This window comes from Streptomyces sp. NPDC012466 (assembly GCF_042955215.1).
GTDB lineage: Bacteria > Actinomycetota > Actinomycetes > Streptomycetales > Streptomycetaceae > Streptomyces.
The window spans coordinates 112,733-168,187 of record NZ_JBIBEQ010000001.1 but is presented as its reverse complement, the minus strand read 5'-3'; the positions used below and the strand labels follow the sequence as shown (position 1 = coordinate 168,187).

At 72.3% G+C, this 55,455-nt stretch carries 53 protein-coding genes and 2 pseudogenes (2 of these 55 only partly in view); 36 read left to right on the top strand and 19 right to left on the bottom strand.

All coding sequences use genetic code 11. The features are described 5' to 3' along the window. Positions 1–232, top strand: the 3' portion of a protein-coding gene (locus ACFY9E_RS00780) for a hypothetical protein (protein WP_390977990.1). Its footprint begins 458 nt before the window's first position; 232 of the gene's 690 nt are visible here — the last part of the coding sequence; the start codon falls outside the window, past its left edge; it ends in the stop codon at positions 230–232. Between the two features lie 207 nt (positions 233–439). Further along, positions 440–1,051: a sigma-70 family RNA polymerase sigma factor gene (locus ACFY9E_RS00775; RefSeq protein ID WP_390977988.1), complete on the top strand. Its 612-nt coding sequence runs from the start codon at positions 440–442 to the stop codon at positions 1,049–1,051. A gap of 103 nt (positions 1,052–1,154) precedes the next feature. Here the strand turns inward: ACFY9E_RS00775 and ACFY9E_RS00770 are convergent, their stop codons facing one another. From ACFY9E_RS00770 to ACFY9E_RS00760, 3 genes are read right to left on the bottom strand one after another with little or no spacing between them, the layout of a single operon-like run. Next, on the bottom strand, positions 1,155–1,307 hold the full coding sequence (locus ACFY9E_RS00770) for a hypothetical protein (protein WP_390977986.1): 153 nt from the start codon (positions 1,305–1,307) through the stop codon (positions 1,155–1,157). Between the two features lie 28 nt (positions 1,308–1,335). Beyond that, positions 1,336–2,622 carry a cytochrome P450 gene (locus tag ACFY9E_RS00765; protein WP_390977984.1) on the bottom strand — a complete coding sequence of 429 codons (1,287 nt, stop codon included), beginning with the start codon at positions 2,620–2,622 and terminating at the stop codon, positions 1,336–1,338. Positions 2,623–2,639: 17 nt separating this feature from the next. Next, entirely contained in the window at positions 2,640–3,989 is a 1,350-nt protein-coding gene (locus ACFY9E_RS00760; RefSeq protein ID WP_390977982.1) for a glutamine synthetase family protein, read from the bottom strand. 336 nt (positions 3,990–4,325) lie between these two features. Between ACFY9E_RS00760 and ACFY9E_RS00755 the strand changes: the two genes are divergently transcribed. From ACFY9E_RS00755 to ACFY9E_RS00710, 10 genes are all read left to right on the top strand, one after another. Further along, positions 4,326–4,514 (top strand): 4Fe-4S domain-containing protein, encoded by a 189-nt coding sequence (locus tag ACFY9E_RS00755; protein WP_390977980.1) that lies wholly within the window; start codon positions 4,326–4,328, stop codon positions 4,512–4,514. A gap of 1 nt (position 4,515) precedes the next feature. Further along, positions 4,516–5,727 (top strand): FAD-dependent oxidoreductase, encoded by a 1,212-nt coding sequence (locus ACFY9E_RS00750; protein ID WP_390977978.1) that lies wholly within the window; start codon positions 4,516–4,518, stop codon positions 5,725–5,727. Next, complete coding sequence (locus tag ACFY9E_RS00745) at positions 5,724–6,536, top strand: acetoacetate decarboxylase family protein (protein ID WP_390977976.1); 813 nt, start codon at positions 5,724–5,726, stop codon at positions 6,534–6,536. The genes ACFY9E_RS00750 and ACFY9E_RS00745 overlap by 4 nt, the downstream gene beginning before the upstream one ends. Positions 6,537–6,658: 122 nt before the next feature. Further along, positions 6,659–8,122, top strand: a complete 1,464-nt coding sequence (locus ACFY9E_RS00740; protein ID WP_390977974.1) for an aldehyde dehydrogenase family protein — start codon at positions 6,659–6,661, stop codon at positions 8,120–8,122. Beyond that, positions 8,115–9,035 (top strand): 3,4-dihydroxyphenylacetate 2,3-dioxygenase, encoded by a 921-nt coding sequence (locus ACFY9E_RS00735; RefSeq protein ID WP_390977972.1) that lies wholly within the window; start codon positions 8,115–8,117, stop codon positions 9,033–9,035. Before ACFY9E_RS00740 ends, ACFY9E_RS00735 begins: the two co-directional genes overlap by 8 nt. Beyond that, positions 9,028–9,873, top strand: coding sequence for a fumarylacetoacetate hydrolase family protein (locus ACFY9E_RS00730; RefSeq protein ID WP_390977970.1), 846 nt, complete (start codon positions 9,028–9,030; stop codon positions 9,871–9,873). The genes ACFY9E_RS00735 and ACFY9E_RS00730 overlap by 8 nt, the downstream gene beginning before the upstream one ends. 58 nt (positions 9,874–9,931) lie before the next feature. Further along, the gene (locus ACFY9E_RS00725; RefSeq protein WP_390977968.1) at positions 9,932–10,534 is read left to right on the top strand and encodes a TetR family transcriptional regulator; all 603 of its coding nucleotides are present in this window, start codon (positions 9,932–9,934) and stop codon (positions 10,532–10,534) included. 138 nt (positions 10,535–10,672) lie between these two features. Next, positions 10,673–12,133, top strand: coding sequence for an amino acid permease (locus ACFY9E_RS00720; protein WP_390977966.1), 1,461 nt, complete (start codon positions 10,673–10,675; stop codon positions 12,131–12,133). Between the two features lie 63 nt (positions 12,134–12,196). Continuing rightward, the gene (locus tag ACFY9E_RS00715) at positions 12,197–13,687 is read left to right on the top strand and encodes an aldehyde dehydrogenase family protein (RefSeq protein ID WP_390977964.1); all 1,491 of its coding nucleotides are present in this window, start codon (positions 12,197–12,199) and stop codon (positions 13,685–13,687) included. Beyond that, the gene (locus ACFY9E_RS00710) at positions 13,684–14,379 is read left to right on the top strand and encodes a gamma-glutamyl-gamma-aminobutyrate hydrolase family protein (protein WP_390977962.1); all 696 of its coding nucleotides are present in this window, start codon (positions 13,684–13,686) and stop codon (positions 14,377–14,379) included. Before ACFY9E_RS00715 ends, ACFY9E_RS00710 begins: the two co-directional genes overlap by 4 nt. Positions 14,380–14,393: 14 nt before the next feature. Here the strand turns inward: ACFY9E_RS00710 and ACFY9E_RS00705 are convergent, their stop codons facing one another. Then, positions 14,394–14,966, bottom strand: coding sequence for a MarR family transcriptional regulator (locus tag ACFY9E_RS00705; protein WP_390977960.1), 573 nt, complete (start codon positions 14,964–14,966; stop codon positions 14,394–14,396). 104 nt (positions 14,967–15,070) lie between these two features. On the opposite strand from ACFY9E_RS00705, the gene ACFY9E_RS00700 reads away from it, so the two are divergent. Next, positions 15,071–16,012, top strand: a complete 942-nt coding sequence (locus tag ACFY9E_RS00700; RefSeq protein ID WP_390977958.1) for a TIGR03619 family F420-dependent LLM class oxidoreductase — start codon at positions 15,071–15,073, stop codon at positions 16,010–16,012. Positions 16,013–16,027: 15 nt separating this feature from the next. Here the strand turns inward: ACFY9E_RS00700 and ACFY9E_RS00695 are convergent, their stop codons facing one another. Next, positions 16,028–17,047 carry a LuxR C-terminal-related transcriptional regulator gene (locus tag ACFY9E_RS00695; RefSeq protein ID WP_390977955.1) on the bottom strand — a complete coding sequence of 340 codons (1,020 nt, stop codon included), beginning with the start codon at positions 17,045–17,047 and terminating at the stop codon, positions 16,028–16,030. Positions 17,048–17,255: 208 nt separating this feature from the next. Between ACFY9E_RS00695 and ACFY9E_RS00690 the strand changes: the two genes are divergently transcribed. Genes ACFY9E_RS00690 through ACFY9E_RS00675 form a run of 4 tightly spaced genes read left to right on the top strand, consistent with a single transcriptional unit; the run spans position 17,256 to position 22,496 of the window. Beyond that, positions 17,256–18,269: a substrate-binding domain-containing protein gene (locus ACFY9E_RS00690; protein WP_390977953.1), complete on the top strand. Its 1,014-nt coding sequence runs from the start codon at positions 17,256–17,258 to the stop codon at positions 18,267–18,269. Positions 18,270–18,279: 10 nt separating this feature from the next. Next, positions 18,280–19,788, top strand: a complete 1,509-nt coding sequence (locus ACFY9E_RS00685; RefSeq protein WP_390977951.1) for an ATP-binding cassette domain-containing protein — start codon at positions 18,280–18,282, stop codon at positions 19,786–19,788. Further along, complete coding sequence (locus tag ACFY9E_RS00680; protein ID WP_390977949.1) at positions 19,785–20,768, top strand: ABC transporter permease; 984 nt, start codon at positions 19,785–19,787, stop codon at positions 20,766–20,768. The genes ACFY9E_RS00685 and ACFY9E_RS00680 overlap by 4 nt, the downstream gene beginning before the upstream one ends. Positions 20,769–20,798: 30 nt before the next feature. Then, positions 20,799–22,496: an amidohydrolase family protein gene (locus tag ACFY9E_RS00675; protein ID WP_390977947.1), complete on the top strand. Its 1,698-nt coding sequence runs from the start codon at positions 20,799–20,801 to the stop codon at positions 22,494–22,496. Between the two features lie 7 nt (positions 22,497–22,503). Here ACFY9E_RS00675 and ACFY9E_RS00670 read toward each other — a convergent pair whose 3' ends face one another. From ACFY9E_RS00670 to ACFY9E_RS00660, 3 genes are read right to left on the bottom strand one after another with little or no spacing between them, the layout of a single operon-like run. After that, on the bottom strand, positions 22,504–23,385 hold the full coding sequence (locus ACFY9E_RS00670; protein WP_390977945.1) for a metal ABC transporter permease: 882 nt from the start codon (positions 23,383–23,385) through the stop codon (positions 22,504–22,506). Then, positions 23,382–24,230 carry an ATP-binding cassette domain-containing protein gene (locus ACFY9E_RS00665; protein WP_390977943.1) on the bottom strand — a complete coding sequence of 283 codons (849 nt, stop codon included), beginning with the start codon at positions 24,228–24,230 and terminating at the stop codon, positions 23,382–23,384. The genes ACFY9E_RS00670 and ACFY9E_RS00665 overlap by 4 nt, the downstream gene beginning before the upstream one ends. Beyond that, positions 24,227–25,147, bottom strand: a complete 921-nt coding sequence (locus ACFY9E_RS00660; protein ID WP_390977941.1) for a metal ABC transporter solute-binding protein, Zn/Mn family — start codon at positions 25,145–25,147, stop codon at positions 24,227–24,229. Before ACFY9E_RS00660 ends, ACFY9E_RS00665 begins: the two co-directional genes overlap by 4 nt. A gap of 177 nt (positions 25,148–25,324) precedes the next feature. On the opposite strand from ACFY9E_RS00660, the gene ACFY9E_RS00655 reads away from it, so the two are divergent. The 3 genes from ACFY9E_RS00655 (at position 25,325) to ACFY9E_RS00645 (ending at position 27,400) form a co-directional block, all read left to right on the top strand. Continuing rightward, positions 25,325–26,005 (top strand): PAS domain-containing protein, encoded by a 681-nt coding sequence (locus tag ACFY9E_RS00655; RefSeq protein WP_390977939.1) that lies wholly within the window; start codon positions 25,325–25,327, stop codon positions 26,003–26,005. Then, positions 26,002–26,979 carry a pyridoxal-phosphate dependent enzyme gene (locus ACFY9E_RS00650; RefSeq protein ID WP_390977937.1) on the top strand — a complete coding sequence of 326 codons (978 nt, stop codon included), beginning with the start codon at positions 26,002–26,004 and terminating at the stop codon, positions 26,977–26,979. The genes ACFY9E_RS00655 and ACFY9E_RS00650 overlap by 4 nt, the downstream gene beginning before the upstream one ends. A 61-nt stretch (positions 26,980–27,040) precedes the next feature. Then, positions 27,041–27,400, top strand: coding sequence for a cupin domain-containing protein (locus tag ACFY9E_RS00645; RefSeq protein WP_390977935.1), 360 nt, complete (start codon positions 27,041–27,043; stop codon positions 27,398–27,400). Positions 27,401–27,515: 115 nt separating this feature from the next. Here ACFY9E_RS00645 and ACFY9E_RS00640 read toward each other — a convergent pair. Beyond that, positions 27,516–28,492: pseudogene (locus ACFY9E_RS00640) on the bottom strand (NAD(P)-dependent alcohol dehydrogenase). A 213-nt stretch (positions 28,493–28,705) separates the two neighbouring features. Here ACFY9E_RS00640 and ACFY9E_RS00635 point away from each other — a divergent pair. After that, positions 28,706–29,410, top strand: a complete 705-nt coding sequence (locus ACFY9E_RS00635; RefSeq protein ID WP_390977933.1) for an SDR family oxidoreductase — start codon at positions 28,706–28,708, stop codon at positions 29,408–29,410. On the opposite strand, the gene ACFY9E_RS00630 is transcribed toward ACFY9E_RS00635, so the two are convergent. Both ACFY9E_RS00630 and ACFY9E_RS00625 read right to left on the bottom strand, forming a co-directional pair. Beyond that, positions 29,411–30,769, bottom strand: coding sequence for a VWA domain-containing protein (locus ACFY9E_RS00630; protein WP_390977931.1), 1,359 nt, complete (start codon positions 30,767–30,769; stop codon positions 29,411–29,413). Continuing rightward, complete coding sequence (locus tag ACFY9E_RS00625; protein ID WP_390977929.1) at positions 30,766–31,623, bottom strand: AAA family ATPase; 858 nt, start codon at positions 31,621–31,623, stop codon at positions 30,766–30,768. The genes ACFY9E_RS00630 and ACFY9E_RS00625 overlap by 4 nt, the downstream gene beginning before the upstream one ends. Positions 31,624–31,768: 145 nt before the next feature. On the opposite strand from ACFY9E_RS00625, the gene ACFY9E_RS00620 reads away from it, so the two are divergent. After that, a complete protein-coding gene (locus ACFY9E_RS00620; protein ID WP_390977927.1) occupies positions 31,769–32,341 on the top strand; it encodes a TetR family transcriptional regulator in 573 nt (190 codons plus the stop codon). A 325-nt stretch (positions 32,342–32,666) separates the two neighbouring features. Next, a pseudogene (locus ACFY9E_RS00615) lies at positions 32,667–32,828 on the top strand (SDR family oxidoreductase); the annotation flags it as partial. On the opposite strand, the gene ACFY9E_RS00610 reads toward ACFY9E_RS00615, so the two are convergent. The 6 genes from ACFY9E_RS00610 to rhaI all read right to left on the bottom strand — a co-directional run bounded on the left by ACFY9E_RS00610 (position 32,807) and on the right by rhaI (position 40,552). Further along, on the bottom strand, positions 32,807–33,469 hold the full coding sequence (locus ACFY9E_RS00610; protein ID WP_390977925.1) for an LUD domain-containing protein: 663 nt from the start codon (positions 33,467–33,469) through the stop codon (positions 32,807–32,809). The pseudogene ACFY9E_RS00615 and the gene ACFY9E_RS00610 sit on opposite strands and share 22 nt — an antisense overlap. Then, complete coding sequence (locus tag ACFY9E_RS00605; RefSeq protein ID WP_390977923.1) at positions 33,466–34,944, bottom strand: LutB/LldF family L-lactate oxidation iron-sulfur protein; 1,479 nt, start codon at positions 34,942–34,944, stop codon at positions 33,466–33,468. Before ACFY9E_RS00605 ends, ACFY9E_RS00610 begins: the two co-directional genes overlap by 4 nt. After that, positions 34,941–35,696 carry a heterodisulfide reductase-related iron-sulfur binding cluster gene (locus ACFY9E_RS00600; RefSeq protein WP_390977921.1) on the bottom strand — a complete coding sequence of 252 codons (756 nt, stop codon included), beginning with the start codon at positions 35,694–35,696 and terminating at the stop codon, positions 34,941–34,943. Before ACFY9E_RS00600 ends, ACFY9E_RS00605 begins: the two co-directional genes overlap by 4 nt. A gap of 100 nt (positions 35,697–35,796) precedes the next feature. After that, positions 35,797–37,245, bottom strand: a complete 1,449-nt coding sequence (locus ACFY9E_RS00595) for an FGGY-family carbohydrate kinase (RefSeq protein ID WP_390977919.1) — start codon at positions 37,243–37,245, stop codon at positions 35,797–35,799. Further along, positions 37,242–39,281, bottom strand: coding sequence for a bifunctional aldolase/short-chain dehydrogenase (locus tag ACFY9E_RS00590; RefSeq protein ID WP_390977917.1), 2,040 nt, complete (start codon positions 39,279–39,281; stop codon positions 37,242–37,244). The genes ACFY9E_RS00595 and ACFY9E_RS00590 overlap by 4 nt, the downstream gene beginning before the upstream one ends. 110 nt (positions 39,282–39,391) lie before the next feature. Beyond that, positions 39,392–40,552 (bottom strand): L-rhamnose isomerase, encoded by a 1,161-nt coding sequence (gene rhaI / locus ACFY9E_RS00585; protein ID WP_390977915.1) that lies wholly within the window; start codon positions 40,550–40,552, stop codon positions 39,392–39,394. 261 nt (positions 40,553–40,813) lie between these two features. On the opposite strand from rhaI, the gene ACFY9E_RS00580 reads away from it, so the two are divergent. The 11 genes from ACFY9E_RS00580 (at position 40,814) to ACFY9E_RS00530 (ending at position 52,383) form a co-directional block, all read left to right on the top strand. Continuing rightward, a complete protein-coding gene (locus tag ACFY9E_RS00580) occupies positions 40,814–42,331 on the top strand; it encodes an ATP-binding cassette domain-containing protein (RefSeq protein WP_390977913.1) in 1,518 nt (505 codons plus the stop codon). Beyond that, on the top strand, positions 42,328–43,368 hold the full coding sequence (locus ACFY9E_RS00575; protein ID WP_390977911.1) for an ABC transporter permease: 1,041 nt from the start codon (positions 42,328–42,330) through the stop codon (positions 43,366–43,368). Before ACFY9E_RS00580 ends, ACFY9E_RS00575 begins: the two co-directional genes overlap by 4 nt. Further along, positions 43,361–44,353, top strand: a complete 993-nt coding sequence (locus ACFY9E_RS00570; RefSeq protein ID WP_390977909.1) for an ABC transporter permease — start codon at positions 43,361–43,363, stop codon at positions 44,351–44,353. Before ACFY9E_RS00575 ends, ACFY9E_RS00570 begins: the two co-directional genes overlap by 8 nt. A 29-nt stretch (positions 44,354–44,382) precedes the next feature. Then, positions 44,383–45,465, top strand: a complete 1,083-nt coding sequence (gene rhaS, locus ACFY9E_RS00565; RefSeq protein WP_390977907.1) for a rhamnose ABC transporter substrate-binding protein — start codon at positions 44,383–44,385, stop codon at positions 45,463–45,465. A gap of 18 nt (positions 45,466–45,483) precedes the next feature. Further along, complete coding sequence (locus tag ACFY9E_RS00560) at positions 45,484–45,804, top strand: L-rhamnose mutarotase (RefSeq protein ID WP_390977905.1); 321 nt, start codon at positions 45,484–45,486, stop codon at positions 45,802–45,804. A gap of 43 nt (positions 45,805–45,847) precedes the next feature. After that, the gene (locus ACFY9E_RS00555) at positions 45,848–47,272 is read left to right on the top strand and encodes a BNR-4 repeat-containing protein (protein ID WP_390977903.1); all 1,425 of its coding nucleotides are present in this window, start codon (positions 45,848–45,850) and stop codon (positions 47,270–47,272) included. A gap of 86 nt (positions 47,273–47,358) precedes the next feature. Further along, complete coding sequence (locus ACFY9E_RS00550) at positions 47,359–48,384, top strand: substrate-binding domain-containing protein (protein ID WP_390977901.1); 1,026 nt, start codon at positions 47,359–47,361, stop codon at positions 48,382–48,384. Positions 48,385–48,493: 109 nt separating this feature from the next. Continuing rightward, positions 48,494–49,795: an alpha/beta fold hydrolase gene (locus ACFY9E_RS00545; RefSeq protein WP_390977899.1), complete on the top strand. Its 1,302-nt coding sequence runs from the start codon at positions 48,494–48,496 to the stop codon at positions 49,793–49,795. 50 nt (positions 49,796–49,845) lie between these two features. After that, on the top strand, positions 49,846–50,580 hold the full coding sequence (locus ACFY9E_RS00540) for a PIG-L family deacetylase (RefSeq protein ID WP_390977897.1): 735 nt from the start codon (positions 49,846–49,848) through the stop codon (positions 50,578–50,580). Positions 50,581–50,613: 33 nt separating this feature from the next. Further along, on the top strand, positions 50,614–51,510 hold the full coding sequence (sigJ, locus tag ACFY9E_RS00535) for an RNA polymerase sigma factor SigJ (protein WP_390977895.1): 897 nt from the start codon (positions 50,614–50,616) through the stop codon (positions 51,508–51,510). Between the two features lie 42 nt (positions 51,511–51,552). Next, entirely contained in the window at positions 51,553–52,383 is an 831-nt protein-coding gene (locus ACFY9E_RS00530; protein ID WP_390977893.1) for a pentapeptide repeat-containing protein, read from the top strand. Here the strand turns inward: ACFY9E_RS00530 and ACFY9E_RS00525 are convergent. Further along, positions 52,345–53,841 carry a cytochrome P450 gene (locus tag ACFY9E_RS00525; RefSeq protein ID WP_390977891.1) on the bottom strand — a complete coding sequence of 499 codons (1,497 nt, stop codon included), beginning with the start codon at positions 53,839–53,841 and terminating at the stop codon, positions 52,345–52,347. The genes ACFY9E_RS00530 and ACFY9E_RS00525 overlap by 39 nt on opposite strands. Before the next feature lie 109 nt (positions 53,842–53,950). On the opposite strand from ACFY9E_RS00525, the gene ACFY9E_RS00520 reads away from it, so the two are divergent. Together ACFY9E_RS00520 and ACFY9E_RS00515 are read left to right on the top strand one after the other, a co-directional pair. After that, positions 53,951–54,559 (top strand): TetR family transcriptional regulator, encoded by a 609-nt coding sequence (locus tag ACFY9E_RS00520; protein WP_390977889.1) that lies wholly within the window; start codon positions 53,951–53,953, stop codon positions 54,557–54,559. A gap of 88 nt (positions 54,560–54,647) precedes the next feature. Next, positions 54,648–55,376, top strand: coding sequence for a DUF2470 domain-containing protein (locus tag ACFY9E_RS00515; RefSeq protein ID WP_390977887.1), 729 nt, complete (start codon positions 54,648–54,650; stop codon positions 55,374–55,376). On the opposite strand, the gene ACFY9E_RS00510 is transcribed toward ACFY9E_RS00515, so the two are convergent. Further along, positions 55,344–55,455 carry the final stretch of a beta-propeller fold lactonase family protein gene (locus tag ACFY9E_RS00510; RefSeq protein WP_390980222.1) on the bottom strand. Its footprint extends 1,082 nt past the window's final position, so the window shows 112 of its 1,194 coding nt (coding positions 1,083–1,194); the start codon falls outside the window, past its right edge; its stop codon occupies positions 55,344–55,346. The two genes, ACFY9E_RS00515 and ACFY9E_RS00510, sit on opposite strands and share 33 nt — an antisense overlap.

Here is a 55,455-nt window from a genome sequence, read left to right as displayed (position 1 = left end):
CGCGCTGCTGTGCGGCCTGTGGCTGGGCCACGGGGAGCGGGCCGTCTTCCGGCTGCTGCGTGCCGTGGGCAGCCGGCTCGCCGCCCCACTGAGACTCCTGTTCGCCCTCTCCGCGCCGCCGCCCCCGCCCGTGCGCGTGCGGCGACGGTCGTCGCACCGCACGCCACGACGCCTCCTTCTCGTCCACGCGATCACCACCCGGGGACCACCCGCGGGGGCCGCTGCCGCCTGACGGCAGCCGGTGGTGACCCGGGGCAGCCCCTGCGCGCCCCGGCCGCGGCCGTTGCTCCGTACCCGTGCGCACCCGCAGGCGGCCACGCCCGCCGGTGCGCCGTACGGGCACGCCCGCACCCCCCGCTCACCGGACCGCGCCCGCGCACGGCCCGCATCACGGCCCGCTCGTGTCCACGTGGTCCCGGAATCCCGAGAAGGACATCAGGTGATCACTCCTGCCCTGCCCCTTCCGCACGAGAGATCGGCGTCGGCCGACGAGTCGATAACCGCCTGGGCACTGGCCGCCCGCGGCGGCGACTCCCAGGCCGTCGACCACTTCGTGCGCGCCCTGCACCGTGACGTCATCCGTTACGTCGCCCATCTGTGCGCCGACCCGCAGGCGGTGGACGATCTCGCGCAGGACACGTTCCTGCGCGCGCTCGGCAGCCTGCACCGGTTCGAGGGCCGCTCCTCGGCACGGGCCTGGCTGCTGGCCATCGCCCGGCGGGCGGTGGCCGACAGCATCCGGTACACCGCGGTACGCCCCCGCCCGGCCGACCTGCCGGACTGGGAGCCGGCGGCCGAACTCGCCCAGCCACGCGGCCTGCCCGGCTTCGACGACGGAGTGGCACTGCAGGAACTGCTGGCCGGACTGCCGGACGAACGCCGTGAGGCGTTCGTCCTCACCCAACTGCTCGGCCTGCCCTACGCGGAGGCCGCCGCACTGAGCGACTGCCCGGTCGGCACGATCCGTTCCCGCGTGGCCCGCGCGAGAGCGACGCTCATCGCGCTGCTCGCCGAGGCGGAGGAGCGGGAACCCGCCCTCGCCGCCGCCTGACGCACCGGCGTCTGCGGTGCCCACCGGACCTGCCCGGCGGGCACCGCAGGCGACGGCCGCGCGGAACCGGCGACAGCCGCGCCGCCGGCCACCCGTCGATCGCTCACCTGACCCGCCGTACCGGCTGCCGGACCACCGACCGGGTGCTCAGCACCACGCGGTCGTCAGCCGCGACCCGCTCCTTCCGCTCCGGCGCCGGCCGTACGGCGGTCCGGCCCGGTTCCTCGTACGGCACCCGGACCGTGGCGAACGGCACGCCGTCGCGTCCGCCCCGGCGGAGGGGATCAGGCGAGGGTGACCTCCACCGGCAGCTTCTTGATGCCGTTGACGAAGTTGGAACGCACGCGCGGTACCTCGCCGGCCAGGCGGATGTCCGCCAGGCGCGGGAGCAGCTCCTCGAACATGATGCGGATCTCGGTACGGGCGAGCAGATTGCCCAGGCACAGGTGGGGGCTGCCCTTGCCGAAGGTGACGTGGTCGTTGTCGCGGCGCGTGACGTCGAAGTCGTAGGGGTTGCCGAAGACCTCCTCGTCGCGGTTGCCGGAGGCGAACCACATCACCACCTTGTCGCCCTCCTTGACCCGCTTGCCGCCCAGCTCGACATCGCGCGTGGCGGTGCGGCGGAAGTGGTAGACGGGGGAGGCCCAGCGCAGGAACTCCTCGACCGCGACCGGGATCAGCGAGGGGTCCTCCTGGAGGCGGGTCAGTTGCTCGGGGTGCTGGATGAGGGCCAGCATCGAGTGGGAGATGGTGTGCCGGGTGGTCTCGTTGCCGGCGACGACCAGGAGCAGGAAGTAGTTGTCGAAGTCCTGCGGGGAGAGCGGGACGCCGTCGCGGGGCGTGGTGTTGACCAGCCGGGAGATCAGGTCGGTGCCGTCGCCGCCCCGGCGTTGCCGCGCCAGCTCGCGGCCGTACTCGAACACCTCCAGCGACGCGGGGGAGCGGAAGGGCAGATCGCGGTACTGCTCGCTCTCCTCGCTGTGCAGCAGGACGTCGGCGTAGTCGGGGTCGGTGTGGCCGATGATGCGGTTGCCCCAGTCGATGAGCTTCTGGTTGTCCTCCGGGGGCACGTCCAGCAGCCGGGCGAGAACGTTGATGGGGAAGTCCGCCGAGACGTCCTCGACGAAGTCGAAGCGTCCCTTGGCGAGGGCTGCGTCGAGGGTCCTCGCGGTCAGCCCGCGCAGGAAGTCGGTGTAACCGCTGATCACGTTCGCGCCGAACTGCCGCTGGATCAGGCTGCGCAGCGCCCGGTGCCGCACCCCGTCCAGTTCGAGGATCGAGGCGCGCTTCTTGATCTGGTCGTCGTCGACCTCCTCCAGGTTGACGAACTTCGTCGAGGTGAACGTCTCCGCGTCACGGTCGACCCGCACGATGTCCTCGTGCCGGGTGAGGGCCCAGAAGCCGGAGTTGGGCGCCTCCTCGGGCTGCCAGTGCACCGGGTCCTCGTGGCGCAGGGTGTGGAACATCCGCCAGGGCGTCACGCCGTCGGTGAAGCGGTCCAGGTCGGCGAGGTCCACCTCGGCCAGGGGCAGCGGCTCGCGCACGGCGTCGGTCGGGGTCTCGGTCGTCATCGGCATGCTCCTCGGTGTCACAGGTGGTAGGCGTACTCGGTGAACTCCCAGTCCGTGACATGCCGGTGGAAGCGTTCGACCTCGTCGCGCTTGTAGGAGAGGAAGGACGTGGTGAAGCCCTTGCCGAGCAGGTCGGTCAGGGCGGTGTCCGCCTCCAGCGCGTCCAGCGCGGCGGACAGGGTCTGCGGCAGGACGGCGGAGCGGGCGGTGTCGTAGCCGTAGCCCTCCAGCGGGGCGGGCGGCTCCTCGCCGGCCAGCACGCCCAGCAGTGCGGCGGCGGCCGTCCCGGCGATCGCCAGATAGGGGTTGGCGCTCGCGTCGCCGAGGCGCAGTTCGAGCCGGGCGCCCGTGCCGCGCTCGGGCGGGATGCGCACCATGGCGCTGCGGTTGTCCAGGCCCCAGTCGATCAGCCAGGGCGCGAGGGTGTCCGGGCCGAAGCGTTTGTAGGAGTTGATCGTGGGGTTGAGCAGCGCGGCGAGGGCCGGTGCGTGGGCGAGCACTCCGGCGACGGCGTGCCGGGCGGTGGCGGACAGTCCGAAGGGGCCCGACGGGTCGTCGAAGGTGTTGCGGCCCTCCTCGTCGTCGCAGGAGAGGTGGAGGTGGAAGCCGGAACCGCCGGCGTCGTTGAAGGGCTTGGCCATGAAGGTGGCCAGCCGGCCCTCCTTGCGGGCCAGTTCCTTGATCGCGGCCTTGAAGCGGAAGGAGCGGTCGGCGGCCGAGACGGCCTCCGAGTGGGACAGGTTGATCTCGATCTGACCGCCGTCGAACTCGTGGTTGCCGCTGATCGCCCCGACCCTCAGATCACGCACGTGGCGCAGGGTGCGCAGCAGGTGGTTGTCCGGGTCGGCGCGCAGGCCGGCGGTGTAGACGACCCCGGGGTCGGGGGCGTAGCGGCGCCAGCCGCCGGACGGGTCCGGCTCGCACAGGAAGTACTCCAGCTCGGGCCCGACCACCGGCCGCAGCCCGTGCTCGGCGCACCGGGCGAGGACGGACCGCAGCAGATCGCGGGGCGACTCGGGCGCGGGCGCGCCGGTCGCCGGGTCGACGACCTCGCCCAGACAGGCGGCCACCCCCGGCTCCCAGGGCAGTGGCACCAGCGTGCCGAGGTCCGGCCGGACACAGATGTCCGGCAGGCCCGCGTCCAGCCCGCCGCTGACCGGGACCACATCGCCCTGCGGGCTGGTGTGGTAGACGGCCCGGCAGAACGCCAGGCCGTGCTCACAGGCCCGGGGCAGCTCTTCGAGCAGCACGTCACGCGCCCGGTCGGTGCCGATCAGGTCGGGGTAGGTCACCCGGACCACGTCGATGCCGTCGGCGGCGAGCCGGTCCATGTGGCGGCGGACTTCTTCAGAATCGTGAGCGCTCACCGTTGTCTCCTCGGGCGGACGTCGGGACACCTCCGGGACACGGGGCCGGGGAGGCGGGTGGCGTGAGAGCGAGCGTCCGGGCGCGGCGGAGCCATGACCGCCCGGAGCTCGTTTGGTGCCAAACGGTAGGGGTGGGTGAGAGGTGCCGCAAGAGGGCGGGGGCAAGAATTTATCCATCCGGATAGCTCTTGACCAGACCCCTGCCCCTGCCTACCTTGTTTGAAGCCAAACGAGTTCGGGGCGCTTCCCTCGCACCCCGTTGGCCGGGGCCCGGCCCTTCCGGCCGGGCCCCTCTTTCCTTCCGCTTCGACGCCCTCACATTCAGGAGGACCGGCCATGAAGGTCGTCGTCGACATGAACAAGTGCCAGGACCACGGCCAGTGCGTCTTCTCGGCCCCCGACGTCTTCCGGATGGACGACGACGGCCGCCTGGCCTACGTCCCCGACCCCGACGACGCCCTGCGCGACGAGGTCGATGAGGCCGCGGACGTCTGCCCGCTGCAAGCCATCCGGATCGAGGACTGACGTGAGCGGGCGCATCGTCGTCGCCGGCGCCTCCCTCGGTGGACTGCGGGCCGCCGAGCAGCTGCGCGCCGCGGGCTGGGCCGGCGGCATCACGGTGATCGGCGACGAGCCGCACCCGCCGTACAACCGGCCCCCGCTGTCCAAGGAGGTCCTCGCCGGCAAGGCGGCCTTCGCGTCGCTGGCCTTCACACCGAAGGCGTCCGCGACGGACATCGAGTGGCGGCTGGGCACGAGAATCGTCTCGGCCCGGCTCGCCGAGCGGACCGTCGCCCTCGACGACGGCTCGGTGCTCTCCTACGACGCCCTGGTCGCCGCCACCGGGATGCGGCCCCGCCGGCTGCGCTGCCCCGGCCCGGTCGCCGGCCGCCACACCGTCCGGACCCTCGACGACGCCCAGGTGCTGCGGGACGAGCTGACCCGCCCCGGTGTGCGGGTCGTCGTGGTCGGCGCCGGATTCATCGGCTGCGAGGTGGCCGCCACGGCGGTCGGGCTCGGTGCCGCCGAGGTGACCGTGGTCGATCCGCTGCCGCTGCCGATGGTCGGGCCGCTCGGGGAGCTGCTCGCGCGGGAGCTGCGCACCCGGCACGAGGAGCGCGGGGTCCGCTTCGTGCTCGGTGCGGGTGTGGCCGGGTTCGAGGGCGACGACCGTGTCGGCGCTGTCGTGCTCGGTGACGGGTCCGTGCTGCCCGCGGACGTGGTGGTGGAGTCCGTGGGATCGGTCGCCAACACCGAGTGGCTCGACGGCAACGGGCTCGACCTGAGCGACGGGGTCCTCACCGACGGGCATCTGCGCGTCGGCGGCCGTCCCGAGGTCGTCGCGGTGGGCGACGTCGCCCGCTTCCCGAACGCCCGCTACGACGGTGTGCCGCGGCGGGTCGAGCACTGGTCCGTGCCGGCCGACTCGGCCAAACACGCGGCGAAGGTGCTCGTCGGAGGCGACGCCGGCCTGCCGCCCTTCGCGCCGCTGCCCACCTTCTGGAGCGACCAGCACGACTTCCGGTTGCAGTCCTTCGGTGCGCCCGTCCTGGGACTCGGCGACGTCCGGGTCCTCGACGGTGACCCCGCGGGGGACGTGGTGGCCGGCTACCACCACGACGGGCTGCTGGTCGGTGTCGTCGCGCTCGGTGGACCCTCCGCGGCGCGGGCCGCCGCCCGGTACCGCGCCGAACTGCTGAAGCAGCCCGCCCTCACCTCGCAAGGAGCCCTCTCGTGACCGGTCTTCGTGGTTACTTCCATCCCAAGACGGCGACGGGCGCGTCGTCGCTGATCCCCGCTCCGCCCTGGCGGTACTCCGGTGACCTGCTCACCGTCGAGTACCGGACGGACCCCGCGCGGGTACGTGAACTGCTCCCCGAACCGCTGGAGTTGGCGGACGATGATCCGGGGGCCGTCGCTCTGATCTGGGCCGACTGGCAGTCCTGCTCGGCGTCGGGGGAGGAGCTGCTGGATCCCGTGCGGGCGCAGTACAAGGAGGCGTTCGCGGTGGTGCGGTGCCGGTTCCGGGGGCAGACGTACTCGCGGTGCGTCCACATCTGGGTGGACAAGGACTTCGCGATCGCGCGGGGCCTGCACCAGGGCTATCCGAAGAAACTGGGCTCCATCCACCAGACGCGGCCGCATCCCTACGGGCCCGCCCCCCGGATCGAGGCGGGGGCGCGATTCGGGGCGACCCTGGCGGCCGCGGACCGGCGTCTCGCGCAGGCCGTGGTGACGCTGCGGGAGCCGTCCGAGAGCGGCGGGTTCGTCAACGCGCATCCCATGGCGCATCACCGGTGGCTGCCGTCGATCGAGAAGGGCAAGGGCCTGGCGCTCGACGAGCTGATCGAGTCCGGGGCCGCGTCCTTCGAGGGCGGGCAGGCCTGGGCCGGAGACGCGGAGCTGGAGCTGTTCGAGGCCCCGACGGAGGAGCTGGCCCGGCTGGAGATCCGGGAGCCGATCGCCGCGTACTACCGCCAGGTCGGGGTGGTCTGGGACGGGGGGCGGCTGCTCGAAAGTGGTACGTCCGGAGCGGTTGCCGAGTGACGTATGCGGACGGCAGCGGGTCTCGTCGTGGTTGATCGCGCCCACGCGGCGGAGCCGCATGTCGATACAGCCCCGCGCCCCTGAGGACGTGCAGTAACCCCTCGTCGAATGGAACTCTTCTCATGTCCGACAACATCACCGTCGCCGGTGTTCCCGTCGACACCCGGCACTGGATCGGCGGCGAGCGCGTCGCCTCAGCCGGGACCTTCACCGATCACTCTCCCATCGACGGCGGCGCACTCGGCGAGATCGCCCGGGGCGGGCCCGCCGAGGCCGAGGCCGCTGTCGCCGCCGCACGGGACGCGTTCCCCGCCTGGGCCGCCACCCCCCGCGGCGAACGCGCCCGCATCCTGCACGCCATCGCCGACGGTGTCGAGAAGCGGATCGAAGAGCTGGCGATCGTCGAGACCACGGACAACGGGGCGCTGCTGCGCTCCCACCGGCGGGGCGTCATGCCGCGCGTCGCCCACAACTTCCGCTTCTTCGCCGACTGGCTGCTCCGGCTCGACCACGAGGACTTCGAGACGCGCGGTCACACCAACCACGTCAGCTGGGACCCGGCCGGGCCCTGCGTGCTGATCACGCCGTGGAACGCGCCGCTGATGCTGGCCACCTGGAAGGTCGCCCCGGCCCTCGCCGCCGGCGACACCGTCGTCCTCAAGCCCGCCGAGTGGTCCCCGCTGACCGCCTCCCTGCTGGCCGACATCGCCGCGGAGGCCGGCCTGCCCGCCGGTGTCCTCAACGTCGTCCAGGGATACGGCTCCGAGATCGGCGACGCGCTCACCTCCCACCCCGACGTGCGCCGCATCAGCTTCACCGGGTCGGTGCCGACGGCCAAGCGGATCGCCGAGTCCGCCGCCGCGAACCTCACCCCCCTCAGCCTCGAACTCGGCGGCAAGTCACCGCTGCTGGTGTTCGCGGACGCCGACCTCGACCTGGCCGTCGACCTCGCCGTGGAGCAGTACGACAACGCCGGGCAGGTCTGCCTGGCCGCCACCCGGCTGCTCGTCGAGGAACCGGTCGCCGAGGAGTTCACCCGCCGGTTCGTCGAGAAGGCCACAGCCCTGCGGCAGGGCGATCCACGAGACGAGAGCACCGACATCGGGCCCAACATCCACCCCCGCCAGCTGGAGAAGATCGACGGTTTCGTGCGGCGGGCGGTCGAGGCGGGGGCCCGTGCGGTCATCGGCGGGCACCGCAAGGACGGGCAGTACTACGCGCCGACGCTGCTCACCGACGTCGCCCAGGACGCGGAGATCGTGCAGGAGGAGGTCTTCGGGCCGGTCCTGACCCTCCAGACCTTCCCCGGCGAGGACGAGGGCGTACGGCTCGCCAACGACACCCGGTTCGGCCTGGCCGCCACCGTCGCGACCGGCGACCGGGAGCGTGCCGAGCGGGTCACCGCGCGGCTCGTCGCCGGCACCGTCTGGGTCAACTGCTTCTTCGTGCGTGACCTCCGGGCCCCCTTCGGCGGCTCCCGGCAGTCCGGGGTCGGCCGCGAGGGCGGGACCTGGAGCTTCGACTTCTACTGCGATCTGAAGAACACCGTCACCGCCCCGAAGGGATGGAACCAGGACCATGGGTGAGATCGTCGGGGCCGGGCTGCTCGCCCACGTGCCCACCATCGTGCTGCCCGAGGCCGACCGGCTGGAGCTCAACGAGGGCAAGGAGATCACCCTCGTCACCGGGCTGCGGCAGCTGCGCAGGGACGTCTTCGAACGTGACGACTACGACACCGTCGTCGTCCTGGACTCGCACTGGGCGACCACCGTCGAGTTCGTCGTGACCGCGCAAGCGCGCCGGGCCGGGCTCTTCACCTCCGAGGAACTGCCGCGCGGCATGTGCAGGATGCCCTACGACTTCCCCGGCGATCCCGAACTCGCCCACAACGTGGCCGCGTTCGCCGACAAGCACGGCACCTGGATCACGCCGATCGACGACGCGTACCTGCCGATCTACTACGCCACCCTCAACCTCTGGAAGTACCTGGGCGAGGGGCTGCCCGACAAGCGGTGGGTCACCATCGGCGTCTGCCAGACCGGCGACATGGAGGACCATCTGCGGCTCGGGCGGGCCCTGGCCGACGGGATCGCCGCGACGCCCGGGCGGCGGGTGCTGCTCATCGCCTCCGGCGCCCTCTCGCACACCTTCTGGCCGCTGCGCGAACTGCGCGAGCACGAGGCCAGCGACCCGGTGCACATCCGCACCCCCGAGGCCCGTGCCGCCGACCTCGAACGCATCGCCTGGTTCAAGGAGGGCCGCCACGACAAGGTCCTCGACACGATGGACGAGTTCTGGCGCCACAAGCCCGAGGCGAAGTTCTTCCACTACCTGATGATGGCCGGCGCCCTCGGCGAGCGGGCCTGTGCCGCCAAGGCCCGCCCGTACGGCTCGTACGAGAACTCCGTCGGCACCGGCCAGGCCCACCTCTGGTTCGACCGCCCCGACGGTGGCTGGACCGCAGACCACACCCCCGCACAGGAGTCCGACCATGCCTGAGTACCGCCGCATCCTCCTCGACGGCGCCGCCGTCCAGGTCACCGTCGACGGTGACGAACTCGTCGCCGGGGACGGCCGCCGCGTCAAGACCGAGGACGCCCCGCACCTGCCGCCGGTGGTGCCCAGCAAGGTGATCGCCGTCCACCTCAACCACCGCAGCCGGGTCGACGAGTTCCGGATCGACCTTCCCGACACCCCGACCTACTTCCACAAGCCGACCTCCGCCCTCAACTCCCACCGCGGCGCGGTCGTCCGGCCCGAGGGCTGCAAGTGGCTCAACTACGAGGGCGAGGTCGCCATCGTCATCGGGAGGACCGCGCGGAACGTCCCGCCGGACGAGGCGGGGGAGTACATCGCCGGGTACACCGTCGCCAACGACTACGGCCTGCACGACTTCCGCGACACCGACGCCGGGTCCATGCTCCGGGTGAAGGGCTCCGACACCCTCTGCCCGCTCGGCCCCGGCCTGGTCACCGACTGGGACTTCCACGGCAAGCGGCTGCGGACCTACGTCAACGGGGAGGTGGTGCAGGACGGCTCGACCGACGAGATGACCTGGGACATGCACTACCTCGTCGCCGACATCGCCCGCACCATCACCCTGTACCCCGGGGACGTCCTGCTGTCCGGTACGCCCGCCAACTCGCGGCCCGTCCAGCCGGGCGACGTCGTGGAGGTGGAGGTCGAGGGACTCGGCCGGCTCACCAACCACATCGTCACCGGCCCGACCGCCATCCGCACGGACGTGGGCGCCCGGCCCACGGAGTCGGAGGAGGTCCTGTCGACCGCTCTCGGCGGCGACTGGGAGTTCCGTGGCATCCGCCCCCCGCGCCGATGACGACGTGAGTCCCGGCCGCCCCGCCGCCGGGCACGACGCCCCCGGTAGGGTCACGGGCATGACCGAGCCCGCCGGGCGCCGACCCCGCAAGCGTGTGAACTACGGCACGGGCCGTGAGGCCCTGCTGGAGGCCGCCGTGCGCGTGGTGGCCCGGGGCGGTCTGCGCCGGCTCACCTACCGGGCCGTGGCGGACGAGGCCGGGGTCACCCACGGCCTGGTCGTGCACCACTTCGGCTCCCGTGACGCGCTGATCGAGGAGGCCGTGGCCCACGCCATCCGCTCCTCGCTCAACAGCAGCGCCCTCGAACCGGGCACGGGCGAGGCCGCCGACTTCTCGGTCGGCCTGACGGACATGGTCGAGTCGGGTCCCGACCTCCAGGCGTTCCAGTACGAACTGCTGCTGGAGGCCCGGCGCCGCCCCGAGCTCCTGGCCCACCTGCGGTCGCTGTACGACGAGTACTTCGGCGCGACCCGGCGCGAACTCACCCAGATGCTGCCCGGCCCGGTCGGCGAGGGCCTGTCCCGGATGGTCTTCGCCACGCTGGAGGGACTCGTCCTGCACCAGCTGGTCTTCGGCGAGCGCGAGATCATCGACGAGGCCCTGGACGAGCTGCGCTCGGTGCTGCGGCTGCTCGCCGAGCGGCGCGACGAAGAGGCCTGACCTCCCCCTGTCCTCCCTCGCACCGCGGCGCTGGATTTCCTCGGCCCTCACCCCTTGCCAAACGGATAGTTCCGCCTCACGATGAGGCAACTCGTTTGGCCTGAAACGATCCTTCCTCCCCCTTGGCAGGTGATCCGAGTGGACAGTCAGACGGTCTCCCGGCACGCGGCGAAACCGGACGCGCCCACCGCAGGCACGCTCAAGCCCAACGCCCTCGGCGTCCTGGGCATCCTCTTCTTCGTCCTGTCCGCCCAGGCCCCGCTGACCGGCATCGCCGGCGCGGCCCCCATCGCCGTGGCCCTCGGCAACGGCCCCGGCGTCCCCGCCGCCTACCTGGTGGCGGGCCTGGTGATCCTGCTGTTCTCGGTCGGCTTCGTCGCCATGGGCCGGCACGTGGTCGACGCGGGCGCCTTCTACACCTACATCGGCAAGGGCCTCGGCCGGACCACCGGCATCGGCAGCGCGGGACTCGCGCTCTTCGCCTACTGCACCATCCAGGCCGCCATGTACGGCCTCTACGGCTCCATCGTGAGCGGACTGGTCGCGAGCCACACCGGCCTCGACCTGCCGTGGTGGGTCTGGACGCTGGCCACCGTGGCCGTCGTGCAGGCGCTCGGGGCGGCCGGCGTCGAGATGGGCGCCAAGGTGCTCGCCGTGTTCGTCCTCGCGGAGTTCAGCATCCTGTCGGTCTTCGCTCTGGTCACCCTCTTCAAGGGTGGCGGACCCGAAGGGCTCGGCCTCGCCGACAGCTTCTCCCCGTCCGCAGCCCTGGAGGGCGCGCCGGGTGTGGCCGTGATGTTCGCGGTGGCCTCCATGTTCGGCTTCGAGGCCACGGCCATCTACGGCGAGGAGGCGCGCGAACCCCGGAAGACGGTGCCGCGGGCCACGTACCTCGCGGTCGTCGTCGTCACCGGCTTCTTCGCCCTGGTCTCCTGGATGCTCGTCTCCTCCTACGGCGCCTCCAAGGCCACCGCGGCCGCGGGCAAGGCCCTGGAGGGCGGTGACGGTGCCGGGTTCGTCTTCGCGCCCATCGCGGCGGACTTCGGCGGCTGGGTGGGTGACGTGCTGCCGGTCCTGCTCGCCACGTCCCTCTTCGCCGGCATCCTCACCTTCCACAACTCGGCCAACCGCTACCTGTTCTCGCTCGGGCGGGACCGGCTGCTGCCGCTGCGGCTGTGCCGGCTCAACAGCCGCCACGCCCCCTGGGCTGCCGGGTGCGTCCAGACCGTCCTGGCCGTCCTGCTGGTGGTGCCCTTCGCGCTGGCGGGCAAGGACCCGGTGCTGACGCTGTTCTCCTGGTTCAGCGGGGTCGCCGTCCTGGCGATGATGCTGCTGTACCTGCTGACCTCGGTGTCCGTCGTCGTCTTCTTCCGCCGCGGCCGCCTCGACGCCCGCCTCTGGAACACGCTGATCGCACCCGCCCTGGGCGCGCTCGGCATCGCGGGGGCGATCTGGCTGATCCTGGCCAACTTCACCACCCTCATCGGCGGCGAGCGCACCACCGCCCTGTGGCTGACGCTGTCCGTGCCGGTCGTCATGGCGCTCGGCCTGGCCGCCGCGCGGGTGCGGGGGAGGGCGGCGGCGGCCGCCGACGGCTGACCGCACGCGCCGCCGTCCGCGGACCACCGTACCCATATCGTTTGAGACCAAAGGAGATCTGCCATGCCGGCCGTCCCGCACGACGAGTGGCTGCGCCGCGCCGAGGCGTTCCAGCTCTCCGGTGGCCATCACATCGACGGCGCCGAGGAGGCCGGGGCAGGGGCGACGTTCCCGGTCGTGTCCCCGCGGGACGGCCGGGTCCTCGCCGAGGTCGCGGACGGCGGCACAGCCGAGGTGGACGCGGCCGTCGCCGCCGCCCGGCGGGCCTTCGACACCGGCCCGTGGCCGCGCCTGGCCCCCGCCGACCGGGGCCGGGCCCTGCTCCGCCTCGCCGACCTGCTTCAGGAGCGGCGCGAGGAACTCGCCCTCACCGTCAGTCTGGAGATGGGCAAACCGATCACGGACGCGTACGGCATCGAACTGCGCGCCGTCATCAACACCTTCCGCTGGTACGGCCAGCTCGCGGACAAGCTCACCGACGAGTCGCCGCACACCGCCCCGGACGCCCTCGCCCTGGTCACCAGGGAACCCGCCGGGGTGGTCGGGGCGGTGGTCCCCTGGAACTTCCCGCTGACCCTGGCCGGCTGGAAGGTCGCCCCCGCTCTCGCGGCCGGCTGCACGGTCGTCCTCAAGCCCTCGGAGAACTCCCCCCTCTCCGCCCTGCTCCTCGGACGCCTCGCCACCGAGGCCGGCCTCCCGCCCGGCGTGCTCAACGTGGTCACCGGCGACGGCCCCACAGCGGGCAGCGCCCTCGGCCTCCACCCGGACGTCGACGTCCTGGCGTTCACCGGCTCCGCCGCCGTCGGCCGCCACTTCCTGCGCTACTCCGCCGACTCCAACCTCAAGCGCGTCTGGCTCGAACTCGGCGGCAAGTCGCCCAACATCGTGCTGCCCGACGCCCCGGACCTGGAGAAGGCGGCAGCGACCGCCGCCTGGGGCATCTTCTTCAACCAGGGCGAGATGTGCACGGCCCCCTCCCGGCTCCTGGTGCACTCCTCGATCGCCGAGCGGATCACCGAGGCCGTCGTCCGGCGGGCCCGCGAACTGAAGGTGGGCGACCCGCTCGACCCGGAGACGGAGATGGGCGCGCTCGTCGGCCGGGCGCACCTGGACCGGGTGGCCGACCACATCCGCCAGGGCGTCGACGAGGGTGCCCGGCTGCGCACCGGCGGCGACCGCGTCCTCGCCGAGACGGGCGGGACGTACCTGGAGCCGACCGTCTTCGACCGTGTGGACCCCGGCTCGCGACTGGCGCGGGAGGAGATCTTCGGCCCCGTCCTGTCCGTGCTCGCCTTCGACGACCTCGACGAGGCGGTCCGGCTGGCCAACGCCACCGAGTACGGCCTCGCCGCCGGGCTGTGGACCTCCGACCTGTCCACCGCCCACCGGGTCTCGCGCGCGCTGAAGGCCGGAACGGTCTGGGTCAACTGCTACGAGGAGGGCGACCTGAGCGTGCCCTTCGGCGGCATGAAGCAGTCGGGCAACGGCCGCGACAAGTCCGCCCACGCGCTGGAGAAGTACACCGAGCTCAAGACCACCTGGATCCAGCTGTGACCCGCCCCCTGATCGCGGTCCCCGCCCGCTTCTCCGCCACCACCTCCGCCCTCCGGTACGCCGCCGAGGTCAACGCCCGCGCCCTGATCGAGGCCGTCTGGCGGGCCGGCGGAGAACCGGCGGGCATCCACCCGGCGGACACCGGCACGGCCGCCCGGCTCGCCCGCTTCGACGGCGTCCTGCTCCCCGGCGGCGGCGACCTCGCCCCCTGCCGCTACGGCGCCGCCGACACCCACGACGCCGTCTACGACGTCGACACCCTCCAGGACACCTTCGACCTCGACGTGGCCCGCCACGCCCTGGCATCGGGTCTGCCGCTGCTCGCCGTCTGCCGCGGCCTCCAGGTCGTCAACGTCGCCCTCGGCGGCACCCTGGAGCAGGACATGGGCGGCCCCGGGCGCGAACACCGGCACCTGGTCCACCCCGTCACCCTGGAGCCCGGCTCGCTCGTCGCCCGGGCCGCGGGCGCCGAGAAGGCGGACGCGTCCTGCTACCACCACCAGCGCGTCGACCGCCTGGGCACGGACCTGCGCGTCACGGCCCGGGCGGCCGACGGCACGATCGAGGCCCTCGAACTCCCGGGCGCCCACGGCTGGTTCACCGCCGTCCAGTGGCACCCGGAGGACACCGCCCACGAGGACCCCGCCCAGCAGGGCCTGTTCGACGCGCTCGTGCGGGCCGCGACCCGGTGAGGGGGCGGCGGGGATCAGGCCCGGGGCCGCCGCCCGCTGCGCCGCGGGGCGGGCTCGGCGCCGCCCCGCAGCGACTGCCGCCGCTCCTCGCCGTGCTCCTCCACCTGGAGCACCACACTGCGCAGCCCTTCGGCGAGCCGGCGGCACTCGGCGTCGCTGAGCCCGGCGGTGACGAAGGCCTCCTCCTCGTTGAACGCCGGGAACACCCGCGCCATGAACTCCTCGCCCTGCGCGGTGAGGCTCAGCAGCACCAGACGCCCGTCGGTCGGATGCCCGTCGCGCCGCAGCAGGCCCCGGGACTCCAGCGTGCGCACCACACCCGTCAGCGTGCCCTTGGAGATCCCCGCCTCCTCCGCCACGTGCCGGGTCTCCGACTCGCCCCACACCCAGACCACCCACAGCACCACGAAGGCCGTCCAGGTCAGGTCGGAACCGCGCAGCACCGAGTTCTCCAGGTGCTGCCGCACCGCGGACGCGGCCCGGTAGATGTTCGCCACCGCCGCCATCTGCTCCCGGCGGATCGGAATACCGCCGAGCTTCGCCGCGGCGAGCTTCTCGGCTTCGGTGATGGATCGGTGCCCCGGCACGGGTGGCTCCCTCGTCTGGTCGCGACGCTTCACGCGCGGGCGGCTCAACCTCGCCGCCCGATCGTTCGGATTCAAATTGTACGAAGTCGAAAGGTAGACCCGTCATGCCCAGCCCTGCCCGCATGCTCCTCGTCCTCAGTGAGAACTGGACCCTCACCGGCGGCCGGGCCGATCTGCCCGCCGCCGTCCGCTGGGCCCGCGAGGCGGAGGACGCCGGCTTCGACGCCGTCATGGTCAGCGAGCACATCGTCCTCGGCCCCGACGCGGCAGCCGCCGGCATCATGGGCAACCCCCGCGACTACGCCCTCCCCGGCAACCAGGACCCCCACACCCCCTGGCCGAACTCCCTGCTGCTGCTCGCCGCCATCGCCTCCGTCACCTCCCGGCTGCGCCTGGCCGCCGCGGCCGTCCTCGCCCCGCTGCGTCACCCCCTGGTGCTCGCCCGCGAACTCGGCACCCTCGACCTGATCAGCGAGGGCCGCCTCGTCGTGCAGCCCACGGTCAGCTGGAGCAAGGACGAGTACGACGCGCTGGGCGTGCCGTTCGCCCGGCGGGGGCGGCTCCTCGACGAGCACCTGGAGGTGTGGGCGAAGGCCTGGGGCCCGTCACCGCTCTCCCACGACGGGCCGCACTACCCCTTCCGGGACGTCTGGTTCGAGCCCAAGGCCCACCGCCCCGAAGGCCCCCGGCTGTGGTTCGGCGGCCAGCGCCTGCACGGCCCGGTCCTGCGCCGCCTCGTCCGGTACGGCCACGGCTTCCACCCGCTCGGCCGGCCCACGTCCGAGGAGCTCCAGGCGCTGAAGGAGGCGATGGCCGCCGCCGGGCGGGACAGCGCCGATCTGGAGATGATCGGCGGCACCCGTGCCGTCTTCCCCGACGACCGCTCCCCGGCGGACCTCGGCGCGGCGCTCTCCGTGATCCCGGAGCAACTGGAGGAGGGCTTCACGACGTTCTGCGTCAAGCCGAACCAGTTCATCGACGACCCCGACGGCGTGGGGGAGTTCTGCCGCGAGGTCATGCGGCGCGTCGCGGCCCTGACGTCCTGACCCTCCCGGCCCGGATCACCGCTCGACGAACCGCGCCAGGTGATCCGGGTCCGGCCGCAGCAGCCCGTCCCGCACCGCGAGCGCGGTGGCCTCGGCCCTGGAGGCGCAGCCGGTCTTGCGCAGCAGGTGCTCGACGTGGCTGTGCACGGTCCGCGGGGACAGGAACAGTGCCTGCGCGATGGCCTGGTTGGTCTGCCCCGTGGCCGCCCGGGTGAGCACCTCCAGCTCCCGGGGGCTCAGCCCGTACGGCAGTTCCGTGGGCGTCTCGTGCACCAGCACCGCGTCCGCCGCCAGGCCGGGCCCGGCCGGATGCCGGTGCACAACGACCCGCCGCCAGCTCCCGCCGGCCGGCCACAGCAGCCGCAGGCGCTGCCCGCCCGTGCCGGTGAAGGCGCGCAGCAGCGCGCCGAACCCGCCCTCCTCCCGCAGTACCAGGGGCCGGTCGCGGCCGGGCAGGTCGATGACACGGTCGCCGGTGACCAGGCTCGCCGCGTCCGCCTCCGCCAGGCCGTGCAGGTCGCCGGCGTGCGCCAGCGGGTCGGCGAAGGCGGCCAGGGCGGGGATCACGGAGGCGAGCAGCAGCCGGGCGTCGGTGTCGTAGGCGTCCGCGCTCTCGGTGGACAGATGGACCAGGCCCACCAGCCGGCCCCGGTGCCGCAGCGCTCCCGTGACGCCGTCCCGGAAACCGGCCGGGCGGACCCGCTCGGCGTAGAACCAGCCGTGCCGGAAGCGCGGACCGGCGTCCTCGGCGTCCTCCGAGATGGACGGCGGCAGCTCCCGCCGTACGACGTTGCGGTACCACGGGGTCGCGACGAACTCCCCGGCGAGGGCCTGCGAGGCCTCGGCGGTGTAGCCGATGCTCGCGATCTGCACGTGGGAGCCGGTCAGCGGGTCGATCGTGAGCAGGGTCGCCGCGTCCAGGGGCAGCGCGCGGGCGAGTTCGCGCAGGGCCTGCGCGGAGGCCGAGGCGGTGTCGCGCTCGCGGGTGAGCATGCCGATGCGGGCGGCTGCCGCGATCTGGTGGTGGCTGGTCATGGCGAGCCTCCGGGCGGCTCGGACAGCAATGTCGTTTGGGGCCTAACGATAGGGGTCCTGTCCGTGCCCGGCAAGGGTTCACCGCGGTCCCGCCGTCCCGACGGTCGGTATTTGTACGGATGGTGCGGCGGGCCCCGTCGGGTCTTTCCTGTTCGGCACAGCCGGACGCCCGCTCCAGTCGGGCCCGCCCCCTCGGAGAGCCCCCGCCATGACCCCACCCCCGTACGCCGCCTCGCGCAGACACTTCCTCGCCCTGTCCGCCGCCACAGCGCTGACGGCCGCCGGATGCTCGGCTCCGCAGAACACGGCCGCCGCGACGACCCCCTCATCACCCTCCGGCGGTACCCGCCTGACGAAGATCGGCTTCGACTACCCCTTCACCCAGCTCCCGATCTACTCGGCCCTGGTGAAGCTCTCCACCGCCCAGGCCGAGCGGCACGGCATCTCGCTGCTGACGACGAGTGACAACGCCAGTGCCGACACCCAGGCCACCAACCTCAACACCTGGGTCGCCCGCGAGGTCCCGGCGATCGTGTCCTTCCCCATGGTGTTCGAGGCCGCCGAGCCCCTCGCCAAGGCGGCCCTCGACGCCGGCCTGATCTGGGTGACCTACGGCGGCTCCCTGCACCACCAGAGCGCCGACATCCGGTTCAGCTTCCGCGAGGGCGGCACCCTGCTGGGCGCGGCAGCGGCGCGGTGGGCCCAGGAGCACCTCGGCGGCAAGGGCAAGATCGCCTTCCTCACGGACAGCACCATCGAGCTGGGCCGCGAACGGACCAAGGGCATGATCGACGCCTTCACCAAGGCGGCACCCGGCGTCGACGTCGTGGCGCGCGAGCAGTCCATCGACCCGGACACGGGCCTGTCCAAGACGAAGGCGATCCTCGCCAAGCACCCCGACCTCAACCTCGTCCTCGGCGTCACCGACGCCGCCGCGTACGGCGCGTTCAAGGCACTCCAGCAGGCGGGCCGGGCGAAGGACGACGCCAAGACCTTCGTCGGCGGGCAGGACGGCTCCGCGCCCTCCCTCCTCGCCGTCAAGCAGGGCACGTTCTACCGGGCCTCCGCCGCCCTCGCGCCGAAGGACATCGCGGCCGCCGTCGTCGACGTGCCGCGCGCGGTCGCCGCCGGAAAGGCGAACCCCAGCGCCCAGGTGCCGATCACACTCGTCCAGCGCGCCGACACCGCCGAGATCGACGCCCTGCTCGCGCAGAACGCCTAGGGCCGACGCCATGACGACCGCGAACCTCCGCATCCGCGGACTGACGAAGTCCTTCGGCGGTGTCCGGGCCCTCGACGGTGTGGACCTCACCGTCCCCGCCGGCCAGGTGCACGCCCTGCTCGGCCACAACGGCGCGGGCAAGTCCACCCTCATCAAGTGCCTGGGCGGCGCCCACCCGCCCGACGCCGGCACCATCGAGGTCGGCGGGACGCCGTACACCCGGCTCACCCCACGCGAGTCCATCGCGTCCGGCGTGGCGATCATCTTCCAGACGCTCAGCGTGGTCGACGCTCTGACCGTGGCGGAGAACGTCTTTCTCGGCCAGGAGTGGACCCGGCACGGCCGCATCGACCGGCGCGCCCAGGAGGAGGTCGCCGCCGGACTGCTGGAGCGGGTGGCCGCCACCTGCTCCCCGCGCGACCGGGTGGGAGACCTGCCGATGGGCCAGCGCCAGTTGGTGGAGATCGCCAAGGCCCTCAGCCGCAGCGCCTCCGTCCTGGTCCTCGACGAACCGACGGCAGCCCTGTCCGGCGCCGAGACCGACGCCCTGGCGGAACGCGTCGAGGACCTGCGCACCCAGGGGCTCGCCATCGTCTACGTCACCCACCTCCTGGGGGAGGTGGAACGGCTCGCGGACGCGGTGACCGTGCTGCGCGACGGCCGGGTGGCCCACCACGCGACGGTCGCGGGGCAGACGCGGGGAGAGCTGGTGGAGGCGATCGCCGGCCGGCCGGCGGAGACCGTACGGAAAACGCGGCGACCCGCCACCCCACCCCGTCTCGTCGCCGAAGCCCTCCAAGGACCCGGCTTCGGCCCCGTCGGCCTCACCGTCGGCGCAGGCGAACGCGTCGGCCTGTTCGGGCTCATCGGCTCGGGCCGCACCCGCATCCTGGAGACCCTCTACGGCAGGCGCCGTGCCACCGCCGGCGCGATCCGGGTCGGCGACCGTGCCGTCACCCCCGCCCGGCCGGCCGACGCGCTCGCCGCCGGGATCGCGCTCGTACCGGCGGACCGGCGGGCCCAGGGCCTGTTCCCCTCGATGACCGCGCAGGACAACGCGCTGCTCCCCTCGGTCCGGTCCCTGTCCCGCCACGGGGTGAGGGCGCTGCGCTCCGAGCGGCGGGTGTTCGCAGCGCTGGCCGCCGCGGTCGGGCTGCGCCCGCCCGGCCCCCGGCTGCCGGCGGGCGCGTTCTCCGGCGGCAACCAGCAAAAGCTCGTCCTCGGCCGCTGGGTCAACGAGGCCCGGCACGTGGACGTGCTGCTGCTGGACGAGCCGACGCAGGGCGTCGACGTGGGTGCCCGGCAGGAGATCTACCGGGTGGTGTCCACCCTCGCCGAAGAACGCGGCACCGCCGTGCTGTTCGCCTCCAGCGACCCCGAGGAGATCGTGGCGCTCGCCGACCGCTGCCTGATCGTCGCCGGGGGACGGATCACCGGCGAACTCTCCGGCGCCGAACTCACCGAACAGGCCCTGCTGTCGGCCGTCCACGACCCCCTCACCGCCGAAGGAGCAGCATGACCACCGCCGACCCGGCCCTGCCGCGGCCCCGCCCGATCGCCACGGGAGGGCTCGCCACGGTGCGCCGCAACCCGCTCCTCGTGGTGCTCGTCGCCATGGTGCTGGTCTTCCAGCTGACCACGGGCAGCTTCCTCGATCCGGGCAACCTGAGCGGCATCGCCACCGACGCCGCCACCCTCGCCATCGTCGCGGTCCCGCTGGCCCTGCTCGTCATCAGCGGCTACCTCGACCTGTCGGTCGGCTCCACGCTCGCCCTCGGCGGGCTGGTCGGGGGCTGGCTGGCCGGGCAGCACCACCAGTCACCCGCCGTCGCGCTCCTCGGGGCGCTCGCCGCCGGGGCGCTGGTCGGGGCGGTCAACGGCGTCCTGTGCTGCTACTTCGGCCTGTCCGCGTTCATCGTGACCCTCGGCATGCTGACCGCCGTACGCGGCCTGGCGCAGCAACTGTTCCCGCTGCCGCTGAGCGGCTTCGGCTCCGGGTTCGCCTGGATCGGCGGGGCCCGCGTCGCGGGGATCGCCGCGCCCGTCGTCATCGCGGCGCTCGTGCTGGCCGCGGGCGCCCTGTTCCTCGCGCTCACCCCGGCCGGGCGGCACGTCTTCGCCATCGGCGTGAACCGGGAGGCCGCCCACCTCTCCGGCATCCACGTCCGCCGCACCCCGTTCGCGCTGTTCGTCGCCACCGGTGTGGCCGCTGCCCTGGCCGGGGCCATCAAGGCGTCGGTGCTGGACAGCGTGGTGGCCGGCACCTCCGGCGCCGGATTCGAACTGACCGTGCTCACCGCCGTGCTGCTCGGCGGCGTCGCCCTCACCGGAGGCTCCGGCTCCATTCTCGGCGTCCTGCTCGGCGTGCTCTTCCTCGGCGGCCTGCAGAACGGCCTCACCCTGCTGAACGTGCCGACGTTCTGGCAGCAGATGGCCCAGGGCACCGCGCTGGTGGCCGGCGCGGCCCTGGCGTACTTCGCACCCCGCCCCGGGCGCTGACCCGCCCTTCCCCCCGAAATGAGGTCATCCGTGAGCGACACCGCCCCCACCCTCGTCCTGACCGGTGGTCAGGTCCTCACCGTCGACGCCGGGTTCACCGTCGCCGAGGGCGTGGCCGTGCGCGGCCGGGACATCCTGGCCGTCGGCAGCGACACGCAGATGCGCGCCCTGGCCGGGCCCGGCACCCGGATCGTCGAGCTGGGCGGCCGGACCGTGCTGCCCGGCATCAACGACTCGCACCTGCACGGCGCCGCCTACGGCATGACGAAACCGCCGTTCGCCCTCGACGTCGGCCACCCGGCGGTGCGTTCCCTCGCCGACATCGCGGCGGTGATCGGCCGGGCGGCACGACAGGCACCGGAAGGCGAGTGGATCATCGGCCTGGGCTGGGACCCCGGCTACCTCGCCGAGTGCCTGGCCGACCCGGGCCGCTTCCCGCACCGGCGGGACCTGGACGCGGTCGCGCCCGATCACCCGGTCTGTCTGACGGACTTCTCCTCGCACATGGTGTGGGTCAACTCCGAAGCCCTGCGCCGCTGCGGCGTGGACGCCGGGACCCCGGCCCCGCCCGGCGGTGTCATCGACCACGACCCCGACGGCCGGCCGACCGGCATCCTGCGCGAGGCCGCCGGGCGGCTCGTCCAGGCCGCACTGCCCGCCCCGACCCCCGCCCAGCGGCGCGAGGCGATCCAGGGCGTGATCCGCGAGCTGCACTCCCGCGGCATCACCAGCTACACCGAGCCCGGCCTCGGCCCCGGCGGGGCCGGCTCCCTCTTCGGCGGCCTGAGCACCGACAACTGGACCGCCTACGCCGACCTCGCCGCGAGCGGCGAACTCCGGGCCCGCGTCAGCGTCCTGCTCCTGCCGGCCCCCATGGGCGGCTCAGCCGCCGATGTCCGCGAGGGACTGGCCGAACTGCGCCGCCCCGAGTCGGCCGACCCCCGGCTGCTGCGGGCCATCGGCGTCAAGATCTTCGCCGACGGCGTCCCGCCCAACCGCACGGCGTGGATGAGCGAGCCGTACCCGGACGGCGGGCACGGCGCCCTGTGCGTGCACGGCGACACACCCGCGCTCCAGGAGCACGAACTGCGCGAGATGATCAGGCTCGGCCACGAGGCCGGCTTCCAGCTCGGCGTGCACGTCACCGGCGACCGCGCCATCGACCTCGTGGTGGACGCCTTCCTCGCGGCGAACACGGCCGTGCCCCGCCCCGACGCCCGCCACTACGTCATCCACGGCGACTTCATCAGTCCCGGCAGCCTGGCCAAGCTCGCCGCGCACGGCTACGGCGTCAACATGAACCCCGCCATCAAGTGGACCATCTCCGACCTGATGGACGAGGTCGTCGGTCCCGAACGCTCCGCCTACCAGTGGCCGGTGCGCTCCGCGCTCGACGCCGGGGTGCGGGTCTGCGCCAGCTCCGACGCCCCCATCACCGAGCCCGACTGGCGTCAGGGCGTGGCCTCGATGATGCTGCGCGAGTCCAAGGCCAGCGGCCGCCCCAGCGGCCCCGAGCAGTGCGTCTCCCTCGCCGACGCCCTGCGTGCCTACACCTCCACCGCCGCCTGGCAGGACTTCGCCGACGACTGGAAGGGCACCGTCGCACCGGGCCGGGCCGCCGACCTGTGCGTCCTGGACCGGCCGCTGCGGGACCTCGACCCGCACGAGATCACTCAGGTGCAGGTGGATCTCACGGTGTTCGACGGGCAGGTCGTCTTCGAACGGTGAGGCGGCCTCAGGCCGCCGGCACCGCCGTGCGCCGTGCCCCCCACCGCCGGTTCCGGTACCGGCCGGCCACCCGGCACACCACGTAGATCGTGAACGAGATCGTCGTGACGTACGGGCTGATGGGAACGCTGCTGCCCAGTGCGAGCAGGATGCCGCCCTCGATCGAGGTCACGGCGAACAGCACGCTCAGCACGGGCAGCAGCACCGGCGACGCGGTGACACGGGCGGCCGCCGCGGCCGGGGTGACGACCAGGGAGAGCACCAGCAGCGCACCGACGATCTGCACCGACAGGGCGACCGCGAGCCCGAGCACCAGCATGAACGCGAACGACAGCGCCCGCACCGGTACCCCGCGGGCCTGCGCCACGTCCGGATCGGTACTGGCGAAGGTGAGCGGCCGCCACATCACCGCCAGGGCCACCAGCACCAGGACGGAGGTGCCGAGCAGCCACGCCGTCTGCGGGGTGTCCACGGCGACGATCTGCCCGGTGAGCAGCCCGAACTTGTTCGCCGCCCGGCCCTTGTAGAGGGCCAGGAAGAGCACACCGAGCCCCAGTCCGAACGGCATGATGATGCCGATCACCGAGTTGCGGTCCCGGGCCCGGCTGCCCAGGACGCCGATGGCACCGGCCGCGAGGAGCGAACCGGCGATCGAGCCCGCCACGATGTTCGCGTCCAGCAGCAGTGCCGCCGACGCCCCGGCGAAGGACAGCTCGCTGATGCCGTGCACCGCGAACGGCAGGTCCCGCATCAGGACGAACACCCCGGCCAGCCCGCCCACCAGGCCCAGCGCCACGCCGGCGAGGAGGGAGTTGCGGACCAGGGCGAGGAGTTCGCCGTAGTCGGTGAAGTCGAAGATCTGGTGCCAGATCCCGTCGGCGAGTGTCATACGCCCACTCCGTCCGTCTCGTGGAGCCGCTCGGGGTGGTGCGGCGGGCCGGGCGTCTCGTCGGGTGCTCCCGCGACCACCACCCGGCCCCGGACGCGCAGCACGTCGACCTGGGTGCCGTAGAGGCGGGACAGCGACTCGGAGGTCAGGACCTCGTCCGGGGTGCCGGCCCGGTGGCCGCCGCGGGCCAGGTACAGCACCCGGTCGGCCATGCCCAGCACCGGATTGATCTCGTGCGTCACGAACACCACCGCCGTGCCGTGGGCGCGGCGCCGGGCGTCGATCAGCTCGGTGACGGCCCGCTGGTGGTGCAGATCGAGCGACAGCAGCGGCTCGTCGCACAGCAGGAGGCGCGGGTCGGTCGCCAGGGCCTGCCCGATGCGCACGCGCTGCCGTTCGCCGCCGGAGAGCATCCCGAGCGGGACGTCCGCGTAGGAGGAGGCGCCGACCGATTCCAGGATCTCGTCCACCCGGCGGCGGATCCCGCCGGTGCGCAGCCGCGGTCCGAAGCGGTGGCCGTCGATGCCGAACCGGACGAGGTCGCGGGCGCGCAGCGTGGCCTGCGCGGACAGCGCCGCCTGCTGCGGGATGTAGCCGATGTGCCGGGCGGCCTCGCGGGCGGGCCGGCCGAGGACGGTCAGGGTGCCGGCGGACAGCGGCTGCCGGCCGAGCAGCGCCCGGACGAAGCTGGTCTTGCCCGCTCCGTTCGGGCCCAGCACGGCCAGGAACTCCCCGGGCCGTACGTCGAGGTCGAGACCGCTCCACACCTCGCGGTCGCCGTAGGACAGGGCGGCTCCCCGCAGACCGATGACAGGCGGGCCGTCCTGCCGGGATATCGGGGTCACTTGGCCAGCGCTCCGGCGAGCGCGTCGACGTTGGCGGTCATCCAGCCGAGGTAGTCCTCGCCCTTCGGCAGGGTCTCGGTGACGGGTACGACGGGGATGCCGGCCGCCTTGGCCGCCGCCTCGGCCTTCTCGGTCTGGGGGCCGGAGGTCTGCTCGTTGTAGACGAGTGCCTTCACCTTCTTGCCGCCGAACAGGGCGAGGCTCTCCTGGAGGATGCGCGGGGAGACGTCGTCGCCCTCCTCGATCGCCTCGCTGAACTGCGGGGGCGTCCGGTTCACCAGGCCGCTCGCCTCGATCATGTACAGCGGCACGGGTTCGGTGATGGCGACTGCCTCACCGCCGTGCTCCTTCTTGATCCGCGCCTCCCCGGCCTCCAGCGGTGCGAGCTTCGCCTTGAAGGCGGCGGTGTTCTTCTCGAAGGCGGCGGCGTCGTCCGGGTCGGTCTTCGCGAGGGCGGCGCAGATCCGGTCGGCGACCTTGGCGACGGTGGGGAAGTCGTACCAGACGTGCTCGTTGAGCTCCCCGCCCTTGGGCGCGGTCCTGCCGGACACCCGGACCGCGTTGATCACCTCGGCGGAGTCGTTGTGGCCGCTCTTCAGCATGCGGTCGACGAAGTCGTCGTAGCCGCCGCCGTTCTCGACGACCACCTTCGCCTTGGACAGGGCCAGCTGGTTCTGGGGGTTGGCCTCGTAGGAGTGCGGGTCCTGGTCGGGGTCGCTGATGACCGAGGTGACGTCGACCCGGTCGCCGCCTATGCGCCGGGCGATGTCGCCGTAGACGTTCGTGGAGGCGACCACGGCCACACGGTCCGATGTGCTCTCGGCGCCGGTGGAGTCCGACGAGCTGCCGCAGCCCGCGAGCAGGGCCAGTGACGCGCTGGTCAGCAGCGCGAGGCGGCGGGACGTGGACAGGGGCATGGCTCCTCCAGGGCGTGCACGGTGTTCGTCGGGCGTCACGCTAGATGGGAATGAATGTCAAAAGCGGGTTGCGGCCGAAGTCATGTGAAAACCATTGCCAACTATTGGGGATCGGTTGGACTGACTATCCAACTGCTGGACGGATCGTCTAATGTGGAGCAGGTGAGAGGAGACGGGATGACCGGCGAACTGAACACCGAACGGGACGCGATCCTCGCGGCGCTGACACCGGTCGTGGAGGGCATCGCCGCCACGTTCGGGCCGGTGTGCGACGTCGTGCTGCACGACTACCGGACCCCGGACAAGTCGGTGGTCGCCGTGGCCGGATCGGTGACCGGGCGAACGGTCGGCGGCGCGATGAGCGAGATCGGCATGCGCGTCCTCGCCCGCGGCGACGAGGCGTCCGACGAACTGAACTACGTCACCCGCACCAGGAACGGGACGCTGGTGAAGTCCTCCACGATGGTGCTGCGCGACTCCTCGGGCGCCGTGTTCGGCGCCCTCTGCGTCAACGTGGACGTCGGTGCCGTCACTCAGGTGCACGGCCTGCTCGGCGCGCTCGCCGGACTCGGCGCCGCCCCGGCGGAGCTGCCGACGACCACGTTCGGCAACGACATCGACTCCGTGGTCGACGCCCTCTTCGACGCCCACCGGTCGAAGCAGCGGGGCAGCTGGGCGGAGCTCGACCGCGCGGAGCGCCTGGAACTGTTCGGCGGGCTGGACACCCGCGGTGTCTTCGCCGTGCGCGGCGCGGTCGAGCAGGTCGCCGCCCGGCTCGGCATCTCCCGCGCCTCCGCCTACCACTACCTGGCCCAGGCCCGGGCCACCCACGACACCGCCACCGGAGGACCCGCGTGACGACCACCACCCCACCGGTCACCCTCGACGACGTCCGGGACGCCGCAGCCCGGCTCAAGGGCGTCGCCCACCGCACACCCGTACTGCGCTCCCGGACCCTGGACGCGCTCGCCGGCGCCGAGATCTCCCTCAAGTGCGAGAACTTCCAGCGCGTGGGCGCCTTCAAGTTCCGCGGCGCCTACAACGCCGCCTCCCGCCTCACCCCCGAGCGACTGTCCCGGGGCGTCGCCGCCTACTCCTCGGGCAACCACGCCCAGGCCGTCGCCCTGGCCGCCCGCGAGCTCGGTACCACCGCCGTGATCGTCATGCCCGAGGACGCCCCGCCGTCCAAGCGCGCGGCCACCGCCGCCTACGGCGCCGAGATCGTCACGTACGACCGATACACCGGCGACCGCGTCGCCATCGCCGAGGCCCTCGCCGCCGAGCGCGGCCTCACCCTCATCCCGCCGTACGAGCACCCGCACGTGATGGCCGGGCAGGGCACGGCCGCTCTCGAACTCCTCGAAGAGGCGGGGGAGCTCGGGGCGCTGCTGACGCCCGTCGGCGGCGGCGGGCTGATGGCCGGCAGCGCCACCGTGGCCAAGGCCCTGCACCCCGGCATCAGGACCATCGGCGTCGAACCGGAGGCCGGGGACGACACCAAACGCTCGCTGGAGGCCGGCCGACGCGTCAGCGTCCCGGTCCCGCACACCATCGCCGACGGCCAGGCCCTGCACACACCCGGGGAGCTGACCTTCTCGGTCAACCGGCGGCTGCTGGACGAGGTCGTCCTGGTCACCGACGACGAGATCCGGGACGCGATGCGCTTCGCCTTCGAACGCCTGAAGATCGTCGTCGAGCCGAGCGGCGCCACCCCACTGGCCGCCCTGCTCACCGGCCGCGCGGGCACGCTTCCACCCCGGGTCGGCGTCATCATCACCGGTGGCAACATCGACGCCGGGCGCTTCGCCGAGCTCTGCGGCGGCTCCCGCTGAGATGGCGCCGCCCGTCGGTCGGACGGACGATGGAAGCCCACCCTCACCGAGGAGGAGCGTCATGCTTGAAGTGAAGACGCTCGACAAGCCGGACGAGCGGCGCGACTACCCCCGAGGCCACCTGGAAGCCGTCCACATGACAGGACTGGACTTCGCCGTGGCCACCTTCGAACCGGGCTGGCGCTGGTCCGAGTCCGTGGCCCCGATCGCCGGGACGGACAGCTGCCGGATCCACCACAACGGCTATGTCGTCTCGGGCCGTATGCACATCCGCATGGACGACGGCGCGGAGAGCGAGGTGGGACCCGGCGACGTGTTCGTCTGCTCGCCCGGCCACGACGCCTGGGTCGTCGGCGACGAGCAGTGCGTGGTGTACGACTTCGCGGGCAGCATGGCCAAGGAGTACGCCAAGAAGGACTAGGTCGTTTGGATCATCCCTGCGTGGCGGGGCCTGGCACCGCCCGGGTCGGCTGCTGGCGCCGAGCCTCACACCCGGCCTGATGCGGACGACAGGTCCTCGCACCGGCACCCGCGCGTCACACGGTGACCACCACCTTCGCCCGCGCGTGTTCCACCTCCAGGTACCGGATCGCCTCGGCCGCCTCGCTGAGCGGATACGTCCGCTCGACGACCGGGGCGATCTTCCCGGACTCGGCCAGCTCCCGCAGCACCGCCAGATTGGCCCTGCTCTGCCGCGCCGAGACCTCCAGCAGCCGCTGGCCGCGTGCGAAGGGAGCCAGGATCCGGCGCTTGAGGAAGAGCCCCATCGGCCCCACGACGCTGCCGCCCTCGTACACCCCTCCGCCGGACAGGACGAGCGTCCCGGAGGGAGTCAGCACACGCCGGAACTCCCCGAGCGAGCGGTTGCCCACCAGGTCCAGCACGACGTCGTACCGCCTCCCGCTGCGGGCGAAGTCCTCCCGCGTGTAGTCGACGACCCCGTCCGCGCCCAGTGAGCGGACCAGGTCCACGTTCCGCGTGCTGCACACCGCCGTCACGTCCGCTCCGAGGGCCTTGCCGAGCTGCACGGCGAACGTGCCCACGCCGCCGGAGGCCCCGTTCACCAGGACCGCCTGCCCCGGCCGCACACCGGCGGCGTCGCGCAGGGCCATGAGGGCGGTGTTCCCCGCCAGCGGCACCGCGGCGGCCTGCTCGAACGTGAGGTTGGCGGGCTTGAGGCCCACCTCGCCGTCCCGCGCGCACACGTACTCCGCGAACGCGCCGTCCGCCTCCCCGTACACCTCGTCACCGGGCTCCAGCCCCGTGACCCCGGGGCCCAGCGCCTCGACACGGCCCGCGAAGTCCCGCCCCCGCACCGCCGTCCGGGGCCTGCGCAACCCCATCACGCCCCGGCCGAGCAGGGGTCGCCGCGCATGAAGTGCCAGTCGTAGGCGTTGACCGAGGCCGCGTGCACCCGCACCAGCACCTCACCGGCGCCCGGCACCGGCCGGTCGACCTCCCGGAACTCCAGCGTGTCGGCCGAGCCGTACCGGTCCTGCACCACTGCCTTCATGAGACCCCCTCCGCTCACGGCGAGCGTAGGAAGACACCCGGGCGCGGGCCATCGGGGACGCACCCTGATCTTTCCCGGAGGCCGGATGCCTGTCCCCGGAAGACAACGCCCGTCCGCCTGTCCCTCCCCTTGCCCTCGGAAACCGATCGGTTTACGCTTCCCGGCATGGGAAACCGATCGGTTTCCAAGCTGAGAACATCATGGGAGACTCGCATGACCGCCATCGAAGGTTCCGTCGCACTCGTCACCGGCGGCAGCCGCGGCATCGGCCGGGCACTGGTCGAGGCCCTGTACGAGCGGGGCGCGCGGAAGGTGTACGCCACCGCCCGCGACCCGCGCACCGTCACCCACCCCGACGCCGTGCCGCTGGCCCTGGAAGTGACCGACCCCGCGTCCGTCGCCGCGGCGGCCGAGCAGGCGCAGGACGTCACCCTGCTGATCAACAACGCCGGTGCCTCGGTGAACGCGAACTTCCTCGACTCGCCCGTGGAGGACGTGCGCCGGGAATTCGAGACCAACTTCTACGGGCCGCTCCTGGTGACCCGGGCCTTCGTCCCCGTCATCGAGCGCAACGGCGGCGGCCACATCCTCAACGTCCACTCCGTGCTGTCGTGGATCGGCCTCGCCGGCTCCTACAGCGCCTCCAAGGCCGCCTTCTGGTCGCAGACCAACTCGCTGCGCCTGGACCTGAAGCCGCGCGGCATCGACGTCACCGGCCTCCATGTCGGCTACGTCGACACGGACATGACCGTCGGCGTCGACGCCCCCAAGTCCACGGCCGCATCCGTCGCGGCCCAGGCCCTCGACGGCATCGCGTCCGGCGCCTACGAGGTCCTGGCCGACGACGTCTCGCGGCAGGTCAAGGCCGGGCTGGCGGCCGACCCCGCGGCCCTGTACCCGCAGCTCGCCGCCGCCTGATCACACCGGCAGCAGCCGCGCCACCAGCGCGCTCAACTGCCGGGCGGTGCGGCACTCGTGCATCTCGACCAGCTCGGCGTAGGCGGGCGCGACGGAGTCGCCGGTGCCCCAGCGGGAGCGCGGCTCGGGATTCAGCCAGTGCACGCGACGGGCGCGTTCGGCGATCCGCCGGACGGCGGGCAGATTCGGGTCGCTGCGGTTCGTGCGGGCGTCACCGAGGACGAAGACCGTCGTGCGCGAACCGACCGCGTCCCCGTACCGCTCGGCGAACTCGCCCAGCGCCATGCCGTAGTCGCTGCTGCCGTGATAGCCCGTGACCGCCGCTTCCGCCTGGATGCGGACGCCCAGTCCTTCCGGGTCGGCCCTGCCGTGCTCCAGCAGCCCGGTCACCTCGTCGATCCGGTTGACGAAGGCGAACACGCGCACCTTGCTGAACTGGTCGTGCAGTGCCTGCACCAGCAGCATGGTGAAGTCCGAGAAGCCGGAGACCGACCCCGACACATCGCACAACAGCACCAGTTCGGGCCGGGCGGGACGCCGTCGGCGCAGCACCGGCTTCATCGGCACCCCGCCCGTGGACAGCGAACCGCGCAGGGTCCGCCGCAGATCGATCATGCCCCGGGAGGCGCGTCGGCGCCGGGCCGCGAGGCGCGTGGCGAGTTTGCGGGCCAGCGGCTGGACCGTCCTGCGCAGCTCGGCCAGCCGGTCCTGCCCGGCGAACAGGAACTCGACCCGGTCGGCGGTCGGGGCGACCGCCCGCCGGGCGATCTCGTCCCGGCCGCGCCGCTCGGCGACCCGCCGCCGTGCCTCCGCGGCCACCAGGGCGCGGAAGGCGTCGATGCGCCGCCGGATCTCGTCCTCCAGCAGCCGGTCCGCGAATCCGGAACTCCCGCCCTGCCCCCGGATGTTGTCGCGCACACGGGCCAGCAGCGTCTGCGGCCGCAGCCGTTCGAGCGTCTGGTACGACGACCAGCCGTCCGACTCGGGTGAGGAACCGTAGCCGCCGAAGCCGTCGACCGCCTCGATCGCCAGCCGGCTGAGCATCGCCCGGTCGTCGGCTGCCAGGGCGCCGACCAGCCGGTCCCGCAGTTCCTCCCGCCCCGGCGCCCGCTGCTCGGGGCCGCCGACACCGCTCGGGAAGTAGAGGTCGAAGACCGGGTCGAACACCTGGCGCTGCCCGGGCCCGTGCAGCAGCGTGGCCGCGAGCCCCTCGCGCAGCAGCTCCCGGTCCGCGAGGCCGAGTTCCTCCACCGCCCGTGCCGCGTCGACGCTCTCGCCGGTGCCGATCCGCACGCCGTGCGCGCGCAGCGCCCCGACCAGGGACGTCAGCCGTTCGGCGACGCCCTCCGGTGTGGTCACAGGGCGTCCAGGTCGAGCTTCGCGGACGCCTTGAGGACGTCGTCCTGGTGCTTGAGGAGCACGCCGAGCGTGGCCCGCACGACGGTCTCGTCCAGGGTGCCGGCGCCGAGAGCGAGCAGGGTGCGCGCCCAGTCCACGGTCTCGGCGACCGACGGCACCTTGCGCAGGTCCATCGCCCGCAGCGCGCCCACGACCCGCACGACCGAGCGGGCCAGCGTCTCGTCGAGGCCCGGCACCTTCAGCCGTACGATCCGGCGCTCCAGCTCCTCGTCGGGGAAGCCGATGTGCAGGAAGAGGCAGCGGCGGCGCAGGGCCTCCGACAGCTCCCGGGACGCGTTGGAGGTGAGGACGACGAAGGGGCGGCGCGTCGCCGTGATGGTGCCCAGCTCGGGGACGGTCACCTGGAAGTCGCTCAGCACCTCCAGCAGCAGGCCCTCCACCTCGACGTCGGCCTTGTCGGTCTCGTCGATCAGCAGCACCTTGGGGTCGTCACCCCGGATCGCGGTCAGCAGGGGCCGGGTGAGCAGGAACTCCTCGCTGAAGATGTCGGTGCGGGCCTCGTCCCACGTCTCGTCGCGGCCCGCGCTGATGCGCAGGAGCTGCTTGGCGTGGTTCCACTCGTACAGCGCCCGGGACTCGTCGACCCCCTCGTAGCACTGGAGGCGGACGAGCCGTGCCCCGGCGACCTCGGCGACCGCCTTGGCCAGCTCCGTCTTGCCGACACCGGCCGGGCCCTCCACCAGGAGCGGCTTGCCGAGGCGGTCGGCGAGGAAGACGGTCGTGGCGACGGCGGGCGAGGCGAGGTAACCGGTCTCGGCGAGGCGTGCGGAGACGTCGTCGACGGATGTGAACAACGGGGCCTCCAGGACGCGGCGTCGGACGGACGGGCAGGGCACTATCTAAGCGCTTGTTCACCCACGCTGTCACGGGGTCCCCGTCCCACCAGACGGTAAAACCGATCGGTTTCCCCCGGGGGCGCGGCGCGGTACTCTCGCCCGTATGGCCACAACCGACAAGGCGTCCACCAGGGACCGGCTCCTCGACGCGGCGGCCGAGCTGTTCTACCGCGAGGGCGTCTCCCTCGGCGTCGAGACGCTGTGCCGCAGCGCCGGGGTCTCCAAGCGGTCCATGTACCAGCTCTTCGCCGGCAAGGACGAGGTCCTCGCGGCGAGCCTGGCCCGGCGGCTGCCGGAGTACGAGGAGCGGCTCGCGCCCGGCCCGCGGGAGGAGGCGGGCAGCCCGCGCGAGAGGATCCTGCACGTCTTCGAACGGCTGGAGAAGGCGTCCGCCGAGCCCGCCTACCTCGGCTGCCCCTATCTCGCCGCCCTGGTCGAGCTGAAGGCCCCCGAGCACCCGGCGAGTGTCGTCGCCCGCGGGGCGAAGGAGTGGCTGCTGGGTTTCTTCCGCACGCAGGCCGAGGAGGGCGGGGCGCGGGACCCGGAGCTGCTCGCCCGCCAGCTGATGCTGGTCTTCGACGGGGCCAGCGCCCGGGCGGGAGCCAGGATCGAGACACTGGACGGCCTGACCACGACGACCGTGACCGCGCTGCTGGACGCCTCCGGCACCCGGTGAGGGGGCGGCCGGCGCAGCGCCCGCCCCCTCGCCGGGTCCTCCGCTCACGCGGCCGGCGCCACCGCCCGCACCGCCCGAGTGTGCGGAATCCGCCGGGCCGTGGCCGGGCCGTCCTCCGTCGTCACCGCCGCGGCGACCGCCACGACCGTGAGCCGTACGCCGCACGCCTGCCCCGCAGCGCCGCCCGGCGCGGACCACGGTGAACGGCACGATCCCCGCCGGCGCCGCCGCGGTGCCGAAGAGGACACCGGTGACCGTCAGGACCAGTCCCTCGACGCCCACCACGCCCCGCACCTGCCCGGGTGTCGCCCCGGCGAGCCGCTGCCGCCCGATCATGCGGCAGCACCGGCCGCAGTCGCTGCTCCAGCGGCTGATCGAACCGGAGGAGATCGCCGCCATGGTCGTCTACCTCGCCTCCGACCAGGCCTCGGCGACCTCGGGCGGTGCCCTGCGGCTCGACGGCGGCTACGTCGACTCGATCCTGCCCGGACTCACGAGCACCACCTCCAGCGTGCGCGGACCGTGCACCCCCTCGACCCGGTCCAGCTCGATGTCACTGGTCGCCGACGGCCCGGAGATCCACGTCAACGGGCGTGCCGGATCCAGGCGTTCCAGCCCCTGGGGGACGGACGACACGACCTGGCCGGGGACGCGCACCACACAGATGTGGTGGTCCGGGACGAGGGTGATCCGGCGACGGCCCTGGTCGGGCGAGCCGTCCAGCACGAGAGTGCCGGTCTCGGCGATCGCGACCGCACAGGCCGTCACCACACTGTCCACCCGGTCCAGTTCGCCCGGGGTGCTCTCCACCCGGTCCGCCACCCGTGTCACACCGGTCGCCGACAGCCACCCCTCGTCCAGTCCCGGCGGCACGAGCACCGAGGCCGAACCGTGCTTCTCCAGCAGCCCCGCGATCAGGGCGGGCAGACCACCGGCGTCCGTGCGGTGCACGAGCGCCCGGTAGTCAGCCAGGTTCTCGGCGAGCAGTTCGACGGTCTGCTCGACACTCCGGTCCCCGTGCTCCCGCACATAGTCACGCGGCACCGCCCGCTCATACGGAGCGTCGTCCCGCGGTACGTCCGCCAGTGCGCGCCGTACCCGCCCCAGGACCCGTTCCCTGCTGTTCACTTCGCCCCGTCCTTTCCACCGCGCGTGCGCTGCCACCAGTCCCGGAACGGCTCGGCGGGCACCGGCGGAAGCTCCCGGGTCCCGCTCCAGGCCCGGCCGGGGCCGGGCAGCGTACGGGGATGGAAGCGGCGTGTACGGGAGGCGGCGCGCTGGCCGGTGCGCAGCGCGCCCGGGTGGGTGAAGGCCCAGCGGGCCGCCCGCATCGCCGCCCGCTCGGCGGCATGCCCCTTCGCGGGCCGCAGCACCACCTTGTTGCCCTCCCGCGTGACCTCGCCGCCCTGAACGACCCGCTCCCGCAGATGCACCAGCACCTCGGGGATGTCGATGGCGACCGGGCACACCTCGTAGCACGCCCCGCACAGCGAGGACGCGTACGGCAGCGAGGCGTCGATCTCGCTGGCGGTGCCCCGCAGCTGGGGACTGAGGATCGCGCCGATCGGCCCCGGGTACACCGAGCCGTAGGCGTGGCCGCCGGCGCGTTCGTACACCGGGCACACGTTCAGGCACGCCGAGCAGCGGATGCAGCGCAGTGCCTGCCGGCCGACCTCGTCGGCGAGGGTGTCGGTGCGGCCGTTGTCCAGCAGCACCAGATGGAAGGTGCCCGGGCCGTCCTGATCGCTCGTGCCGGTCCACGTCGAGGTGTAGGGGTTCATGCGCTCGGCGGTGGAGGAGCGGGGGAGGGTCTGCAGGAACACCTCCAGGTCCCGCCACGTCGGCACGATCTTCTCGATGCCGACGACCGAGATCAGCGTCTCGGGCAGGGTCAGGCACATCCGGCCGTTGCCCTCCGACTCCACGACCACCAGGGTGCCCGTCTCGGCGACCATGAAGTTGGCGCCGGAGATGCCGACCTTGGCGCGCAGGAACTTCTCCCGCAGGTGCAGCCGGGCCGCCTCGGCGAGTTCGGCGGGCGTGTCGGTGAGGCCCTCGGGGGCGGGACGGCCCCACTCGCTCATCTCGGACCGGAAGATGTCCCGGATCTCGCCCCGGTTGCGGTGGATGGCCGGCACCAGGATGTGGGAGGGCCGGTCCTTGCCCAACTGCACGATCAGCTCGGCGAGGTCGGTCTCGTAGGCACGGATGCCCTCGGCCTCCAGCGCCTCGTTCAGGCCGATCTCCTGCGTGGCCATCGACTTGACCTTGACGACCTCCGACTCGCCGGTCATCTTCACGAGCCGGGTCACGATGTCGTTGGCCTCGGCCGCGTCGGCGGCCCAGTGCACGACGCCGCCCGCGGCCGTGACCGACTCCTCCAACTGTTCCAGGTAGCGGTCCAGATGGCGCAGCGTGTGGTCCTTGATCCGCTTGCCCGCCTCGCGCAGCTCGGCCCAGTCGGACACCTCCGTGACGGCCTTGGCCCGTTTGGCGCGGATGGTGTGCGTGGCGTGCCGCAGGTTGCCGCGCAGGGTCGGGTTCGCCACCGCCTCCCGCGCGGCCTCCGGAAACGCCGGCATGCCGACGAACGTCCCGCTCATACGGCCGGTTCCTCCTCCGTGCTCGCCAGGATCTCCGCGATGTGCACCGGCCGCATGCCGGTCCGCAGCCGGGCCATCGTCCCGCCGATGTGCATCAGGCAGGAGTTGTCGGCCGCGCACAGCACCTCGGCGCCCGTCGACTCGGCATTGCGCACCTTGTCCGCGCCCATCGCCGCCGAGACGTCGGCGTTCTTCAGCGCGAAGGTGCCGCCGAACCCGCAGCACTCGTCCGCGCCCGGCAGCTCGGCGAGCTCCAGCCCCTTCACGGCCCGCAGCAGCCGCCGCGGCCGTTCGCCGAGCCCGAGGCCGCGCAACCCGTGGCAGGTCGGGTGGTAGGTCACCTTGTGCGGGTAGTACGCCCCGACGTCCGTCACGCCCAGCACATCCACCAGGAACTCCGTGAGCTCGTACGTCTTGGGCACCACCGGGGCCAGCGTGGCCGCGAGGGTGTCTCCGCGCCCCTCGGCCCGGGCCCGCTCGCCCATCCGCGGATACAGCTCCCGCACCATCGCCCCGCACGACCCGGACGGCGTCACGATCGCCTCGTACCCGCCGAAGACATCGGAGAAATGACGGGCGAGCGGCTCGGCCTCGTGACGGTATCCGGTGTTGTAGTGCGCCTGCCCGCAGCAGGTCTGCGCCATCGGGAAGTCGACGTCGACGCCCAGTCTGGTCAGCAGTTTCACCACGGCGCGCCCGGTGTCCGGATAGAGCGTGTCGTTGACGCAGGTCAGGAACAGGGCGACACGCATCGCGGCTCCTCGTGGTCGGTCATCGGATGAATGCTGGGGCCCTCACACGCGTTCAGCGTAGTGGGGGAGTAGGTGGGGACGAGGAGCGGGGGAGACCCCGTCAGTGCCCGGCGAGCCGGTCCTGTGCGGCGCGCCACCGCTCGGTCCCGCCGCGCGGCTCGTACCGCGTGAGCGGCTGTGTGTTCACGAGCAGCCGCCGCATCCCGGCCAGGTCGCCGGCCAGCCCGTGCGCCCGCGCCTGCACCAGTACGTTCCCGAGCGCGGCGGCCTCCGTCGGCCCGGCCACCACCGGCAGCCCGCAGGCGTCGGCGGTCAGCTGGCACAGCAGCGCGTTGCGCGTACCGCCCCCGACGACGTGCACGACGTCGACCGCGTGCCCGGCGAGCCGCTGGGCGTCCTCGACGGCCTTGCGGTGCGCGAGGGCGAGGGAGTCGAGGATGCAGCGCGTCACCTCGGCCGGCGACTCGGGCACGGGCTGCCCCGAGACCCGGCAGGCCTCGGCGATCCGCTCGGGCATCCGCCCCGGCGCGAGGAACGCCGCGTCACCCGCGTCCACCACCGACCGCAGCGTGTGCACCCTGGACGCCTCCAGCAGCAGCGTGCCCAGATCCGTCTCGCCCCAGGCCCGTACGCACTCCTGGAGCAGCCAGAGCCCCATGATGTTGCGCAGATAGCGGACCGTGCCGTCCAGGCCCAGTTCGTTGGTGAAGTTGGCCGCCCGGCTCTCCTCGGTCAGCACCGGCGCCGCCAGCTCCAGACCGGCCAGGGACCAGGTGCCCGTGCAGATGTAGGCGAACCGCTCGCCCGACGCCGGTACCGCGGCGACCGCCGAGGCGGTGTCGTGCGACCCGACGGCCGTCACCGGCACGGGACCGGTGAGCCCGGTTGCCTCCAGCACCTCGGGCCGCAGCAGCCCCGCCGCGTCACCGGGCTGCCGCAGCGGCGCGAACAGCCCGAGGTCGATCCCGAGACGCTCCGCGACGCCGTACGCCCAGTCGCGGGTGCGCGGATCGACCAGCTGGGTCGTGGAGGCGTTGGTGAGCTCGGTGCCCTGCTCGCCGGTGAGCCAGTACGTCAGCAGATCGGGCATCAGCAGCAACCGCCGGGCCTGGGCGAGCTGAGCCGTCGACCGCGCGGCGGTCAGCTGGTACAGGGTGTTGAAGGGGGCGTACTGCAACCCGGTCGCGGCGTACAGCTCCTGCGCGGGCACGGTCGCCCACACCTTCTGCGCGACCCCTTCCGTACGGGAGTCCCGGTAGTGCACGGGGTTGCCGAGCAGCGCCCCGTCCGCGTCGAGCAGCCCGTAGTCCACCGCCCAGCTGTCGATGCCGACGGAGTCGACCTGCCCGGCCGCCTTCAGCCCGTCCAGCACCCCGGCGTACAGCCCGAGCACGTCCCAGCGCAGCCCCTCGGGCACCCGGACGGGACGGTTGGGGAAGCGGTGCGCCTCGGCGAGCTCCAGGCTGTCCGGGCCCACACGGCCGACCATGACGCGCCCGCTGGAGGCGCCGAGGTCGACCGCGGCGTAGGACTTCACAGCCGCGCTCATCGCAGGAAGGCGGCCGCGACGCCGGCGTCGACCGGGATGTGCAGACCGGTCGTGTGGGTGAGGTCCCCACCGGTCAGCGCGAACACGGCGCCCGCGACGTGCTCGGGCAGCACCTCGCGCTTGAGGATGGTCCGCTGCGCGTAGAACTCACCCAGCTTCTCCTCCTCCACCCCGTACACGGCGGCCCGCTTGGCGCCCCACCCGCCGGCGAAGATCCCCGAGCCGCGCACGACACCGTCCGGGTTGACCCCGTTGACCCGGATGCCGTGCTCGCCCAGCTCGGCGGCGAGCAGGCGCACCTGGTGGGCCTGGTCGGCCTTGGTGGCGGAGTAGGCGATGTTGTTGGGACCGGCGAACACGGCGTTCTTCGAGGCGATGTAGACGATGTCACCGCCCAGCTCCTGGGCGATCATCACGCGCGCCGCTTCCCGCGACACGAGGAAGGACCCGCGCGCCATGATGTCGTGCTGGAGGTCCCAGTCCTTGGCGGAGGTCTCCAGCAGCGGCTTGGAGATCGAGATGCCCGCGTTGTTGACGACGAGGTCCACCCCGCCGAAGGCCAGCACCGCCGCCCGGAACGCCTCGGCGATCTGCTCCTCGGAGGTGACGTCCACCGTCACGGCGACGGCCTTGTCCGGCCCGCCCAGCTCCTCGGCGACGGCCTCGGCGTTCTCCGCGTGGAGATCGGCGACGACCACACACGCCCCCTCGGCCACGAGCCGGTGCGCGATGGCCTTCCCGATGCCGCTGCCGGCACCGGTCACCAGCGCCACCCGGGTCGCCAGCGCCTTGGGCTTCGGCATCCGCTGGAGCTTGGCCTCCTCCAGCGCCCAGTACTCGATCCGGAACTTCTCGGACTCCTCGATCGGCGCGTAGGCGGACACGGCCTCCGCCCCGCGCATCACGTTGATGGCGTTGACGTAGAACTCGCCCGCCACCCGGGCGGTCTGCTTGTCCTTGCCGAAGGAGAACATGCCCACGCCCGGCACCAGCACGATCGCCGGGTCGGCGCCCCGCATGGCGGGGGAGTCCGGCTCGGCGTGCCGCCGGTAGTAGGCGGCGTACTCCTCGCGGTAGTCCGCGTGCAGCTCCTTCAGCCGGGCGATCGCCTCGTCGAGCGGAGCGGTCGGCGGCAGGTCCAGCACCAGCGGGCGGACCTTGGTGCGCAGGAAGTGGTCGGGGCAGGAGGTGCCGAGCGCGGCGAGGCGCGGGTGCTCCGCGCTCGCGAGGAAGTCGAGCACGACCTCGGAGTCGGTGAAATGTCCCACCTGGGGCCGGTCCTGCGAGGCGAGGGCCCGCACGTGCGGCGCGAGGGCGGCGGCCCGCTCCCGCCGCTCGGCGGCACCCAGCGCGGCGTACCCCTCGATCACCGGCCCGAAGGGCTCGGGCTTGCCACGCTCGGCGAGGAACCGCTCGGCGGTCCGGATGATGTGCAGCGAGTTCCGCTCGCACTCCTCGGAGGTGTCCCCCCAGGCGGTGATCCCGTGGCCGCCGAGCACACACCCGATGGCTTGCGGGTTCGCCTTCTTCACGGCCGCGATGTCCAGCCCGAGCTGGAAACCGGGCCGCCGCCACGGCACCCACACCACGCGGTCCCCGAAGCACTCCGCGGTCAGCTTCTCCCCGTCGGCGGCACAGGCGAGCGCGATCCCCGAGTCCGGGTGCAGATGATCGACGTGCGCGGCCTCGACCAGCCCGTGCATCGCGGTGTCGATGGAGGGAGCGGCCCCGCCCTTGCCGTGCAGGCAGTAGGCGAAGGCGGCAACCATCTCGTCCTCGCGCTCGACTCCCGGATACACGTCGACGAGCGCCCGCATCCGGTCGAGCCGGAGCACGGCCAGCCCCGCCTCGGTCAGCGTCCCGAGGTCACCGCCGGACCCCTTGACCCACATCAGCTCGACGTCCCCACCGGTGACGGGGTCGGTCTCGGTGCCCTTGGCGGAGGCGTTGCCCCCGGCGTAGTTGGTGTTCCGGGGATCGGAGCCGAGCCGATGCGACCGAGCGAGCAGAGCGGCGGCTTCGGGATGGGTAGCCATGGATACGTGTTCCTCTCGAGGGACGTGGGTGACTTGCTCAGGGGCGCGGGAACTGCGCGACCAGCCACAACCGGCCCGCAGCCCGAAGGGAGACAGAACCCGGCAGGCGCTCACGCCCCCCAACCGGCCTGCTGCCCACCGACCCGCTCGGCGACGATCTGCTCGGCCCACCCGGACCGCCGGTACGCGGCGAGCGGCTCGGGGTCCAGCCCCATCTCCTCGCGCACCTCACGCAGCAGAGGCCGCACGTCCGTGTTGTACGCGTCCATCACCACGGCGTTCGCCTCCAGCACGTCGCCCGCCCGCTGCGCCGCGGCCAACGCGTCACCATCGACCAGCAGCGCCTTGGCCGTGGCCTCCTGCACGTTCATCACCGACCGGATGATCGCCGGGATCTTCGCCTCGATGTTGTGGCACTGATCGAGCATGAAGGCGACGTCGGGCGAGAACCCACCGCCCCGCACGACCTCGTACATGATCCGGAAGAGCTGGAACGGATCAGCGGCCCCGACCATCAGGTCGTCATCCGCGTAGAACCGCGAGTTGAAGTCGAACCCGCCGAGCTTCCCCTCGCGCAGCAGGGTCGCCACGATGAACTCGATGTTGGTCCCCGGCGCGTGATGCCCCGTGTCGACGACGACCTGCGCCTTCGGCCCGAGCTTCAGGCAGTGGGCGTAGGCGGTTCCCCAGTCCGGCACATCCGTCGTGTAGAAGGCCGGCTCGAAGAACTTGTACTCCAGCAGCATCCGCTGGCCGTCCCCGAGCCGCTCGTAGACCTCGGCCAGCCCTTCGGCCAGCCGGTCCTGCCGCCCCCGGATGTCGTCCTGCCCGGGATAGTTCGTCCCATCGGCGAACCACAGCTTCAGATCCGTCGAGCCCGTCGCATCCATGATGTCGACGCACTCCAGCAGATGATCCACGGCCTTCCGCCGCACGGAGGCCTCCGGATGACAGATGCTCCCGAGTTTGTAGTCGTCGTCCTGGAAGGTGTTGGAGTTGATCGCCCCGAGCCTCACGCCCCGCTGCTCGGCATGCTTCGCCAGCGTCGCGTAGTCGTCGACCTTGTCCCACGGAATGTGCAGGGCCACCGTCGGGGCGACGCCGGTGAACTCGTGGACCTTCGCCGCGTCGTCCAGCTTCTCGAACGGGGTGCGCGGCACGCCCTGCTGTGCGAACACCTTGAACCGTGTGCCCGAGTTCCCGTACGCCCACGACGGCGTCTCGACGGCCTGTGTCTTGAGAGCGGCCTTCGCCGCGGCGAGCTCGGTCACGTCAGGCTCCTGTGACATCGGGTCGTGACGACCACTGAATGAAACGATTCAGGACGCGAAGCTATGGGCCCCCCGAAGGGGTGTCAACCCCTCCCGCCAAGACGCTCTTCCGTGACCCATGTGCGACCTTGCGTCCTCGAAACTTTTTCGACCGGAACCCATTGACGTGACATGCGCGGCCCGCCTAACGTCCCGGCAACCCAGTTGAAACCTTTCACGACGCCGAGAGGGCCGACCCGCCGGCGTCGTCGAGGAGCCCTCATGACCCACCCGTCCACCACGGGTCCGGCCCCGGTTCTCGCACTGAGGGACGTCTCCAAGTCCTTCGGAGCGGTCCGCGCACTGCGGGACGTCTCCCTGGAGCTGTTCCCCGGGGAGGTGCACGCACTCGCCGGTGAGAACGGTGCCGGCAAGTCCACCCTGATCAAGACCCTCGCCGGAGTGCACCGCCCCGACGCCGGCCAGGTGCTGCTCGACGGTGCGCCCGTCGCCTTCCACGGACCCGGCGACGCCCGCGACGCCGGCATCGCCGTGATCTACCAGGAGCCCACGCTCTTCCCCGACCTGTCGATCGCCGAGAACATCTACATGGGCCGCCAGCCGCGCCGCGCCCTCGGCCGGATCGACCACAAGGCCACCCACAACGCGACCGCCGCCCTCATGAAGCGCCTCGGGGTCGAACTCGACCCCGACCGGCCCGCCCGCGGCCTGTCCATCGCCGACCAGCAGATCGTCGAGATCGCCAAGGCCCTCTCCTTCGACGCGCGCGTCCTCATCATGGACGAGCCGACGGCCGCCCTCACCGGCAGCGAGGTCGCCCGCCTCTTCGGCGTCGTCCGCACCCTGCGCGACCAGGGCGCAGCCGTGCTGTTCATCTCCCACCGGCTGGAGGAGATCTTCGAGATCTGCCGGCGGGTCACCACCCTGCGCGACGGCGCCTGGATCACCAGCGAGCCCCTGGACGGCATGACCGAGGACGACCTCGTGCGCCGCATGGTCGGCCGCGACCTCGACGAGCTCTACCCCAAGCAGGACGTGACGCCCGGCGAGGTCGCCCTGAGCGTGCGCCGGCTGACCCGCGAGGGGGTCTTCACCGACGTCTCCTTCGAGGTCCGGCACGGCGAGATCGTCGGCCTGGCCGGACTCGTCGGCGCCGGGCGCACCGAGGTCGCCCGGGCGGTGTTCGGCATCGACCGCTGGGACGCCGGCGAGGTCTCCGTCCGCGGCGAGGCCCTGGTCAACGGCGCGCCCTCCGCGGCCATGGCCGCCGGACTCGCCCTGGTCCCCGAGGACCGCCGCGCCCAGGGCCTGGTGATGGACATGTCCATCGAGCGGAACATCGGGCTCACCGGGCTGCGTACGACCGTGAAGGCCGGGCTGATGGACCGCGGCGCGGAGCGCAGCCGCTCCCTCGACTGGGCCGTCAAGCTCCAGGTCAAGTACGCCCGGATCGCCGACACGGTCAACACGCTCTCCGGCGGCAACCAGCAGAAGGTCGTGCTCGCCAAGTGGCTGGCCACCGGCCCGAAGGTGCTGATCGTCGACGAGCCGACCCGGGGCATCGACGTCGGCACCAAGGCCGAGGTGCACCGGCTGCTGTCGCAGCTGGCCGCCGACGGCGTGGCCGTCCTGATGATCTCCTCCGACCTGCCCGAGATCCTCGGCATGGCCGACCGCGTGCTGGTGATGCACGAGGGCCGCCTCACCGCCGAGATCCCACGCTCCGACGCCACCGAGGAAACCGTGATGGCCGCAGCCACCGGGAGGGCCGCCGCATGACGGTCGTCACCCCGCAAGAAGCCCCCGTGGCCGACGTGCCCGAGTCGAGCGGCACCCGGCTGGTCGACCGCGTCTTCAAGATGCGCGAACTCGCCATCCTGCTCGTCTTCCTGGTGATGATCGGCGTCACCCAGGCGGGCAACAGCGAGTTCCTGTCCGAACAGGGCATCAAGGACCTGCTGCTGAACGCGACCATCCTGGTCCTGGTCGCCACCGGCCAGTCCCTCGTCGTCATCACCCGCAACGTCGACCTGTCCGTCGGATCCACGCTCGGCATCAGCGCGTTCGCCGCCGGCACGTATCTCCAGGGCGGCGGCGACTCCGTCGTGGCGATCGCCCTGGCGGTCCTGCTCGGCATCGGCTTCGGACTGCTCAACGGACTGCTCGTCAGCCTCGGCCAGGTGCCCGCGCTCGTCGTCACCCTCGGCACGCTCTACATCATCCGCGGCATCGACTCCATCTGGGTCGGCTCCCGCCAGATCACCGCGGCCGACCTGCCCGGCGGATTCGTCGACTTCGGCTCCGGGGGCATCTCGGCGGTGCCGTACCTGGCGCTGATCGCGCTGGCCGTGCTCATCGCCACCGCCTACTACCTCCGGCACTTCGCCAGCGGCCGCGAGCTGTACGCGCTCGGCTCCAACCCCGAGGCCGCCCGCCTCGCCGGCATCCCCGTCCGCAAGCGGATCCTCGCCGCCTACACCTTCTGCGGCGCGCTCGCCGGACTCGCCGGCGCGATGTACCTGGCCCGGTTCGGCAACGTCGACTCCGGCACCGGCACCGGCTACGAACTGACCGTCGTCAGCGCGGTCGTGGTCGGCGGTGTCGTCTTCACCGGCGGCTCCGGCAGCGTCTACGGCGCGGCCCTCGGCGCCCTGCTGCTGACCTCCATCAACAGCGTGCTGCCCGCCCTCGGCGTCAGCTCCGTCTGGGTGCTCGCGATCAACGGCATCCTGCTCATCCTCGCGATCGCGGTCGACCGGGTCGTCGCGCTGCGCGTGGCCTCCGCCCTGAAGAAGAGGAACGCCCGCCATGGCTGACATCTCCCTGAGCCGAGCGGTCCGCTGGGACACGGTGGTCGGCGCACTCCTGATCGTGGTCCTGCTGTTCTCCTTCGGGTTCGTCGACGGGTTCGGCAACGCGCTCAACCTGTCCTTCCTGATCGGCAACACGCTGCCCATCGCGCTGATCGCCCTGCCGATGACCCTGCTGGTCGTCTCCGGTGAGATCGACCTGTCGGTCGCCTCCACGGCCGGTCTGTCGGGTGCCGTGATGGGCGCGCTGTGGAACCAGGGCATGACCATCGAGACGATCATCCCGATCTGCCTGCTGCTCGGTGTGGTGTGCGGTCTGGTCAACGGGCTGCTGGTGACCAGGCTGGGACTGCCGTCCCTCGCCGTCACCATCGGCACCCTCGCCGCATACCGGGGCATCGCGCAGATCGTGCTCGGGTCCGACGCGGTGACCGACTTCCCGACGCAGTACCTGGACTTCGCGGCCGGGCGCATCGGCGACACGTTCCTCCCGTACGCCTTCCTGCCGTTCCTCGTCCTGCTCGCCATCGCGGTGGTCGCGCTGCACGCCACACCGTTCGGGCGGTCGCTGTTCGCGATCGGCGCGAGTGAGGAGGCCGCCCGGTTCGCCGGCATCCGGGTCAGGCGGCAGAAGCTGATCCTGTTCACGCTGACCGGCCTGATGGCTTCGCTGACCGGCATCTTCTGGGCGTTGCACTACGCCAGCGCCCGCTACGACAACGCCACCGGCCTCGAACTGTCCGTCGTGGCCGCCGTCCTGCTCGGCGGCATCGACTTCGACGGCGGCAAGGGCACGCTGGGCGGCGCGATCGCCGGGGTGTTCCTCCTCGGCGCGCTGCAGAACGTGATGAGCCTCCAGGACGTGTCCGCCCAGTCCCAGATCGTCGTCACCGGCGTCCTGCTCGTGCTGTCCGTGCTCGGCCCCCGGGTCGTACGGCAGATCTCCACAGCGAGGGCGGGCCGCAGAGCCGCCTCGACTCCCACCTCGTAACCAGCCCTTCCTCGTAAAGGACCATCGCCATGCGCAAGTCGACCCTCCGCCGCAGCTGCGCGGCGCTCGCCACCGCCACCTGCCTCGCCCTGGCGCTGACCGCCTGCGGCGGCACCACCAAGAAGGACGTCGCGAACGAGGGCGCCTCGGCCGCCACCGCCGGCAAGGCCGACCCGAACGCCGCCACCAAGAAGGGGCTCACGGTCGGGTTCCTGCCCAAGCAGGTCAACAACCCGTACTTCACCAGCGCCGACAAGGGCGGCGAGAAGGCACTGAAGGAGCTCGGCTCCGGCTACAAGGAGGTCGGGCCCTCCAGCGCGACCGACACCGCCGGACAGGTCTCCTACGTCAACACGCTCACCCAGCAGCAGGTCGACGCGATGGCCGTCTCCGCCCAGGACCCGGGCGCCCTGTGCACCGCGCTCAAGCAGGCCATGAAGAACGACATCAAGGTCGTCACCTACGACTCCGACACCACGCCCGACTGCCGCAACGCCTTCGTCTCGCAGGCCTCCGCCGAGGACCTGGGCCGTACCGAGGTGCAGCTGCTCGCCAAGCAGATCGACTACAAGGGCGAGATCGCGATCCTGTCCGCCGCGCAGACCGCGACGAACCAGAACACCTGGATCGACTTCATGAAGGACGAGCTGAAGAAGCCCGAGTACAAGAACATGAAGCTGGTGAAGACCGCGTACGGCAACGACGACGCCCAGCAGTCCTTCCAGCAGACCCAGGGCCTGCTCCAGGAGTACCCGAACCTCAAGGGCATCATCTCCCCGACCACCGTCGGCATCAAGGCCGCGGCCCAGTACCTGTCGGGCTCCAAGTACAAGGGCAAGGTCAAGCTGACCGGCCTCGGCACCCCCAACGACATGCGCAAGTACGTCAAGAACGGCACCGTCGAGGCGTTCGAGCTGTGGGACCCGGCCAAGCTCGGCGAGCTGGCCGCCCGCACCGCGGTCGCCCTGTCGTCCGGGCAGATCACCGGCAAGGAGGGCGAGACCTTCAAGGCCGGCTCCATGGGCGAGTACACCATCGGCAAGGACGGCGTGATCAGCCTCGGCAAGCCGACCGTGTTCGACGCCAAGAACATCGACCAGTTCAACTTCTGATCACCGAAAGGGCTGTTGATGCAGCGCGTGTGCTTCCTGCTGAAGGTCAGGGCGGACCGCCTCGACGAGTACCGCGAGCGGCACGCCACCGTGTGGCCCGAGATGCGCCAGGCGCTCTCGGACACCGGCTGGCGCAACTACTCGCTCTTCCTGCGCGAGGACGGACTGCTCGTCGGCTACCTCGAGACCGAGGACTTCGCAGCCGCCCTGGCCGGAATGGAGGCCACCGACATCAACGCCCGCTGGCAGGCGGAGATGGCGCCGTTCTTCGAGTCGCTGGACGGCGCCCGGCCCGACGAGGCCATGAAACCGCTCACCGAAGTCTTCCACCTTGCGTGAAACCACCGTGTTAAGTCTCGCCCGACAAAGGAGTCCACCCGAGATGAAGAGACGTACGCTGCTGGCCGGAGCGGTCCTCAGCGCCGTGGCGGGTCCCGCCCTCGGCTCCGGCATCGCCCGGGCCGCCGACCCCGGCCCCTCCGTCACCCGGACCGGCACCACCACGCTCGACAGCCAGGCCATCTTCTTCGTGTCGTACGACGGGCTGGTCAACAACAACTCGTTCCAGAAGAACGGCCTGCTGACCTACAAGGGCTACCAGTACGCCGTCTGGTACACCGCCGACCGCAACGCCGTCGTCGCACGACGGGTACTCGGCGGCAGCACCTGGTCGACCGTCAAGGTCGGTCACACCCTGAAGGTCAACGACTCCCACAACGTCATCTCCATGGGCGTCTCCAAGGTCGACGGCCGGCTGCACCTCAACATGGACTCCCACAGCGACGGCTTCACCTACGTCAAGTCCGTCGCCGGGCTCATGGACGATCCCGCGGGGCTGAGCTGGACCGCGAGCCGTTTCGGCGCGCCGCAGTCGACGCTGGACGGGCTGGCGCTCACCTCGCAGTTCACCTACCCGCAGTTCGTCTCCACGCCCGACGGCAAGCTCCAGCTGAGCTACCGCGTCGCCGTCTCCGGCAACGGCCGCAACGCCCTCGCCGAGTACGACGGCACCAAGTGGACCAACCTCGGCGAGTGGTCCGCCTCCACCGGCACGTACACCAGCGAGCACGGCTCCTCGACGGCCCGCAACATGTACCTGCACGGCATCGACTACGACCGCAACGGCCGGCTGCACTCCTTCTTCACCTGGCGCGAGCAGAACGGCGCCGTGATGTGCAACAGCGGTGGCATCACCAACCACGACACCGGCTATGTCTACTCCGACGACCGGGGCCGCACCTGGCGCAACAACGCCGGCACCGTCGTCGGCGTCACCGGCGGCTCCGACAAGGTGTCGGTGACCGACTCCGGCCTGGTGATCGACCCGCTCAACCCGGACCACTCCCTGATGAACCAGGAGAGTCAGTTCACCGACTCCGCGGGCCGGCCGCACGCGATCATCTCCTACGTCCCCGGCCGCTTCGGCCAGTGCACCACGAACTACGTGGCCGACCGGACCGCCAACGGCCGTGCCTTCCACGTCCGCAGGAACGCCTCCGGCACCTGGCAGAAGACCGAGATACCGGTCCCGCTGAACTCCAGCCAGCGCACCAAGCTGATCCTGGACAAATACGACAACGCGTACGCGGTCTTCCCGTTCGGCCGGATCGCCGGGGCCTCCGCCGCCTCCGGGTACACGGACTGGAAGATCCTCTTCGACGGCAGCGGCCTGGGCGCCTTCGGCGAGGTCGTCATCGACGAGACGCGAGTCGCGCAGGACGGGGTGCTGTCCTTCATGTACCAGGAGAAGTCCAGCGGTACGACGCCCTCGGCTCTGCACGTGGTGGACTTCCGTCTGCCCGCCTGACCGGACCGGTCGCCGGGGCGGCGTGCCGGTAATGTGAAGCCGCTCCGGCCGCCGCCCCCTCATCTCCCCCTGGAGGTCCCTGCCCGATGTCCCAGTCGGTGGGTATCAAGGACGTCGCCCGCGTCGCCGGAGTCTCCGTCGGAACGGTCTCGAACGTGATCAACCGCCCGGACACGGTCGCGACCGAGACCCGGGCCCGGGTGCTGTCCGCGATAGACCGGCTCGGATACGTCCGCAGCGAGTCCGCGCGCCAGCTGCGCGCGGGCCGCAGCCGCATCATGGGGCTGCTCGTCCTCGACATGGGCAACCCCTTCTTCGTCGACGTCGCGCGGGGCGCCGAACGCGCCGCCCGGCAGGCCGGACTCGGCGTGATGGTCTGCAACAGCGCCCAGAGCGCGGGCGAGGAGGCCGAGTACCTGTCGCTCTTCGCCGAGCAGCGGGTGCGCGGCGTGCTGCTCACCCCCGCCGACGCGACCGGCCGCAACATCGAGGCGTTCCGCCGGCACAACATCCCGTTCGTCCTGGTCGACCGGGTCGCCGAGGGCACCACCGAGTGCTCGGTCTCCGTCGACGACGTGGCGGGCGGCGCCCTCGCGGTACGCCACCTCGTCGACGCCGGGCACCGCTCCCTCGCCTACGTCAGCGGCCCGCCCGGCCTGAACCAGGTCCGTGACCGGCGCACCGGCGCCCTCGAAGCGCTCGCCGAGGCCGGGCTGGGCCCCGACGCGCTGCGCGAACTGCCCACCGAGCGGCTGGACGTCGCCGCGGGCCGCGACGCCGGGGCCCGGCTGCTCGGACTCGCCGACCGGCCCACCGCCGTGTTCTGCGCCAACGACCTGCTCGCCCTCGGCGTCCTGCAGGCCATGTACGCGGCCGGTGTCGGCGTCCCCGACGACCTGGCCATCGTCGGCTACGACGACATCGAGTTCGCCGCCGCCGCGGCCGTCCCCCTCACCTCGGTACGGCAGCCGGCGGTCACCATGGGCGCCCTGGCCGCCGAGCTGCTCCTGGAGGAGACGGAGGAGGAGGGCGCGGCGCGACCGCACGAGCACCGGCGGGTCGTCCTCCAGCCCGAACTGGTGGTGCGCCGCTCCAGTCTCTCGGCGCGCTGAACCTGAACCGCCGTTCAGCGGGATTTCATGATCCGAAGGGCCTCCCCCCGGACGTTCCCTGTGATGAACTGGGACGCGGCCAGTACATCCTTCCGTCCCGGGAGCCCTGTTGTCCCTCAGCTACCGCCAGCCCGGAGTCGTCCTCACCGACCGCCGCTTCACCGTCCCCCTGGACCACGACCGGCCCGAGGGAGAGACGATCGAGCTGTACGCCCGCGAGGTCGTCGCGAGCGACAAGACGCACCAGGACCTGCCATGGCTGCTCTACCTCCAGGGCGGCCCCGGATTCGGCGCCGACCGGTCCGTCGGCCGGCCGGGCTGGCTGGGCAGGGCCCTGAAGGAGTACCGCGTCCTGCTCCTCGACCAGCGCGGCACCGGCCACAGCACGCCCGCCAACCGGCAGACGCTCCCGCTGCGCGGCGGCCCCGCCGAGCAGGCCGGCTACCTCACGCACTTCCGCGCCGACGCGATCGTCCGCGACTGCGAGGTCATCCGCGCGCAGGTCACCGGCGGCAAGCCCTGGACCGTCCTCGGCCAGAGCTTCGGCGGCTTCTGCGTCACCAGCTACCTCTCCCTCGCGCCCGAGGGCTTGGCCACCGCCGTGATCACGGGCGGTCTGCCCTCCCTCGACGCCCACGCCGACGACGTCTACCGGGCCGCCTTCCCGCGCATCGAGCGCAAGGTCGCCGCCCACTACGCCCGTTACCCGCAGGACGCCGAGCGGGCCCGCCGCATCGCCGACCACCTGCTGACCCACGACGTGGTCCTGCCGAGCGGCTACCGATTCACCGTCGAGGCGTTCCAGTCCCTCGGCATCGTCCTCGGGACCGGCGACGGCACCCACCGACTGCACTACCTCCTGGAGAACGCCTTCGTCCGCACCCCGCAGGGCCACACGCTCTCCGACGCGTTCCAGGAGCAGGTCCAGGCCATGCTCTCCTACGCCCGGCACCCCCTGTACGCCCTGATCCACGAGTCGATCTACGGCCAGGACGCCCGGCCCACCGCCTGGTCGGCCGAGCGGGTCCGCGCCGAGTTCCCGCAGTTCGACGCCGCCAAGGCGCTCGCGGGCGACGAGCCGCTGCTCTTCACCGGAGAATCGATTCACCCCTGGATGTTCGACTGCGACCCGGCCCTGCGCCCGCTGCGCGAGACCGCCGACCTGCTCGCCGCCCGCACCGACTGGACGCCCCTGTACGACCCCGCCCGCCTCGCCGCCAACACCGTGCCGGTGGTGGCGGCCGTCTACCACGACGACATGTACGTCGACACGGCCCACTCCCTGCGCACCGCCCGCGCGATCCGGGGCCTGCGCACCTGGATCACGGACGAGTTCGAGCACGACGGCGTGCGCACCGGCGGCCCCCGCGTTCTCGACCGGCTGCTCGCGCTGGTCCGGGGCGAGGAGTGATGCCGCGCCGGAGCCGTGGTGATGTCGGTGGCGCGGACTAGTCTGCGGACATGACGACCACTCGACTCCAGCCCATGCCCGGCGACTGGCGGCGTGCCCTCGCGGTCGTGGCCCACCCGGACGACCTCGAGTACGGCTGCTCGGCGGCGATCGCGGCCTGGACCGACGAGGGCCGCGAGGTCGCCTACGTGCTCGCGACCCGGGGCGAGGCGGGCATCGACACGCTGGAGCCCACGCGGTGCGGGCCGCTGCGTGAGCGGGAGCAGCGGGCCAGTGCGGCGGTGGTCGGGGTGTCGGAGGTGGAGTTCCTCGACCACAAGGACGGCGTCATCGAGTACGGCATCGCGCTGCGCCGCGACATCGCCGCCGCGATCCGCCGGCACAAGCCCGAGCTGGTCATCACCCTCAACCACCGCGACACCTGGGGCGGCGTCGCCTGGAACACCCCGGACCACGTGGCCGTCGGCCGGGCCACCCTCGACGCGGCCGGCGACGCCGGCAACCGGTGGATCTTCCCCGAGCTCGTCGAGCAGGGCCTCGACCCGTGGGACGGAGTGCGCTGGGTGGCCGTCGCCGGTTCCAGCACCCCCACCCACGCCGTCGACGCCACCCCCGGGATGGAACGGGCGGTGCGCTCCCTGCTGGAACACCGCACCTACATCGAGGTGTTGACCAGCGAGGACCCGGAGACGTACGTGCGCGGCTTCCTGACGCAGCACGCCGAGACGACGGGGGAGCGGTTCGGGGGCCGTCCGGCGGTGGCGTTCGAACTGTTCGGCAGATGACCGGCTACTGACCGACGGACGACGGGGGAGACCATGACAGGCAACGCGGAACTGGCCGACCGGTTCGAGGAACACCGGGGGCATCTCAAGGCGGTGGCCTACCGCATGCTCGGATCGCTGACCGAGGCGGAGGACGCCGTCCAGGAGGCCTGGCTGAAGCTCAGCCGCACCGAGGCGGACGACATCCAGAACCTCGGCGGCTGGCTGACCACGGTGACCGGCCGGGTCTGCCTGGACCTGCTGCGCTCGCGCGCCGCCCGCCGCGAGGAGCCGATGGGCGACGCCTTCGTACCGGACCCGGTGCTCAGACCCCTGGCGCAGGTCGCCGACCCGGCGGAGGAGGTGCTCCAGGCCGACTCCGTGGGCCTGGCCCTGCTCGTCGTGCTGGAGAACCTGGCGCCCGACGAGCGGCTCGCGTTCGTGCTGCACGACATGTTCGCCGTGCCGTTCGACGACATCGCGCCGATCGTGGAGCGCGGCCCGGCCGCCACCCGTCAGCTGGCGAGCCGCGCCAGGCGCCGCGTGCGGGGCGCCACCCCCTCGTCCGAGCCCGACCTCGGCCGGCAGAAGGAGGTGCTCGACGCCTTCCTCGCCGCCTCGCGCGCCGGGGACTTCGAGGCGCTGCTGGCCGTCCTGCACCCGGACGTGCTGCTGCGGGCCGACTCGGGCGCGCTCGTGCGGGGCGCGGCCGCCTCCCAGCTGGTCCGGGGCGCCAAGGCGGTGGCGGAGCAGGCGCTCATGTTCGCCCCCTACACGCGGTCCGCGCGGCTGGTGCTGGTCAACGGCTCGGTCGGCATGGTCGACGCGGCCGACGGGCGCGTGCGGTCGGTCATGGGCGTCACCATCGAGGACGGCCGCATCACCGGCATGTACATCCTGGCCGACCCCGAGCGGCTGGAGCGGCTGGACGCCCCCGGGGTCGCGGGGTGAGCGGATCCCACCGATGACGGGTCGTTTCGTATGCTGATCGGCATGCGAGATCATCAGGCCGGGCGGGTGGAGCTGCGCGGCGACTGCGAGCAGTGCTTCGGGCTGTGCTGCGTCGCCCTGCCCTTCGCGGCCTCGGCCGACTTCGCGGTCGACAAGGCCGCCGGCACGCCCTGCCGCAACCTCCGGGACGACCACCGCTGCGGCATCCACGCGAAGCTGCGGCAGAAAGGGTTCTCCGGCTGCACGGTCTATGACTGCTTCGGCGCCGGGCAGCAGGTCTCGCAGATCACCTTCGGCGGCCGGGACTGGCGCTCCGGACCGCCGGAGCAGGCCCGCCGCATGTTCGAGGTGTTCCCGGTCGTCCGGCACCTGCACGAGCTGCTGTGGTACCTGACCGAGGCGCTCGCCCTCCCGGCGGCCCGCCCCGTCCACGCCGCACTGCGCAAGGCGCTGACGAAGACCGAGGAGCTCGCCGCCGGGACCCCGGAGGAACTCGCCGGGCTGGACGTGGCGGCCCACCGCCAGGACGTCAACGCGCTGCTGCTGAGGACGAGCGAGCTGGCCAGGGCCGGCACCAAGGGCCGCAGGAAGGACCGCCGGGGCGCGGACCTCATGGGCGCCCGTCTCAAGGGTGCCGACCTGCGCGGTGCCAGCCTGCGCGGCGCCTGTCTCATCGCGGCCGATCTCACCGGCGCGGACCTGCGGGGCGCCGACCTGATCGGTGCCGACCTGCGTGACGCGGACCTGACGGACGCCGACCTGACCGGGGCGTTCTTCCTCACCCAGCCGCAGCTGAACGCTGCCCGGGGCAGTGCCGGGACCCGGCTGCCCGGATCAGTCACCCGCCCCCGGCACTGGACGCCGCAGGTCTGAGGCCGGCTCCCGTACCGGGGTGCGGCGCTCCGGGCGCAGGAGCAGGCCCTCCGGCATCAGCGTCAGCCGTTCCGTCACGCGCAGCCGGTAGGCCGGGTCGGGCCGCAGCTCGTAGCGGCGCAGCAGCAGCCCGAGCACCAGCGTGGCCTCGTGCAGCGCGAACTGGCGCCCGATGCACGCCCGCGCGCCCGTCCCGAACGGCTTGAAGGTGTGCGGGGCGCGGGACCGTACGGACTGTGGGTCGAAGCGGTCGGGGTCGAACCGCTCGGCGTCCGCGCCCCACACCTCGGGGTCCCGGTGCAGCATCGGCGTCAGCACCAGTGCCCACGCCCCGCGCCGCATGGGATGCTCCCCGGCCAGCACCGTGTCCTGCCGGGCCTCCCGGGAGAACGCGGGCGCGGTGGGCCACAGCCGCAGTGACTCGTCCAGGACCCGGCGGACGTGGCGCAGCCTCGCCACCTGCTCGTAGGCGGGTTCCGCCGTGTCACCCCACACCCGGTCCACCTCGGCGCGGGCCCGGGCCGCGATCTCCGGATGGCGGGCGAGGTAGTGCAGGGCGAAGGAGAGCGCGCCGGAGGTCGTCTCGTGGCCGGCGACGAGGAACGTGATGACCTGGCGGCGGACGTTCTGCGGTGTCAGCCGTTCCCCGGTGACGGGATGGGCCGTCTCCAGCATCCGGTCGAGCAGGTCCCCGTCGCCGCCGCCGGTGGCGCGCCGGGCCCGGACGAGTTCGTCGACGGTGTGGTCGAGGAAGGCCATGTCGGCCGCGTTGCGGCGGCTCGCGCCGCGCAGCAGCAGGGGAGCCAGCGGGAAGGGCACGGTGTTGAGCCGCTGCGCGTAGGTCAGCGTGCCCACCATCGCGGTCACGAAGGGGTGCGGGCGGGAGCGTTCGAAGGAACCGAAGTCGTGTCCGAAGCCGGTGCGCGCGATCGTCTCCAGCGTCAGCTTGGTCATGTCGCCGGGCACGTCCACCGCCCGGCCGGCCGCCGCCGCCCGGTCCCAGTGCTCCGTCAGCCGCCGCGCGACGGACAGCATCATCGGGTGGTACCCGGCCATGGCCTCGCGGCTGAACCCCGGCGCGAGCACATCGTGGGCCAGTTGCCAGTTGGGCTCGTGGTTGTACGCCGTGAACAGACCGTCCCCCGCGACCGGCCGGAGGTTGGCCACGCCGAGCCCCACATGCTTGGCGAACCGCGTCTCGTCGGCGAGGTCGGCGGCGTACCGGGCGCCCCACACGAACACGAACTCCTTGCCGAACGCCTTCCGCCGGAACACCGGTCCCAGCCGGCGGGCGTGGCGCAGTGAGTCCTGAAGGGGGGTGCGCCGGTTCACGCCCACCACGTCACCGAGCAGCGGAATCCGGTGGGGCGGATGCGGAATGCGGTCCAGCTCCGGCCAGCCCAGCTCGGCACTCCGGAAACCGTTGGGCTCCCCGGTGCGTGTCGGCGCCTGGGTCATGACGCGATCTCCCTTGATCCGGTGGCGGGTTCGCACGTGTTGTACGTGGGTTCAATAGCGCGGTTCAGTCTGGTCCCGTTGTTGAACCGACGTCAAGTAGAGTGCGGGCATGGCCGCGAACCAGGGCGGACGCACGCGCCGCCGGCTCAGCACCGAGGAGCGCCGGGAGCAACTCCTGTCGGTCGGGGCCCGGCTGTTCTCGGAGAGTCCCTACGACGACGTGTGGATCGAGCAGGTCGCCGAGATCGCCGGGGTGTCGCGCGGGCTGCTGTACCACTACTTCCCGACCAAGCGGGACTTCTTCGCGGCGGTCGTCGAGCGCGAGAGCGAGCGGATGCTGCGCATGACGGCGGCGGTGCCCGGCGTCCCGGTCCGCGAGCAACTCGCGGCAGGGCTGGAGACGTTCCTGGAGTACGTCGAGGCGCACGCGCACGGCTATCGCGCCTTCCACCGCGCCGACGCGGCCGGGGACCAGTCGGTGCGGCGGGTCTACCGGCGGGCCCTGGCCGAGCAGGAGCGGCAGATCCTCGCCGCGCTCGCCGCGGACCCCGAATTCGGGCCGGCCTTCGAGGAGCGGCCGGAGGTCCGGCTGGCCGTGCGCGGCTGGCTGGCGTTCACCACGGCCGTCTGCCTGGAGTGGCTGCGCGACACGGAGTTGAGCAGGGAACAGGTGCGTGAGCTGTGCGCACGAGCGCTGCTGGGCGTCCTCACTCGCTGAAAAAGGCTCTCGCAAAGAGCGCCTGACGTGGTTGGCGTGCACCTCGATCTTCGGTAGGTTAGGTGAGCCTTACCTAAGGAGGTCTGGGATGGGTGACGACAGCCACAGCTGGACGGCGGCTCCCGCCGCCGCGGAACGGGCCCGCTCGGTGCTCGCCGCCGCGTGGTCCTGCTCGGTGACCGCGGAGGGCACGCGGGAGGAGCTGGTCGGCGCGCACACGGTGGAGGAGGACGGCCGGGTGCTCATGGAGGTGCCCGAGGACAGCGCCCTGCTCGCGGCCGCGATCTGCGCGCCCCGCGGCGAGCCGTCCGCGGTGCTGGAGTTCGCCGATGTCGCGCCCGTCCCCGTACGCAACCGGATCCGCGCCCGGCTGTGGCTCGCCGGCTGGTTCGCCGTCGAGGGGGAGAGGCTCGCCTTCACGCCCACGCGTGTGGTGCTGCGGCGGCCCTCCGGCTCCGTGGTCGTGGACCTCGACGACTTCGCCGCCGCCGCTCCCGACCCGCTCACCGCGGCCGAGGCCCGGCTGCTGACCCACCTGGCCGACTGCCACGCCGACGCGGTCGAGCGCCTCACCCGGCTCGTCGACTCCGAGAGCCTGTACGGCGCGGTCCGCGTCCAGCCGCTCGCCGTCGACCGGCACGGACTGACGCTGCGCATCGAACGCGCCCGCGCCCACGGCGACGTACGCCTGGCGTTCCACGCGCCCGCCGACGACGTCGCGCAGCTCACCGAGCGCATGCACATCCTGCTCTCCCAGGCCAGCGCCGCGTCCTGCCCGCGGGCCCTACAGCGGCAGCGCACAGACGGCGACGGGTGAGGGGAACGATGCGCCCGCGCGCCGCAGTTCGCCGTTCGCCTCGTCCACGTGGAAGACGGTGACGGTGGAGGACTTCTGG

What these genes read in the sequence shown, in the direction of transcription:
- ACFY9E_RS00690 (WP_390977953.1), top strand. Translation starts at nt 17,256, where the DNA reads ATGACCCCACCCCCGTACGCCGCCTCGCGCAGACACTTCCTCGCCCTG.
- ACFY9E_RS00520 (WP_390977889.1), top strand. Translation starts at nt 53,951, where the DNA reads ATGGCCGCGAACCAGGGCGGACGCACGCGCCGCCGGCTCAGCACCGAG.
- ACFY9E_RS00580 (WP_390977913.1), top strand. Translation starts at nt 40,814, where the DNA reads ATGACCCACCCGTCCACCACGGGTCCGGCCCCGGTTCTCGCACTGAGG.
- rhaS (WP_390977907.1), top strand. Translation starts at nt 44,383, where the DNA reads ATGCGCAAGTCGACCCTCCGCCGCAGCTGCGCGGCGCTCGCCACCGCC.
- ACFY9E_RS00645 (WP_390977935.1), top strand. Translation starts at nt 27,041, where the DNA reads ATGCTTGAAGTGAAGACGCTCGACAAGCCGGACGAGCGGCGCGACTAC.
- ACFY9E_RS00550 (WP_390977901.1), top strand. Translation starts at nt 47,359, where the DNA reads ATGTCCCAGTCGGTGGGTATCAAGGACGTCGCCCGCGTCGCCGGAGTC.
- ACFY9E_RS00575 (WP_390977911.1), top strand. Translation starts at nt 42,328, where the DNA reads ATGACGGTCGTCACCCCGCAAGAAGCCCCCGTGGCCGACGTGCCCGAG.
- ACFY9E_RS00515 (WP_390977887.1), top strand. Translation starts at nt 54,648, where the DNA reads ATGGGTGACGACAGCCACAGCTGGACGGCGGCTCCCGCCGCCGCGGAA.
- ACFY9E_RS00655 (WP_390977939.1), top strand. Translation starts at nt 25,325, where the DNA reads ATGACCGGCGAACTGAACACCGAACGGGACGCGATCCTCGCGGCGCTG.
- ACFY9E_RS00570 (WP_390977909.1), top strand. Translation starts at nt 43,361, where the DNA reads ATGGCTGACATCTCCCTGAGCCGAGCGGTCCGCTGGGACACGGTGGTC.
- ACFY9E_RS00740 (WP_390977974.1), top strand. Translation starts at nt 6,659, where the DNA reads ATGTCCGACAACATCACCGTCGCCGGTGTTCCCGTCGACACCCGGCAC.
- ACFY9E_RS00725 (WP_390977968.1), top strand. Translation starts at nt 9,932, where the DNA reads ATGACCGAGCCCGCCGGGCGCCGACCCCGCAAGCGTGTGAACTACGGC.
- ACFY9E_RS00700 (WP_390977958.1), top strand. Translation starts at nt 15,071, where the DNA reads ATGCCCAGCCCTGCCCGCATGCTCCTCGTCCTCAGTGAGAACTGGACC.
- ACFY9E_RS00620 (WP_390977927.1), top strand. Translation starts at nt 31,769, where the DNA reads ATGGCCACAACCGACAAGGCGTCCACCAGGGACCGGCTCCTCGACGCG.
- ACFY9E_RS00755 (WP_390977980.1), top strand. Translation starts at nt 4,326, where the DNA reads ATGAAGGTCGTCGTCGACATGAACAAGTGCCAGGACCACGGCCAGTGC.
- ACFY9E_RS00680 (WP_390977949.1), top strand. Translation starts at nt 19,785, where the DNA reads ATGACCACCGCCGACCCGGCCCTGCCGCGGCCCCGCCCGATCGCCACG.
- ACFY9E_RS00605 (WP_390977923.1), bottom strand. Translation starts at nt 34,944, where the DNA reads ATGAGCGGGACGTTCGTCGGCATGCCGGCGTTTCCGGAGGCCGCGCGG.
- ACFY9E_RS00660 (WP_390977941.1), bottom strand. Translation starts at nt 25,147, where the DNA reads ATGCCCCTGTCCACGTCCCGCCGCCTCGCGCTGCTGACCAGCGCGTCA.
- ACFY9E_RS00555 (WP_390977903.1), top strand. Translation starts at nt 45,848, where the DNA reads ATGAAGAGACGTACGCTGCTGGCCGGAGCGGTCCTCAGCGCCGTGGCG.
- ACFY9E_RS00560 (WP_390977905.1), top strand. Translation starts at nt 45,484, where the DNA reads ATGCAGCGCGTGTGCTTCCTGCTGAAGGTCAGGGCGGACCGCCTCGAC.
- ACFY9E_RS00540 (WP_390977897.1), top strand. Translation starts at nt 49,846, where the DNA reads ATGACGACCACTCGACTCCAGCCCATGCCCGGCGACTGGCGGCGTGCC.
- ACFY9E_RS00635 (WP_390977933.1), top strand. Translation starts at nt 28,706, where the DNA reads ATGACCGCCATCGAAGGTTCCGTCGCACTCGTCACCGGCGGCAGCCGC.
- ACFY9E_RS00685 (WP_390977951.1), top strand. Translation starts at nt 18,280, where the DNA reads ATGACGACCGCGAACCTCCGCATCCGCGGACTGACGAAGTCCTTCGGC.
- ACFY9E_RS00600 (WP_390977921.1), bottom strand. Translation starts at nt 35,696, where the DNA reads ATGCGTGTCGCCCTGTTCCTGACCTGCGTCAACGACACGCTCTATCCG.
- ACFY9E_RS00735 (WP_390977972.1), top strand. Translation starts at nt 8,115, where the DNA reads ATGGGTGAGATCGTCGGGGCCGGGCTGCTCGCCCACGTGCCCACCATC.
- sigJ (WP_390977895.1), top strand. Translation starts at nt 50,614, where the DNA reads ATGACAGGCAACGCGGAACTGGCCGACCGGTTCGAGGAACACCGGGGG.
- ACFY9E_RS00525 (WP_390977891.1), bottom strand. Translation starts at nt 53,841, where the DNA reads ATGACCCAGGCGCCGACACGCACCGGGGAGCCCAACGGTTTCCGGAGT.
- ACFY9E_RS00695 (WP_390977955.1), bottom strand. Translation starts at nt 17,047, where the DNA reads ATGACCAGCCACCACCAGATCGCGGCAGCCGCCCGCATCGGCATGCTC.
- ACFY9E_RS00730 (WP_390977970.1), top strand. Translation starts at nt 9,028, where the DNA reads ATGCCTGAGTACCGCCGCATCCTCCTCGACGGCGCCGCCGTCCAGGTC.
- ACFY9E_RS00715 (WP_390977964.1), top strand. Translation starts at nt 12,197, where the DNA reads ATGCCGGCCGTCCCGCACGACGAGTGGCTGCGCCGCGCCGAGGCGTTC.
- ACFY9E_RS00765 (WP_390977984.1), bottom strand. Translation starts at nt 2,622, where the DNA reads ATGACGACCGAGACCCCGACCGACGCCGTGCGCGAGCCGCTGCCCCTG.
- ACFY9E_RS00530 (WP_390977893.1), top strand. Translation starts at nt 51,553, where the DNA reads ATGCGAGATCATCAGGCCGGGCGGGTGGAGCTGCGCGGCGACTGCGAG.
- ACFY9E_RS00590 (WP_390977917.1), bottom strand. Translation starts at nt 39,281, where the DNA reads ATGGCTACCCATCCCGAAGCCGCCGCTCTGCTCGCTCGGTCGCATCGG.
- ACFY9E_RS00670 (WP_390977945.1), bottom strand. Translation starts at nt 23,385, where the DNA reads ATGACACTCGCCGACGGGATCTGGCACCAGATCTTCGACTTCACCGAC.
- ACFY9E_RS00595 (WP_390977919.1), bottom strand. Translation starts at nt 37,245, where the DNA reads ATGAGCGCGGCTGTGAAGTCCTACGCCGCGGTCGACCTCGGCGCCTCC.